Source organism: Pseudomonas sp. Arb-4-2C, assembly GCF_055755015.1.
Genome location: NZ_CM146899.1, coordinates 4037869 through 4093248, shown reverse-complemented (window position 1 = coordinate 4093248; position 55380 = coordinate 4037869). Strand labels below are relative to the sequence as shown.

Here is a 55380-nt window from a genome sequence, read left to right as displayed (position 1 = left end):
TCCATCAACCAGGCCCCGGCCTGATACGTGCAGAAAAACACCGCCGGCATGGTGATCGGGTTGGTCAGCCACACCAGGCTCACGGCAATCGGCATGTTGCCGCGCACGGTAATCGCCAGTGCGGCCGCCACCAGCATTTGCGCCGGAATCGGCAGGAACGCGGCGAACAAGCCAACGGCCATCGCCCGGGCCACCGAGTGACGATTGAGGTGCCAGAGGTTCGGGTCATGCAGCAACTTGCCGAGAAAGCGTAAGGATTTGTGTTCCCTGATGCTCGTCGGATCGGGCATGTAACGTTTGAATAAGCGCCGGGGCATAAGGCTTCTCGGTCGGTTAAGGCGTCAAGTATGTCTGGATTCTACGAAGCGCCCATTCAGACTTTGTGACAATTGTTGACGGCGAGCAGGCTTCGCACCGGCTACGCCTAAGGAGTAACTCTCAAGGACGGGCGTATGCGCACAGGGATGATGGCGCTGGCAGCCGGTCTGCTGGTGGTGGTTTTTTTACCGGTTTTACCGCCGGTCGGGTTGCTGATGTTGTTGCCCGTGGTGGGGCTGATGTTGCTGCCGTTTCGCAGCTATCCGTTGGCATTTTTTCTGTTCGGTTTCACTTGGGCCTGTGTCAGCGCGCAGTGGGCGCTGAATGATCGGTTGCCGCAACCGCTCGATGGCGAAACACGCTGGATCGAAGGGCGGGTGGTGGGGTTGCCACAGTCCGGCGACGGTGTGGTGCGTTTCGAGTTGGCCGAGGCCCGCTCGCGGCGCGAGACGCTGCCGTCGTTGATGCGTCTGGCGTGGTACGCCGGGCCGCCGGTCAACAGCGGCGAGCGCTGGCGTCTGGCGGTGAAGCTCAAGCGCCCCGGCGGTTTGCTCAATCCTGACGTCTTCGATTACGAGGCCTGGCTGCTGGCGCAACGCATCGGCGCAACCGGTACGATCAAGGATGGTGAGCGCCTTGCCGAGGCCAGTGGGGCGTGGCGCGACAGCATTCGTCAACGCTTGCTTGAGGTAGACGCTCAGGGGCGGGCCGGTGCATTGGCGGCGCTGGTGCTCGGCGACGGTTCCGGGCTCAGCCGCGAGGATTGGCAGATCCTGCAGGACACCGGCACCGTGCATTTGCTGGTGATTTCCGGCCAGCACATCGGATTGCTGGCGGCGGTGATGTATCTGCTGGTCGCGGGGCTCGCGCGTTATGGGGTGTGGCCGCTGCGCTGGCCATGGCTGCCCTGGGCCTGTGGTCTGGCGTTTGCGGCGGCATTGGGTTACGGACTGCTGGCCGGGTTTGAGGTGCCGGTGCAACGGGCCTGTGTGATGGTCGGCCTGGTATTGCTGTGGCGTCTGCGTTTTCGCCATCTCGGCACGTGGTGGCCGCTGTTGCTGGCATTCAATGCGGTGCTGTTGCTTGATCCGTTGGCCAGCCTGCGCCCGGGTTTCTGGTTATCTTTTGCGGCGGTGGCGGTGCTGATCTTCACTTTCGGCAGCCGCCTCGGCGCGTGGCGCTGGTGGCAGACCTGGACCCGCGCACAATGGCTGATTGCGATCGGCCTGTGCCCGGTGTTGCTGGCGCTGAACCTGCCGATCAGCCTCAGCGGGCCGTTGGCAAACTTGCTGGCGGTGCCGTGGGTCAGTTTCGTCGTGTTGCCGCCAGCACTGCTCGGTACTGCGCTGCTGCCGGTGCCCTATGTCGGCGAAGGCCTGTTGTGGCTGGCGGGCGGTCTGATTGATGCGCTGTTTCGCGGCCTGGCGCTGATTGCCGGGCAATGGCCAGCGTGGATTCCAGCCGCGGTATCGTGGTGGGTCTGGGCGCTGGGCAGCCTCGGCGCGCTGTTGTTGCTGTTGCCGCGCGGGGTGCCGATGCGGCCGCTGGGCTGGCCGTTGCTCTTGATGCTGGTGGTGCCGCCGCGTGAGCGTTTGCCCGAGGGCGTGGCCGATATCTGGCAGCTTGATGTCGGCCAAGGCCTGGCGATTCTGATCCGCACCCGTCATCACGCCGTGCTGTACGACGCCGGGCCGCGTTTCGGCGATTTCGATATCGGTGAACGAGTGGTGTTGCCGGCACTGCGCAAGCTTGGCGTCGAACATCTGGACATGATGTTGCTTAGCCATGCCGATGCCGATCATGCCGGCGGCGCTTTGGCGGTGGCGCGCCGGTTGCCGGTCATTCAGGTGATCAGTGGCGATCCGCCGGGCTTGCCTGTCGAACTGAACGCCGCTGCGTGCGACAGTGGCCGGCAATGGCAATGGGACGGCGTGCGCTTTCAGCTTTGGCAATGGTCGGCCGCCCACGACAGCAACCAACGTTCCTGTGTGTTGCAGATCGAGGCCAATGGCGAACGTCTGCTGCTCACTGGCGATATTGATGCCCACGCCGAACGCGTCCTGCTCGACAGCCCGTTGGCGGTTCCCACGCAATGGCTGCAGGCACCGCATCATGGCAGCCGCAGTTCGTCGTCCATGGCGTTGCTCAAAACCCTGCAACCTGAGGCGGTGCTGATCTCCCGGGGGCAGGGCAATTCGTTCGGCCACCCGCATCCCACCGTGCTCGCGCGTTATCGCAAGCAGCGGCTGCGCGTTTACGACAGCGCCGAACATGGCGCCATTCATCTGCAACTGGGGACCTTCAGCGCGCCACGGACGATGCGTCAGCAGCGGCGTTTCTGGCGCGACCCGCCCGCGTTGCCCCGTTGATCGGCGCAGGCACGCTTGCGGCATCACGGTCGTCGGGGCAGCGGGTCTTAATCGCGAACCGGTATGGTAAAGTGGCGCACTTTTTCGAGGGGACTGTCACTGTGTGGGAATTGGTCAAATCCGGCGGCTGGATGATGTTGCCGATCATTCTGAGTTCCATCGCGGCCATGGCGATTGTCGCCGAGCGCCTGTGGACCCTGCGCGCCAGTCGCGTCACCCCCGAGCATCTGCTGGGCCAGGTCTGGGTCTGGATCAAGGACAAGCAGCTCAACAAAGAGAAACTCAAGGAATTGCGCGCCAATTCGCCGCTGGGTGAAATCCTCGCGGCGGGCCTGGCCAACTCCAAGCATGGTCGCGAGATCATGAAGGAATGCATCGAAGAAGCCGCCGCGCGGGTGATCCACGAGCTCGAGCGCTACGTCAACGCGCTGGGCACCATCGCCGCCATGTCGCCGTTGCTGGGCCTGCTCGGTACGGTACTGGGCATGATCGATATTTTCAGTGCTTTCACCGGTTCCGGCATGACCACTAACGCTTCGGTATTGGCCGGTGGTATTTCCAAGGCACTGATCACCACGGCGGCGGGCCTGATGGTGGGTATTCCGTCGGTGTTCTTCCACCGTTTCCTGCAACGCCGCATCGATGAACTGGTGGTGGGCATGGAGCAGGAAGCGATCAAACTGGTCGAAGTGGTGCAGGGCGACCGTGACGTCGATCTGGCCGGGGAAAAAGCGTGAAATTCCGTCGCAAACCTCGGGAAACGATAGACATCAACCTCGCGTCGTTGATTGACGTGGTGTTCATCCTGCTGCTGTTTTTCGTGGTGACCACCACCTTCACTCGCGAGACCCAGTTGCGCGTCGATCTGCCGGAATCGGTCAGCGGTTCGCCCGCCGAAGACCAGCAGCTCAAGCAGCTGGATGTCGCGATCAGCGCCGAAGGTGTGTTTTCGGTGAACAACAGGATTCTGCCGAAGAACGATCTGGCGACGCTGATGGAAGCCATGCAGAAAGAAGCCAACGGTGACACCAACATGCCGTTGTCGATCAGCGCCGATGGCAAGACTCAGCACCAATCGGTGATCACTGCCATGGACGCGGCCGGCAAGCTCGGTTTCAGCCATCTGCGCATGACCACGGTCGAGGCGGCGCCCAAATCCTGATGAGCCTGTCCGATCGTTTGCTCGCCGCGTGGTATCAGGGGCACCCGGCCCTGACGCTGCTGCGGCCGCTGGAAATGCTCTACCGCCGTGTGGTGGTCAACAAGCGCCAGCGCTTTCTCGACGGCGAAGGCCAGATCTATCAGCCGCCGGTGCCGCTGATCGTGGTCGGCAACATCACCGTCGGCGGCACCGGCAAGACGCCGATGATTCTGTGGTTGATCGAGCACTGCCGGCGCAGCGGCTTGCGCGTTGGTGTGGTCAGCCGTGGCTACGGTGCCAAACCGCCGCAATGGCCGTGGCGGGTCGAGGCCGATCAAGGCGCCGACATCGCTGGCGACGAGCCGCTACTGATCGTGCAGCGCACCGGCGTGCCGTTGGTGATCGATCCTGATCGCAGCGCCGCCGTCAGAGCCTTGCTTGCCAGTGAACCGCTGGACCTGATCCTCTCCGACGATGGTATGCAGCATTACCGTCTGGCCCGGGATCTGGAACTGGTGCTGATCGATGCCGCCCGTGGCCTCGGTAACAAACGCTGCCTGCCTGCCGGGCCATTGCGCGAGCCCATCGAGCGCCTGCAAAGCGTCGACGGTGTGCTGTTCAACGGCGCCACGGCAGACCGCGATGACGGCTTCGCATTTCGCTTGCAACCGACCGCGCTGGTCAACCTGCGCAGCGGCGAGCGCAAGTCGCTCGATCATTTTGCGCCTGGTCAAGCTGTGCACGCGGTCGCCGGGATCGGCAATCCGCAACGTTTCTTCAAGACCCTCGAAGCGCTAGACTGGCGGGCAATCCCCCATGCGTTTGCCGACCACGCCGAATACAGCGTGCAGGCGTTGAATTTCACACCGTCATTGCCATTGGTGATGACCGAAAAGGACGCGGTGAAGTGCCGTGCCTTTGCTGCTGACGACTGGTGGTATCTGGCGGTCAACGCCGTGCCGTCACCGGCCTTCGTGGCCTGGTTCGACACCCAGTTGATGCGCCTGTTGCCTGATCGTCTTTTGCCTTAACTCTTTATCCAGGGAATGTTCATGGACACCAAATTGCTCGACATCCTCGCGTGCCCGATCTGCAAAGGCCCGCTCAAGCTCAGCGCCGACAAGACCGAACTGATCAGCAAGGGCGCAGGTCTGGCCTATCCGATCCGCGACGGCATCCCGGTGATGCTCGAAAGCGAAGCGCGCACCCTGACCACCGACGAGCGTCTGGATAAATGACCACTGCCTTCACCGTTGTCATCCCGTCGCGCTACGCCTCGACCCGCCTGCCGGGCAAACCGCTGCTGGACATCGCCGGCAAGCCGATGATCCAGCACGTCTGGGAGCAGGCGCGCAAAAGCAGCGCCAGCCGTGTGGTGGTGGCGACTGACGATGCGCGCATTGTCGAGGCGTGCAAGGGTTTCGGCGCTGAAGTGGTGCTGACCCGTGAAGACCATAATTCCGGGACTGATCGTCTGGCCGAAGTTGCGGCGAAACTGGGTCTTGCGCCTGACGCGATCGTAGTCAACGTGCAAGGCGATGAGCCGTTGATCCCGCCGAGCGTGATCGATCAGGTCGCTGCCAACCTTGCGGCCCACACCGAAGCGCGCATGGCCACACTGGCCGAGCCGATCGAAGACGTGGAGACCCTGTTCAACCCGAACGTGGTCAAGGTCGTCAGCGACCTCAACGGTCTGGCACTGACTTTCAGCCGTGCGACCTTGCCATGGGCGCGCGATGCCTTCGCCAAGAGCCGCGAGCAATTGCCTGAAGGCGTGCCGTACCGTCGTCACATCGGCATTTATGCCTATCGCGCCGGGTTCCTCCAGGACTTCGTGAGCTGGGGCCCGTGCTGGCTGGAAAACACCGAATCCCTCGAACAACTGCGTGCCCTGTGGCACGGGGTGCGGATTCATGTGGCTGACGCGTTGATCGCGCCGCCGACCGGCGTCGATACCGTTGAAGACCTCGAGCGCGTTCGTCGCCTGCTGGGGGCCTGATGCGCGTTCTGTTCGTGTGCCTGGGCAACATCTGCCGTTCGCCCACCGCTGAGGGCGTGTTGCGTCACAAGCTGCGCGAAGCCGGGCTGGCGGATCAGGTTGAAGTGGGCTCGGCCGGTACCGGTGACTGGCACGTCGGCAACCCGCCGGACAAGCGCAGCCAGGCGGCGGCCAAAGTGCGTGGTTATGACCTGTCGGCGCAACGCGCGCAGCAGGTCAGCCGCGCCGATTTCGCCAGTTACGACCTGATTCTGGCCATGGACAACAGCAACCTGCGCAACCTCAAGGCGTTGCAGCCGTCCACCGGCAAGGCCGAACTGGACCTGTTCCTGCGTCGTTATGCCGGTGTGGTCGATGAAGTGCCGGATCCGTATTACGACGGCGATCAGGGCTTCGAGCAGGTGCTGGATCTGATTGAGGCAGCCTGCGACCAACTGTTGATCGAAGTGAAGGGCCGGTTATGAGTTTGCAGTTGCAACCCCAGGTTTCGCTGAAACCGTTCAACAGTTTTGGCGTGGACGTTCGCGCGCAGTTGTTTGCCGAGGCCCACAGCGACGCCGATGTACGTGAAGCGCTGGCCTATGCGACTGCCCATGACGTGCCGCTGTTGGTGATCGGTGGTGGCAGCAACCTGCTGCTGACCGCTGATATCCCGGCGCTGGTGCTGCGCATGGCCACCCGCGGCATTCGGCTGATCAGCGATGACGGTAATCGCGTGGTAATCGAGGCCGAAGCTGGCGAGCCATGGCATCCGTTTGTGCAGCACACGCTGGCGCAGGGCCTGTCGGGTCTGGAAAACCTCAGCCTGATTCCCGGTACTGTGGGCGCTGCGCCAATGCAGAACATCGGTGCGTACGGCGTCGAGATCAAGGATGTGTTCGCCGGCCTCACCGCGCTGGATCGCCAGACGGGCGAGCTGCGCGACTTCAGCCTGGATGAATGCAACTTCGCCTACCGTGACAGCCTGTTCAAGCAGCAGCCGGGGCGTTGGTTGATCCTGCGTGTGCGCTTCAGGCTCGATCGCGTCGCGCATCTGCATCTGGAGTACGGCCCGGTGCGTCAGCGCCTGACTGAACAGGGCATCGAGCAACCAACGCCAAGCGATGTCAGCCGTGCGATCTGCAGCATTCGCAGCGAAAAACTGCCGGACCCGGCAGTGCTCGGCAACGCCGGCAGCTTCTTCAAGAACCCGCTGGTACCGGCGGCGCTGGTAGCGAAGATCAAGACGCAGCACCCGGATCTGGTGGCTTATGCGCAACCGGACGGGCAGATGAAACTGGCCGCCGGCTGGTTGATCGAGCGGGCGGGGTGGAAGGGTTTCCGCGAGGCCGATGCCGGCGTGCATAAGTTGCAGGCGCTGGTGCTGGTCAACTACGGCGCGGCCACCGGCCTGCAGTTGCTGGAACTGGCGCAACGCATCCAGAAAGATATTGCCGAACGTTTCAATGTCGAACTGGAAATGGAGCCCAACCGCTATTGAAGCAGTTTCGAGCTTTGAGCTTTGAGCTTCGAGCTGCAGGCTACAATTCCAGATCGTGAGTGAGCGACTGCTTTTGCTTGAAGCTTGTAGCTAGAAGCTTGCAACTGAAAAGCCCTGTCTCAGCAGGGCTTTTTTGCCTGAGTCGATCTGTGTGAACCCTCGCCAGTCTCTGGCGGCAGATTGCTCGACCCCATAACCACCAAGAATATGCGGGCGTACCCATGATTACCCTGAAACTCAACGGCCAGGACCATCAACTGGACGTCACCGAAGACATGCCGCTGTTGTGGGCTATTCGTGATGTCGCCGGTTACAACGGCACCAAATTCGGCTGCGGCATGGGCCTGTGCGGCGCCTGCACCATTCATATCGACGGCTTGCCCGCCCGCAGTTGCATCACCCCGATCGGCTCGGTGATCGGGCAGAGCGTCAGCACCATCGACAACCTGCACGCAGACCCGGTTGGTCAGGTGGTACAGCAGGCCTGGCTCGACAGCGCCGTGGCGCAGTGCGGGTTCTGTCAGGGCGGGCAGATCATGTCTGCCACCGCGTTGCTCAAGACCAACCCCAATCCGAGCGACGAGCAGATTGAAGAGGCGATGGTCGGCAACATTTGCCGTTGCGGCACCTACAACCGGATCAAGACCGCGATCCGCCAGGCCTCCACTCACTTGAAGGAGGCCAAGGCATGAGCCGCTTGCCGAATGATTTCGCCCTGAGCAATCTCAGCCGTCGCGGCTTTCTCAAAGGCGTCGGTGCCACCGGTGCGTTGGTACTGGCCGCGAGTTGGGGCTGGCAGGACGCATTGGCCGAAGACGCACCGAAGAAGTTCGGCGCCGACGGCATGCCCAACGGCTGGATCGACGATCCGAAGGTCTACGTCAGCATTGCAGCGGATGGCACGGTCACCGTGGTCTGCAACCGTTCGGAAATGGGTCAGGGTGTGCGCACCAGTTTGACCATGGTGGTCGCCGATGAACTGGACGCCGATTGGGCCAAAGTCAAAGTGCAGCAGGCGCCGGGCGATGAAGTACGGTTCGGCAACCAGGACACCGACGGTTCGCGCAGCATGCGCCACTGGTATGAACCGATGCGCCGTTGCGGCGCAGCGGCCCGGACCATGCTCGAACAGGCCGCCGCCGCGCAGTGGCAAGTGCCGGCCGGCGAGTGCCGTGCGCAGTTGCACAAGGTCATTCACCAACCGTCCGGCCGCGAACTGGGTTATGGCGAACTCGCCGCCGCCGCCAGTGCGCTGGCGGTGCCGGCACGTGACAGCCTGCGCCTCAAGCAGCCGTCGGAATTCCGCTACATCGGCAAGGAAGGCACCAAGGCCATCGACGGTGCCGACATCGTCAACGGTCGCGCGGTGTACGGCGCCGACGTGCATTTTGACGGCATGCTGTACGCCACCATCGCCCGTCCGGCGGTGTACGGCGGCAAGATCAAGTCGCTGGATGACAGCGCGGCGCTGAAAGTCCCCGGCGTGCTTAAAGTGCTGCAGATCGAAAGCCGCCCGCTGCCTTCGGAGTTCCAGCCGCTGGGTGGTGTGGCGGTGGTGGCCAGTAATACCTGGGCAGCGATCAAGGGCCGCGCAGCGCTGAAAATCGAATGGGATGACGGGCCCAATGCCAGCTACGATTCGATTGCCTATCGTCAGGAGCTGGAAGCTGCGTCGCGCAAGCCCGGCAAAGTTGTGCGCAACACCGGCGATATCGACAAGGCCCTGAGCGGAGCCGCCAGCAGCCTCGAAGCGTCCTACTATTTGCCGCATCTGGCCCAGGCGCCGATGGAGCCGATGGTTGCCATCGCCCGCTACAACAATGGCGTGTGTGAGGCCTGGGCGCCGAGTCAGGCGCCGCAAGTGACTCGCGAGCGCATCGCCGAGCGCCTGGGACTGCCGTTCGATAACGTCACCTTCAACGTCACGCTGCTGGGTGGCGGTTTCGGCCGCAAATCGAAACCGGATTTCGTCGTCGAAGCGGCAATCCTCGCCAAGGAGTTCCCGGGCAAAGCGGTGCGGGTGCAATGGACGCGCGAAGACGACATCCACAACTCGTATTTCCACACCGTGTCCGCCGAGTACCTGAAGGCCGCTGTCGGCAAGGACGGCATGCCGTCCGGCTGGCTGCACCGCACGGTGGCACCGAGCATTACCGCGCTGTTCGCCCCGGGCATGAACCATGAGGCGGCATTCGAGCTGGGCATGGGCTTCACCAACATGGCCTACGCGATACCCAACGTGCGCCTGGAAAACCCCGAAGCCACGGTGCACACCCGGGTCGGCTGGTATCGCTCGGTGTCGAACATCCCCCATGGCTTCGCGATCCAGAGCTTCGTCGATGAACTGGCGCACAAGGCCGGTGTGGATCCGCTGAAGTATCAGATCAGGTTGCTCGGCCCCGATCGGCAGATCGACCCGCGCACGCTGAGCGAGGAGTGGAACTACGGCGAGTCCCCCGAGCGTTATCCGATCGACACCGGGCGTATGCGCACGGTGCTGGAAACTGCGGCCAAGGCTGCCGGTTGGGGCCGCAAACTGCCTAAGGGCCGAGGACTGGGGCTGGCGGTGCACTACAGCTTCGTCACCTACGTCGCAGCGGTGATCGAAGTCGAGGTCAAGGACGACGGCACGCTGATCGTGCACAAGGCTGACATCGCTGTCGATTGCGGGCCGCAGATCAACCCCGAGCGCATTCGCTCGCAGTTCGAAGGCGCCTGCGTGATGGGCCTGGGTAACGCGGTGCTGGGTGAAATCAGCTTCAAGGATGGCAAGGTCCAGCAGGACAACTTCCATATGTACGAAGTGGCGCGCATGTCGTTGGCGCCCAAGGATGTCGCCGTGCATCTGGTGACGCCGCCGGGCGACGTGCCGTTGGGCGGCGTTGGTGAGCCGGGCGTGCCGCCGATTGCCCCGGCACTGTGCAACGCGATCTTCGCCGCCACCGGCCAGCGTATCCGCAACTTGCCGGTGCGTTATCAGTTGCAGGGCTGGCAGAAGGCGCAAGCGTAATGGACAGCGCTGATCTCAACGTTCTGCGCAGCGTGCTCGAATGGCGCCGCGCCGGGCAGCGGGTGGTGCTGTTCAGCGTGGTGCAGACCTGGGGCACCGCGCCCCGGGCGCCGGGGGCAATGCTCGCGTTGCGCGAGGATGGCGTGGTGATCGGTTCGGTGTCGGGCGGCTGCGTCGAGGATGACTTGATCGCCCGCCTGCACGACGGGCGCATCGCGAGCGACGGGCTACCGGTGCAACTGATCACCTACGGTGTCACCCGGGAGGAGGCCGCGCGGTTCGGCTTGCCCTGTGGCGGCACGTTGCGCCTGACTGAAGAGCGGGTCGCTGATCCGGCGTGGGTGGCCGAGTTGCTCGCGCGTTGTGAAGCGCATGAGATTGTTGCTCGCGAGCTGAACATCGAGACCGGTGAGGTGCTGCTGTCGGCGGCGAGCAAATCCGATGTCCTGGCATTCGACGGCAAGACCTTGCGCGCCATTTATGGCCCGCGCTGGCGTCTGCTGTTGATCGGCGCAGGGCAGTTGTCGCGTTACGTGGCGGACATGGCGCGGCTGCTGGATTTCGAAGTGCTGATCTGCGATCCGCGCACCGAATTCGTCTACGGTTGGGAGGAGCACCACGGTCGTTTTGTCCCGGGCATGCCGGATGAGGCGGTGTTGAGTATTCAGACAGATGAGCGCACGGCCATCGTCGCGCTGACCCACGATCCTCGTCTGGACGACATGGCGTTGCTCACCGCGCTCGATTCGCCGGCCTTCTATGTCGGGGCGCTCGGTTCGCGGGTCAACAGCCAGAAGCGCCGGGACAATCTGGCTCAGCTAGGCTTTTCACCAGAGGCGATCAACCGCTTGCACGGGCCGATTGGCTTGCACATCGGCAGTCATTCACCGGCGGAGATTGCCCTGTCATTGTTGGCGGAAATCGTCGCGATCAAAAACGGCGTCGAGTTGAAACAGAAGAAAGCCGCGGAGGGTGCATGAGTCGATCCATCGCAGTAATTGTGCTGGCGGCGGGCGAGGGCAGTCGCTTTCGCCAGGTTGCCGGTGCCGATAAAGACAAGCTGCTGGCCGATTGCACCGGGCGCGATGGCGCGGTGCGTTCGGTGATCGAGCAGGTATTGGTGAATCTGCCAGCCGGTCTCGGCAAGCGGGTGTTGGTGACCACCGAGGCGCGACCGCAGGCAATGCGCATGGCGCAGGCTTATGGCTGTGACGTGGTCTCGATTGAATCGACCGGGATGGGTGACAGCATTGCTGCGGGCGTCGCTGCCTGCCCCGAGGCGGATGGCTGGTTGATTGTGCTGGGGGACATGCCGTTTATCTTGCCATCGAGTATTGAGCGGGTAGTGGCGGCGATTGCCGAGGACACCGTGAGCGTGCCAGTGCAGGAGGGTGAGTTTGGGCATCCGGTGGGGTTTGGGCGTTCGTTCGGGCCGGGGTTGCAGGCGTTGAGCGGTGATCGCGGTGCCAGGCCGTTATTCAAGCAGGGGCGAGTGGTGGAAGTGACGGTGGATGATCCCGGGGTGTTGTGGGATATCGATGTACCCGAAGCGTTGGCCTTCACCCAAGCCTGAGCCCTGCTCAGATCTCCCTGTAGGAGTGAGCCTGCTCGCGATAGCGGTGTGTCAGTGGATACACATTTATCCGAACCACCGCTATCGCGAGCAGGCTCGCTCCTACAGGGGATAGTGGAGGTATAAAAAAGCCCCGCCTGATTGCTCAGGCGGGGCTTTTTATTGGCTTTCGGAATCAGACGAGCGGTTTAGGCTCGTGTTCTTTTTCCTCGGCCTCTTGGCGATGCTCGACCGCGTCTTGAACGGAGCGCGGTGCTTCGGCGATCACCGACTCAACCACGGCTTCTTCAGTAACGGAAGCAGCAGCAACTTCGACCACTTCAACTGCCGGAGCAGCAGCGGCAGCCAGTTCGGCTTCCTTCTGCAGACGCTCTTCTTCACGCTTGCGACGACGCACTTCACGTGGATCGTTTGGCGCGCGGCCGCTTGGCGTCAGAGCGCTGACCGGAGCCGGTGCCTCAACTACCGGCGCTGGCACTTCGGCAACGACGGGTGCTTCGACAGCCGGTGCTTCAACCGCAGGCGTCTCAACCACTGGCGCTGGAGCTGGTTCGGCAGCAGCAACCACTGGCTCGGAGACCATTGCCTGCACAACTTCAGCTTCAGCCACAGGAGCTGGTGCTTCGGTCACTGCCGGTTCGGCAACCCAGTTGAAAGCGGTCTGCTCTTCGCGAACTTCACGGACGGTTTCGGTCACGGTTTCAGCGACGGTTTCAACAACCGGCTCGGCAATCACGACTGGCGCTGGTTCTACCTGAGGCAGGGTTTCTTGAACCGGGGCCACTTCGACTTCCGGAGCAGCAACCACTTCTACCGGAGTACTGGCTTCAACAACCGGCGCTTCCACTGGAGCGGTTTCCTGAACGGCAGCAGTGGCGCGTTCAGCTTGCTCGTGCGCTTGTGCTTCGGCAGGAGCGCTGATCACGCTGCTGGCAACAGCGGCGGTCACGGCCAGGCCGGCAGCCAGTTCGGCAGTGCTTGGGCCTTCAGCGTTTTCGCCGGACTCGGATTCTTCCGAACCTTCGATCACGTTGCCGTTGGCATCACGCTGACGCTCGCGACGGTTGCTGCGACGACGCTGACCACGGGAGCGACGACGTGGACGATCGCCTTCGGCGTTGTCCTGACCGTCTTCCGGCAGTTGCTCTTCGTTGCTGATCACTTCTTCTTCAGCGACGGCAGCGGCGGCTTGTTCGGCGCGCGGTTGACGCTCTTCACGCGGCGGACGCGGTGCGCGCTCTTCGCGTGGCTGACGAGCCGGACGCTCTTCGGCAACTACCGCGGCAACGGCAGCGGCTGGAGCGGCCGGGGTAGCATCCAGTGGCTCGCGCAGTTCACGTACACGCTCTTCGCGCTCGCCACGTGGCTTGCGGTCTTCGCGTGGCGCACGAGGTGCGCGTTCTTCACGCGGGGCGCGTGGTGCGCGCTCTTCGCGGGCGACTGGCGCTTCGGTGCGGGCTTCGCGTGGCTCGCGGACTTCACGGGCCTCACGTGGCTGACGCTCTTCACGCGGCTCGCGTGGGGCGCGTTCTTCACGCGGTGCACGCTCTTCGCGCGGTTTGCGTTCTTCATCGCGGCGACCGTTACGGTTGCGGCTCTGCTGACGACCGTTGCGACGCTCTTCATTACGGGCCGGACGTTCGGTGGCCGGTTTTTCAACCACGACCGGAGCGGCTGGCTCTTCTTTGGTAGCGAACAGGCTGACCAGCGATTTCACCAGACCTTTGAACAGGCTTGGCTCTGGCGCGGCCACTGGAGCCGGTGCCGGAGCAGCAGGCGCGGCCGCTTCGGTCGGAACCGGAGCGTTGGCGCGAGCAGGAGCAGTCTTGACCGCAGCTTCCTGGCGAACCAGGGTGCGGGTCGCAGCGGCTGGCTGGACTTCTTCGACTTCGGCAGCGGCCGCAGCGATTTCGTAGCTGGACTGGTTGGTCGCGGCTTCCGGGCTGTCGTCACGCAGGCGCTGGACTTCGAAGTGCGGAGTTTCGAGGTGATCGTTCGGCAGAATGACGATACGGGCACGGGTGCGCAGTTCGATCTTGGTGATCGAGTTGCGTTTTTCGTTGAGCAGGAACGCAGCGACCGGGATCGGCACCTGGGCGCGCACTTCGGCAGTGCGGTCTTTCAGGGCTTCTTCTTCGATCAGGCGCAGGATCGCCAGCGACAGCGATTCAACGTCACGGATGATGCCGGTACCGTTGCAACGCGGGCAGACGATGCCGCTGCTTTCGCCCAGCGATGGACGCAGGCGCTGACGGGACATTTCCAGCAGGCCGAAGCGCGAGATGCGGCCGATCTGCACGCGGGCGCGGTCGGCTTCCAGGCATTCGCGGACTTTCTCTTCCACGGCGCGCTGGTTCTTGGCAGGCGTCATGTCGATGAAGTCGATGACGATCAGGCCGCCGATGTCGCGCAGGCGCAACTGACGGGCGATTTCTTCAGCGGCTTCAAGGTTGGTCTGCAGGGCGGTTTCTTCGATGTCGCTGCCTTTGGTGGCGCGCGCCGAGTTGATGTCGATGGACACCAGGGCTTCGGTCGGATCGATGACGATGGAGCCACCGGAAGGCAGTTCAACGACGCGCTGGAAAGCGGTCTCGATCTGGCTTTCGATCTGGAAACGGTTGAACAGCGGAACGCTGTCTTCGTACAGCTTGATCTTGCTGGCGTACTGCGGCATCACCTGGCGAATGAAGGTCAGGGCTTCGTCCTGGGCTTCAACGCTGTCGATCAGCACTTCGCCGATGTCCTGGCGCAGGTAGTCGCGGATGGCGCGGATGATCACGTTGCTTTCCTGGTAGATCAGGAATGGCGCGGAGCGATCCAGCGAGGCTTCTTTGATGGCGGTCCACAGTTGCAGCAGGTAGTCGAGGTCCCACTGCATTTCTTCGCTGCTGCGGCCCAGGCCTGCAGTGCGCACGATCAGACCCATGTCGGCCGGTGCAACCAGGCCGTTCAGCGCTTCACGCAGTTCATTGCGCTCTTCGCCTTCGATGCGACGGGAAATGCCGCCGGCACGCGGGTTGTTCGGCATCAGCACAAGGTAACGACCGGCCAGGCTGATGAAGGTGGTCAGGGCAGCGCCCTTGTTGCCACGTTCTTCTTTTTCGACCTGAACGATGACTTCCTGGCCTTCGCTCAGGACGTCCTTGATGTTGACGCGGCCTTCAGGAGCTTTCTTGAAGTATTCGCGGGAGATTTCTTTGAGGGGCAGGAAGCCGTGGCGCTCGGAGCCGAAATCGACAAAGGCAGCCTCAAGGCTTGGTTCGATGCGAGTGATACGGCCTTTGTAGATGTTGGCCTTCTTCTGCTCGCGTGCACCGGATTCGATGTCCAGGTCGTAGAGGCGTTGGCCATCTACCAGTGCAACACGCAACTCTTCGGGTTGAGTTGCGTTAATCAGCATTCTTTTCATGTAGTACCGTCGGTTTCCGGGCTGCCGGAAACGGCGTTCGGCACACACGACTTCTCACGGTCGGTGTCAGGTGCGTCGGGAGTGGTTGGCCATTCCCGTGTCCAGCGATGTCAGGCCAATTGGGCCGATATCGCGACGTACGCGTCCTGCTTGCTGTGGCTACTTAAGCACTCAGTCAGGAGGAGGAATCAACCAGCGGCTGTGGACGAGATGAAGCGTCTTGATAAAGCCTATTGCTACACAGTCCAGCGGTTGTGCATCTCCACCCTACACGTATCCCTGATAATTCGGGTGCTGCCGCGCGCAGAATCCGCAGCGGGTTGGCATTTACCGTGAGCTCCGAAAGGGGAGGTCACGCATCATGGCTAATTCAGGCGGTGTTTCCGAAGCGCTCGCTCGGGGTCATCAGCAGCTGACTGCACTTTGTGAACTGGCCTCGAATATTTGCCTGTCAGGCGAGTGAAAACTCTGCTCGACGGTGTAATTCAGGCCTCATGTCACCTGCGCTTGTTACAACTGCAAACTCCACCGTTACGTAGCGAAAGCCCCGTAGGACGGCCTCGCGTCCTGGTGAATTGCGTTGGTCAGGGCCGGTTTTTGACCGTGGTTCCGCTGTCCAGGCCGCTTTTGGCGGCGTTCGCGACTATAGCAGCAATGATTAAGTGCTTCAATTCCATAAAAATTGTTATCATCCGCGGCATGACAACTACTGCCCCTTCGACTCCAGGCGTTCAACTGCTTGAAGTCTCGCCGGAGTATGCCGGCCAACGAATCGACAATTTCCTCCTTGCCCGGCTCAAAGGCGTGCCCAAGACCTTGATTTACCGCATTTTGCGTAAAGGCGAAGTGCGCGTGAACAAGGGGCGGATCAAGCCTGAATACAAGCTGCAGGCCGGCGATATCGTGCGTGTACCGCCGGTTCGCGTGCCTGAGCGTGACGAGCCGGTGCCTTTGGCCCAAGGCCTGTTGCAGCGCCTGGAAGCCTCGATTGTCTATGAAGACAAAGCCCTGATCGTGATCAACAAGCCCGCCGGCATTGCGGTTCACGGTGGCAGCGGCTTGAATTACGGCGTCATCGAAGCCTTTCGTCAGTTGCGCCCCGATGCCAAGGAGCTCGAGCTGGTTCACCGTCTCGATCGTGATACCTCGGGCCTGCTGATGATCGCCAAGAAGCGCAGCATGTTGCGTCACTTGCATGCCGCATTGCGCGGTGACGGTGTCGATAAGCGCTACATGGCGCTGGTTCGCGGCAACTGGGCGACCTCGATAAAGCAAGTCCGTGCGGCGCTCGGCAAGAGCAATCTGCGCTCCGGCGAGCGCATGGTCGAGGTCGACGAGGAGGAGGGCAAGGAGTCTGTGACCGTGTTCAAGGTCCTGCGTCGCTTTGGTGATTTTGCCACTCTGATCGAAGCCAAGCCGATCACGGGTCGCACGCACCAGATCCGCGTCCACACGTTGCACGCCGGGCACTGCATCGCTGGCGACACCAAGTACGGCGATGACAGTTTCAGCAAGGAAATCCGTGATCTGGGCGGCAAGCGTCTGTTCCTGCATGCCTACATGCTGACCGTGCCGCTGCCCGATGGCGGTGAACTCAAGTTGCAGGCACCGGTCGATGAAATGTGGGCCAAGACTGTGGAGCGATTGAGTGCGCCCATCTGATTACAAGCTGCTGATTTTTGATTGGGACGGCACGCTGGCCGATTCCATTCATCGGATTGTCGAGGCAATGCACTCGGCATCCGGGCGTTCAGGTTTCGAGTTGCGTGATGATTTTGCCGTAAAAGGCATCATCGGTCTGGGCTTGCCAGAGGCGATCCGCACCTTGTATCCGGACATCAGCGATGCCGAAATGACCTTGTTTCGCGAGTATTACGCGGATCACTACATCGCCGCGGAAGCCGTGCCTTCGCCGTTGTTCGAAGGCGTAGTCGAGTCGATGGCGTCTTTTCGCGAGCAGGGTTATCACCTGGCAGTCGCGACTGGCAAGAATCGTCGCGGGTTGGATCGGGTGCTCAAGGCCAATGGCTGGGAAGATTATTTCGACATCACTCGCGCTGCCGATGAAACAGCGAGCAAGCCGCATCCGCTGATGCTGGAGCAGATATTGGCCCATTGCGGTGTGCGTGCGGAGCAGGCGCTGATGGTCGGGGACTCTTCCTTCGATCTGCTGATGGCGCGTAACGCGGGGATGGATTCGGTGGCGGTCAGTTATGGCGCGCAATCGATCGAATCGCTGCAGCAGTTCGAGCCGCGCCTGTCGATCGACCATTTTAGTGAGTTGCACGCCTGGCTGGGGCAGCAGGCCAAATAAGTTTTTTCTGGGGTGGACTGGATGACCGACGAATGGAAAGCACCGGCCAAGGCAAGTGCCGACGACGGTGACGCAAAGAGCTGGAAGCTGTTGGAAACGACCCTGCTGGCCAGTGTGCAGGAGCAGCGTCGCTCGCGGCGGTGGGGGATTTTCTTCAAGCTGCTGACGTTTGTTTATCTGTTTGTTGCGCTGATCCTGTTCACTCCACTGATGGATATGGAAAAGAGCGCTACCCGTGGTCCGAACTACACCGCGCTGATCGATGTCACCGGCATGATTGCCGACAAGGAGCCGGCCAGCGCCGACAATATTGTCGGCAGTCTGCGTGCGGCCTTCGAGGACAAGAAGGTCAAGGGCGTGATCCTGCGGATCAACAGCCCGGGCGGCAGTCCGGTGCAGTCGGGTTACGTGTATGACGAGATCAAGCGCCTGCGTGGTCTGCATCCGGATACCAAGGTGTACGCGGTGATTTCCGATCTCGGCGCGTCCGGTGCCTATTACATCGCCAGTGCGGCGGATCAGATCTATGCCGACAAGGCGAGTCTGGTCGGCTCCATTGGTGTGACGGCGGCGGGTTACGGTTTTGTTGGCACCATGGACAAGCTGGGTGTCGAGCGTCGCACCTATACCTCGGGTGAACACAAGTCGTTTCTGGATCCGTTCCAGCCACAGAAGCCTGACGAAACCGCGTTCTGGCAGACCGTGCTGGACACCACGCACAAGCAGTTCATCAACAGCGTCAAGCAGGGGCGTGGTGATCGTCTGAAAGACAAAGAGCATCCGGAATTGTTCTCCGGGCTGGTCTGGTCTGGCGAGCAGGCGCTGCCGCTGGGGCTGATCGACGGTCTGGGCAATGCCAGTTCGGTGGCGCGTGATGTGATTGGCGAGAAAGAGCTCGTGGATTTCACTGTTCAGGAGTCGCCGTTCGATCGCTTCTCGAAAAAGCTCGGCGCCAGTGTCGCCGAGCAGTTGGCGATGTGGATGGGTTTCCACGGGCCTTCGTTGCGCTGAGCAATCAGTGTGTAAAAAAAACCGGCCTTGATGGCCGGTTTTTTTGTGCTTCAGGGGATTTGTACGCCCTCTGCCAGCAGCATGTCGATCAGACGGATGAGTGGCAGACCGATCAGGCTGGTGGCGTCCGGGCCTTCGGTGGATTTGAAGAGGCTCACGCCTAGTCCTTCGGCCTTGAAGCTGCCGGCACAGTCGTAGGGCTGCTCCAGGCGCAGGTAGCGCTCGATGCGTGCTTCGTCGAGTTGGCGCATGTGCACGGTGAACGGCACACAGTCGGCCTGACAGTGGCCGGTCTGGCTGTTGAGCAGGGCCAGGCCGGTGAGGAAGGTCACGCTGGCGCCGCTGGCGGCCAGCAGTTGCTCTCGGGCCTTGTCGAAGGTGTGCGGCTTGCCAATGATGCGTTCGCCCAGCACGGCTACCTGGTCCGAGCCGATAATCAGATGAGCGGGGTGGCTGGCAGCCAGTGCCCGGGCTTTCTGTTCGGCGAGGCGCTTGACCAGTTCGATGGCTGATTCGCCCGGCTGGTGGCTTTCGTCGATATCCGGCGAGCTGCAGACGAACGGCAGGTGCAGGCGGGCGAGCAATTCCCGACGATAAGTCGAGCTTGAAGCGAGTAATAAAGGCAACATTGGCGTCTCCTGAGGCAGGCGCGAATTCTAGCGGAGGCACGCAAGTGACGGACAGGGCACAATTTCCTTTGACATGGGTGGGGGCATCCCTATAATGCTGCGCCTATGTTGAATGACCCGATTCCACCTCACGTTGACCCGCGCAAATTGGCTGATCGTGGCACCACCCTTCAAGGTGAACTGCTGCTGGCCGATTTGAAGAGACTCTGCGACCCGCTTTCCGACGATGTCGGTACGGTGCAGGCCAAATTCGTTTTTGAACGAGATGAACGTAAATCTGTGGTGATCCACAGCTTTATCGACACCGAGGTCAAAATGGTTTGCCAGCGTTGTCTTGAGCTGGTCACCCTGCCGATCCATAGCGAATGCAGTTACGCTGTGGTGAAGGAGGGTGCGAATACCCAGTCGTTACCGAAAGGTTATGACGTGCTGGAACTGGGCGAAGATCCATTGGATCTGCAGTCACTGATCGAGGAGGAGCTTCTGCTCGCCTTGCCCATTGTGCCTGCTCATCATCCGGAAGAATGCCAGCAGCCGGCGGGAGCAGATGAACCCGAACCGAGCGAGGACGAGGTAACGCGGTCCAACCCGTTCAGTGTATTGGCGCAGTTAAAGCGTGACCCAAACGTTTAGGAGTTAATCAATTATGGCTGTTCAGCAGAACAAAAAATCCCGCTCTGCCCGTGACATGCGCCGTTCGCACGACGCTCTCGAGGCTAGCACCCTGTCTGTAGAAAAAACCACCGGTGAAGTTCACCTGCGTCACCACGTATCGCCAGAAGGCGTATACCGTGGCCGTAAAGTGATCGACAAGGGCGCTGACGAGTAATCACTTGTCCGCTCAAGTCATTGCGATTGACGCAATGGGCGGGGACTTCGGTCCCCGCAGCATTGTTCAGGCCAGCCTTGCTTGCCTTTCTGCTACACCCTCGCTGCACCTGACCCTCGTCGGTCAACCCTCCCTTCTTGAAGAATTGATCAATGGCCAACCGGCTGCGGATCGCTCGCGCCTGACGATTGTTCCGGCGTCTGAAGTCATCACCATGGATGAAAAGCCGACCCAGGCCTTGCGTGGCAAGCCGGATTCGTCGATGCGTGTCGCCCTTGAATTGGTGCGTGACGGCAAGGCTCAGGCCTGTGTCAGCGCCGGCAATACCGGAGCGTTGATGGCGCTGTCGCGATTTGTCTTGAAGACGTTGCCGGGCATCGACCGTCCGGCAATGGTTGCCGCGATTCCGACACAGACAGGTTATTGCCAGTTGCTCGACCTGGGCGCCAACGTCGATTGCAGTGCCGAGCATCTGTTGCAGTTCGCGGTGATGGGCTCGGTGGCGGCGCAGACGCTGGGTATTGCCCGGCCACGGGTGGCGCTGCTCAACATCGGCACCGAAGACATCAAGGGCAATCAGCAGGTCAAGCTGGCGGCGACCTTGTTGCAGGCGGCCCGAGGCATCAACTACATCGGTTTCGTCGAGGGTGATGGCCTGTATCGCGGCGAGGCTGACGTGGTGGTCTGTGACGGGTTTGTCGGCAATATCCTGCTCAAGTCCAGCGAAGGCCTGGCGACGATGATTGCAGCGCGCATCGAAGCCTTGTTCAAAAAGAACATGGCGAGCCGTGCTGTCGGTGCCTTGGCGCTGCCGTTAATGAAGCGTTTGCAGGCCGATCTGGCACCGGCACGACATAACGGCGCAAGCTTCCTCGGTTTGCAGGGCATTGTGGTGAAAAGTCACGGTTCGGCCGGGGTTCAGGGCTTTCAGAGTGCGATTCAGCGTGCGCTGATCGAAATTCAGGAGAATCTGCCCGAGCGTCTTCATGGTCGTCTGGAAGATTTGTTGTCTTAGGCGTTTTCGTCGGACAATGCTTAAATGTGACCGCCCGGTTCAAAGGGTCATCCAACTGTCAGTTTCTGGCGTCCCCCGGTGGGGTGTCATTTTTCGACGACAAGATCATTAGGGGCTTGTTACATGTCTGCTTCCCTCGCATTCGTCTTTCCAGGACAGGGTTCGCAGTCCCTCGGCATGCTGGCCGAGCTGGGCGCGGAATATCCGCTGATCCTCGAAACATTCAAAGAAGCCTCCGCTGCTCTGGGCTATGACCTGTGGGCGCTGACCCAGCAGGGTCCGGAAGAGCTGCTCAATCAAACCGACAAAACCCAACCGGCCATTCTGACCGCCTCGATCGCCCTGTGGCGTCTGTGGCTGGCTGAAGGCGGTGCGCGTCCGGCATTCGTTGCCGGTCACAGCCTGGGTGAATACAGCGCACTCGTCGCTGCTGGCAGCCTGACACTGGCGGATGCGGTAAAGCTCGTTGAGCGCCGTGGTCAGCTGATGCAGGAAGCCGTTCCGGCCGGGCAGGGCGGTATGGCTGCCATCCTCGGTCTGGAAGACGCTGACGTACTGGCTGCCTGTGCAGAAGCGGCGCAGGGCGAGGTGGTCAGCGCGGTAAACTTCAACTCGCCAGGCCAGGTGGTCATCGCTGGTGCCAAGGCTGCTGTTGAGCGCGCCATCGAAGGTTGCAAGGCCCGTGGTGCCAAGCGTGCCATGCCGCTGCCGGTGAGCGTGCCGTCGCACTGCGAACTGATGCGTCCGGCCGCCGAGCGTTTTGCCGAATCCATTGCCGCCATCGACTGGCAGGCGCCGCAGATCCCGGTGGTACAGAACGTCAGCGCGCAAGTGCCGGCCGATCTGGAAACCCTCAAGCGTGATCTGCTTGAACAGCTGTACAAGCCAGTTCGCTGGGTTGAGTCGGTCCAGACCCTGGCCGCCAAAGGCGCGACCAATCTGGTCGAGTGCGGCCCGGGCAAGGTGCTGGCGGGTCTGAACAAACGTTGCGCCGAAGGCGTTTCGACTTCCAACCTCAATACCCCAGATGCTTTCGCTGCCGCCCGTGCAGCGCAAGCCTGAATCAGGAGAAACTTGCATGAGTCTGCAAGGTAAAGTTGCACTGGTTACCGGTGCAAGCCGTGGTATCGGCCAGGCCATCGCTCTGGAACTGGGTCGTCAGGGCGCCATCGTTGTTGGCACCGCGACCTCCGCCAAGGGCGCCGAAGCGATTGCCGCCACTCTGAAAGAACACGGTATTCAGGGCACTGGTCTGGAACTGAACGTCACCAGCGACGAGTCGGTCAGCAAAGTGATTGCGAGCATTCAGGAGCAGTTCGGTGCGCCGGCGATTCTGGTCAATAATGCCGGTATCACCCGCGATAACCTGATGATGCGCATGAAAGACGATGAATGGTACGACGTGATCGATACCAATCTGAACAGTCTGTATCGCCTGTCCAAGGGCGTTTTGCGCGGTATGACCAAGGCGCGCTGGGGCCGAATTATCAGTATTGGCTCGGTGGTGGGTGCCATGGGCAACGCAGGCCAAGTAAACTATGCAGCCGCCAAGGCCGGTCTGGAAGGTTTCAGCCGTGCGATGGCGCGTGAAGTCGGTTCGCGTTCGATTACGGTCAACTCGGTAACCCCAGGGTTTATCGACACCGATATGACCCGCGAGCTGCCTGAAGCACAGCGTGAAGCCTTGCAGACGCAGATTCCGCTGGGTCGTCTGGGACAAGCTCAAGAGATCGCATCCGTGGTCGCTTTTCTTGCATCCGACGGTGCGGCATACGTCACTGGGGCTACAATCCCGGTGAACGGTGGGATGTACATGTAAGTAAAATGTGACGGATTGCTTCAAAAAAATGTCATACGAGCTGTCTAAAATCCGTTATAAAGCTGCAATCTATTTATAGGCAGAGGGCCGCAGGGTTTGAGGAGTGAAGCTTTCAGTTGAAAAGCTGAAAAGTCTTTCTATACACTTACCCACTGGCCAGCTGCCTGAATTTGTCCATTAGGAGTGAAAACAAGGTATGAGCACCATCGAAGAGCGCGTCAAGAAAATCGTTGCCGAGCAACTGGGTGTTAAAGAAGAAGAAGTGGTAAACACCGCTTCCTTCGTAGAAGACCTGGGTGCCGACTCCCTTGACACCGTTGAGCTGGTGATGGCTCTGGAAGAGGAATTCGAGACCGAAATCCCTGACGAAGAAGCTGAGAAGATCACTACTGTACAAGCTGCAATCGACTACGTTACTAGCCACCAGGCGTAATAGTTTGTAATCGTTGTTTGCTGTCATGGAAAAACCGCACTGCCATCATGGCGTGCGGTTTTTTCTTTAGGCCTGATGCAAAGTCGTCATTTGAAAAAGGAGAGTGCTGTGTCGCGTAGACGCGTCGTAGTCACCGGTATGGGTATGTTGTCGCCACTGGGCACGGATGTGCCGAGCAGTTGGCAGGGCATTCTGGCTGGCCGCAGTGGCATTGGTCTGATCGAACACACCGACCTTTCTGCCTATTCCACCCGTTTTGGCGGCTCGGTAAAGGGCTTCAATGTCGAGGAATACCTGTCGGTCAAGGAAGCACGCAAGCTCGACCTGTTCATTCAGTACGGTCTGGCCGCGGGTTTTCAGGCTGTTCGCAACGCAGGTCTGGAAGTCACCGACGCCAACCGTGAGCGCATTGGCGTGGCCATGGGTTCGGGGATCGGCGGCCTGACCAACATCGAAGAAACCAGCCGTACTCTGCATGAGACGGGCCCGCGTCGAATCTCGCCATTCTTCGTGCCAGGCTCGATCATCAATATGATTTCCGGTTTTCTGTCCATCCACCTGGGTGCACAGGGGCCTAACTACGCCATTGCCACAGCCTGTACGACCGGTACGCACTGCATTGGCATGGCGGCGCGCAACATCATGTACGACGAAGCCGACGTGATGATTGCCGGCGGCGCCGAAATGGCCGCATGCGGCCTGGGCATGGGTGGCTTCGGCGCGTCCCGTGCACTGTCGACCCGCAACGATGAGCCGACCCGCGCCAGCCGTCCATGGGACAAGGGCCGTGACGGCTTCGTGCTGTCCGACGGTGCCGGTGCGCTGGTACTCGAAGAACTCGAGCACGCCAAGGCTCGCGGTGCGACCATCTATGCCGAGCTGATCGGCTTCGGCACCAGTGGCGATGCGTTCCACATGACCTCGCCACCTGCTGATGGCGCCGGTGCAGCCCGCTGCATCACCAATGCCCTGCGCGATGCGAAAATCAACATCGACCAGGTGCAATACATCAACGCCCACGGCACCTCGACGCCGGCCGGCGACCTCGCCGAAGCCAACGCGCTCAAGAGCGTGTTCGGCGATCACGCCTACAAGCTGGCGGTCAGCTCGACCAAGTCCATGACCGGTCACCTGCTGGGTGCGGCGGGTGCGGTCGAGGCGATCTTCAGTGTGCTGGCGATCAACAGCCAGGTGGCACCGCCAACCATCAACCTCGACGAGCCGGATGAAGGCTGCGATCTCGATTTCGTGCCGCACACTGCGCGCAACATGGACATCGACGTCGTATTGTCCAACTCCTTCGGTTTTGGCGGCACCAACGGCACGTTGGCGTTCCGTCGGTTCGCCGGCTGATGGACAGCTGGGTCGACGGTCAGCCGGCTGACGCTCTGTCGCTGAAAGATCGCGGCTTGGCTTACGGCGATGGTCTGTTCGAGACCATCGCCGTGCAAGGCGGCCAGCCTGTGCTGCTGGACCGACACCTGGCGCGTTTGGCCGATGGCTGCGCGCGTCTGGCCATCGCGACTGATATCGAGCGGGTGCGCCAGGAGCTGCTGAGCTATGCGGCAGCGATGGGCGAGGGGGTGCTCAAGCTCATTCTCACCCGGGGCGACGGCTTGCGTGGCTACGCGCCTGATCCTGCGGCGCCGGGCCGACGTATTCTGCAAGGCAATCCTCCTGCTGCTTATCCTGCCGTGCATGGTGAGCAAGGTGTACGCTTGTTTCCCTGTGTCACTCGGCTGTCGAACCAGCCATTGCTGGCTGGGCTCAAACATCTGAACCGCCTGGAGCAAGTGCTCGCCCGTGCCGAATGGCACGACAGCGAACATGCCGAGGGCTTGATGCTCGATCAGGCCGGACGGGTCGTTGAGGGCGTCTTCAGCAACCTGTTTCTGGTGCGCGACGGCGTATTGATCACCCCGGATCTGAAGCGCTGCGGCGTGGCCGGTGTGATGCGTGCAGAAATCTTGTTTCAGGCCGAATCATTGGCTATCCCCACCCAAATCACCGACATCAACCTCGAACAACTGCAATGGGCTGATGAAGTCTTCATTTGCAACAGCGTATATGGCGTCTGGCCGGTACGTGCCTACGCTGCACTGAGCTGGCCGGTTGGCCCGCTCACCCGTAAACTGCAAGCCATTGCCCGCGCGCTACTGGATGCCTGATTCGTGAGACGTAAACTCTTGCTGCTGCTGGAAACCGGACTGGTTCTGGCAGGGCTGCTGTTGGGCGCCAGCGCCTGGAAAATTCATTCGGCGCTGGAACAGCCCCTGAACATCACGCAGGAAGAACTGCTGGATGTGCCAAAAGGCTCGACGCCTACCCGTACCTTTCTTGGACTCGAAACCGATGGCGTCATCAAGGACGCTTTCTGGTTGCGCATCTATTGGCGTTTCAATCTGACCGGTACGCCGATCCATAGCGGCGAATACCGCATGCAGTCGGGCATGACCGTCAACGGTCTGATCGACCTGTGGAAGCGTGGCGAAGTGGTGCAGTACAACCTGACGCTGGTCGAGGGCTGGAATTTCCACCAGGTCCGGGCGGCACTGGCAAAAGATGAAAAAATCGAACAGACCCTCAAGGGCCTGAGCGACAGCGAAGTGATGGAGAAAATTGGCCATCGCGGACTGTTCCCGGAAGGTCGTTTCTTTCCGGACACCTACCGCTTCGTGCGCGGAGTCTCCGACGTCGAGTTGCTGAAGAAAGCCTTTGATCGCCTGGACGAGGTGTTGGCCAAGGAGTGGGAAAACCGCTCGGCCGACGCGCCGTACAGCGAGCCTTATCAGGCGCTGATCATGGCTTCGCTGGTGGAGAAGGAAACCGGCGTGCCACAGGAGCGCGGGCAGATTGCCGGCGTGTTCGTTCGCCGTATGGCGCTGGGCATGCAGTTGCAGACCGATCCGACCGTGATCTATGGCCTGGGCGATCGCTACACCGGCAAGTTGACCCGCGCGCATCTCAAAGAGCCTACGCCGTATAACACTTATGTGATTCCCGGATTGCCGCCGACGCCGATTGCCATGGTCGGCCGCGAGGCGATTCATGCCGCGCTCAATCCGGTAGAAGGCAACAGCCTGTATTTCGTCGCCCGTGGCGACGGTAGCCATGTGTTCTCCGATGACCTGGATGCGCACAACAGTGCGGTGCGTGAGTTCCAGCTCAAGCGCCGTGCCGATTACCGCTCCAGCCCGGCCCCGGCGAATGCGCCGGCCGCTCCGGCCACGGCCACCGAAGAGACGATCCCCGCAGCGTCCCCCGATACCGCTCCGGAGTCGCTGCCGCAGGTTCCTCCTCAAGCGCCTGCGCCAGCCCCGGCACCTGCTGCCGAGCCCGGCGCGGCAGCACCGCAAAACGCGCAATGACTTTGATTAAGGACTGCCTGTGACTGGCTTGTTTATTACCCTGGAAGGCCCGGAAGGCGCCGGCAAGAGCACCAACCGCGAGTACCTCGCCGAGCGTCTGCGCACGCAAGGTATTGAAGTGGTGCTGACCCGCGAACCCGGCGGCACGCCGCTGGCAGAACGCATTCGCGATGTGCTGCTGGCCCCGGCCGATGAAGTCATGAACCCCGACACCGAGCTGTTGCTGGTGTTCGCCGCCCGTGCCCAGCATCTGGCCGAGGTCATTCGTCCGGCACTGGCCCGGGGCGCCGTGGTGCTGTGCGATCGGTTTACTGACTCGACGTACGCCTATCAGGGCGGTGGTCGCGGTTTGTCGCTGGAGCGTATTGCGGCACTGGAGACGTTTGTTCAGGGCGACCTGCGCCCGGACCTGACGCTGATTTTCGATCTGCCGGTGGAAATCGGCCTGGCCCGCGCCAGCGCTCGCGGGCGCCTGGATCGTTTCGAACTGGAAGGCCGGGCGTTCTTCGAGGCGGTGCGCGGTGCGTTTCTCAAGCGTGCCGAAGCCGAACCTGCGCGTTATGTGCGGATCGATGCCGGTCAGCCGCTGGCAGACGTTCAGCGCTCGCTGGACACGCTGTTGCCGCGTCTGCTGGAGCTGACCCGTGGCTGACGCCTATCCATGGCAAGACAGCCTCTGGCAGCAGTTGGCCGGGCGTAGTCAGCATGCTCACGCGTATCTGCTGCACGGCCCGGCCGGGATCGGCAAGCGCGCGCTGGCCGAGCGGCTGATGGCCAGCCTGCTGTGTCAGCGTCCGACGCCCGAGGCTTGCGGCGAGTGCAAGTCCTGCCTGCTGCTCAAGGCCGGCAGTCACCCGGACAACTACATCCTTGAACCGGAAGAAGCCGACAAGGCGATCAAGGTCGATCAAGTCCGTGATCTGGTCAGTTTCGTGGTGCAGACCGCGCAATTGGGCGGGCGCAAGGTGGTGCTGATTGAACCGGTGGAGTCGATGAATATCAACGCCGCCAACGCCTTGCTCAAAAGCCTTGAAGAGCCATCCGGCAATACGGTGCTGTTACTGGTCAGCCACCAGCCGAGCCGGTTGCTGCCGACGATCAAGAGTCGTTGCGTGCAGCAGGCGTGTCCGTTGCCGAGTGAGGCCGCAAGCCTGCAGTGGCTGGCACAGGCGCTGCCGGAGTGTTCTACCGAAGAGCGCGTCGAATTGCTGACGCTGGCGGCCGGTTCGCCACTGGCGGCGGTCAGCCTGCAGGCCCAGGGCGTGCGCGAACAGCGCGCGCAGGTGGTCGAAGGCGTGAAGAAGTTGCTCAAGCAGCAGCAGTCGCCGACACGACTGGCCGAAGAATGGAAAAATATTCCGATGCTGCGTCTGTTCGACTGGTTCTGCGACTGGTCGAGCCTGATCCTGCGTTATCAATTGACCCAGGATGAAAACGGCCTCGGTCTGACCGACATGCGCAAAGTGGTGCAGTATCTGGCGCAGAAAAGCGCGCAGGGCAAAGTCCTCGACATTCAGGACTGGATTCTCGCCCAGCGGCAGAAAGTCCTGAGCAAAGCCAACCTCAATCCAGCGTTGCTGCTGGAAGCCTTGTTGGTGCAGTGGGTGAGTTTGCCGGGTCACCGGTAATCGCCCCCAAAACGACTGTGTGCGCCTAGACTCTGAACATCAGCAGTGGAGGTCAACATGAATGAACCCATGAGCCCGGGGCCGCGCAACGGCATCCTGTCCCTGACCATCAAGGACAAGTCGGTGCTGTACGCCGCCTACATGCCGTTCATCAAGAACGGTGGCCTGTTCATCCCGACCAACAAGAGCTACAAGTTGGGCGATGAGGTGTTCATGCTGCTCAACCTGATGGACGAGGCGGAGAAGATTCCGGTGGCCGGCAAGGTCGCCTGGATTACCCCCAAAGGCGCCCAGGGCAATCGTGCTGCCGGTGTCGGCGTGCAATTCAATGAAGGCGACAACACCGCCCGCAGTCGCATCGAAACCCATCTGGCCGGAGCCCTGAAGTCCGACCGTCCCACTCATACGATGTAAGTTGCAGTCCTTTTATGCTCGTAGATTCCCATTGTCACCTTGATCGCCTCGACCTTGCCGCCCATGACGGCTCGCTGGATGCCGCACTCGATGCGGCCCGCCAGCGTGGGGTAGGGCACTTCCTGTGCATCGGCGTCAGTGCCGACAACGCCGCCGACGTCAAAGCCCTTGCCGAACGCTATGCCGACGTCGATTGCTCGGTCGGCGTGCATCCGCTCGATGTGCAACCGGGCGCCGCGCCTGCGCTGGACTGGCTGCTGCACGAACTCAATCACCCGAAAGTGGTGGCGATCGGCGAAACCGGTCTGGATTACCATTACGAGCCGGAAGCCGCCGAATTGCAGCAGGAGTCCTTCCGTCTGCACCTGCAAGCGGCGCAGCATACCGGCAAACCGGTGATCATCCATACCCGTGGCGCTCGCGCCGACACCCTTGAATTACTGCGCGATGCCGCGTTGCCTCAGGCCGGTGTGCTGCATTGCTTTACCGAAGACTGGGACATGGCCAAGGCCGCGCTGGACATGGGCTATTACATTTCCCTGTCGGGCATCGTGACTTTCCGCAATGCCGATGCCTTGCGCGATGTGGCAAGCAAAGTCCCGGCCGACCGGTTGCTGGTGGAGACCGATTCGCCATACCTGGCGCCGATCCCTTATCGCGGCAAGCCGAACCTGCCGCAGTATGTACGTGAAGTGGCGGAGTTTCTGGCGATGTTGCGCGGGGAAAACTACGAGCGATTTGCCGAGCAGACCACCGAGAACTTCAAGCGGTTGTTCCCGCTGGCGAGTGTTAAATCTGCTTGAGTGCGAAATGGCCATTGCGGGCAGGCTCATTGCCGCAGGAAAACCAAATCGCAGGCAAAAAAAACCCGGGTTCTGGGGGGTGAATCCGGGTTAAGACCATTAGGAGTAAAACAAAGGCACGCGGTCCCTTGGTACCTTTATCGGCACGGCACTTGGGGGAGATGCCGACCGACAGTTCAAGTATTGATCAGTCTGGCGTTGAGTCCAGTTGAGCGGTCGGGGTTTTTAAACAAATTTGGAATACGTGCGCTTCAGTTGAGTTCTCATTGCACCCCCGGCGTTCGCAAAATGAACAAGAAACACAGATATGGTCGGATGATCCGTGCATTTTTGCGCAAGTTAGGCATAATACGCGGCTTCGAATTTTGACCCTTCAGACCTTTTCTTATGCACAAAGAACCTCGTAAGGTCCGTGAGTTTCGTCGCCGCGAGCAAGAAATTCTCGATACCGCGCTCAAGCTGTTCCTCGAACAAGGTGAAGACAGTGTCACCGTCGAGATGATTGCTGATGCCGTGGGTATCGGCAAAGGCACGATCTACAAGCACTTCAAATCCAAGGCCGAGATCTATCTGCGCCTGATGCTCGATTACGAGCGCGATTTGAACGAGCTGCTGCATTCGGCCGATGTCGACAAGGACAAGGAAGCGCTGTCCCGTGCCTACTTCGAATTCCGCATGCGCGACCCACAGCGCTATCGCCTGTTCGACCGCCTCGAAGAGAAGGTCGTAAAAGGCAATCAGGTGCCGGAAATGGTCGAGGAGCTGCACAAGATCCGTGCTTCGAACTTCGAACGCCTGACCTTGCTCATCAAGGGCCGGATCAGCGAAGGCAAGCTCGAAGACGTGCCGCCGTACTTCCACTACTGCGCGTCCTGGGCGCTGGTGCACGGCGCGGTGGCGCTGTATCACTCGCCGTTCTGGAGCAATGTGCTGGAAGATCAGGAAGGTTTCTTCCAGTTCCTGATGGACATCGGCGTGCGCATGGGCAACAAGCGCAAGCGTGATCCGGAAACCCCAAGCAGCTGAACCATTCAGCTGCCTTATTGCGCCATGATTTCGCTACATGACGCAGTACCGCAGGAATATACTCAGGCATAGGGCTTGCTAAAACTTGATTTGTGAGTCAAGTTTTAGCGGCTCGAAATTCTATCGCCGGAGTGATCATGATCGTTGACCGTCAAGGCAGGCGTTTTCGCAATTTGCGCATCAGCCTGACTTCAGCCTGCAATTACGCCTGTACCTACTGCGTGCCCAACGGCAAGCGGCTGGTGGCTGCGCAGGACGAACTGTCGGCCGAGGCCATGGCACGCGGCGTAGCCTATCTGATCGAAGCTGCCGGCATCGAGCGTTTGCGCATCACCGGCGGTGAGCCGCTGGTCAGCCCCAAACTCGAATCTTTCATGAGCGCCGTCGGCAAGATGGGCCTGGAAGACATCAGCCTGACCACCAACGGTCAACTTCTGGCGAAGAAGCTGCCGCTGCTGGTGGACGCCGGTCTGCGCAGGATCAATGTGTCCCTCGATACCCTCGACGCCGGTGCGTTCCGCAGCATCGCCCGTGGCGGCGATCTGGCGACCGTGCTCGATGGCATGGACCAGGCGAAGGCGGCGGGGCTGAAGATCAAGGTCAACATGGTGCCATTGCGCGGGCAGAACCTGGATCAGGTAATGCCGCTGCTCGATTACTGCCTTGAGCGTGGCTACGAGTTGCGCTTCATCGAGCTGATGCGCATGGGCCATCTGGCGACCGACTCCAATGCCTTCCTGCAACAGTTCGTCAGCCTGCAGCAATTGCTGAGCCTGATTGGCGAGCGCTACGAATATGCGCAGGCAGATGCGCCGGTGGACGCCACGGCCGTGCGTTATGCGATCCCGGGCGTTGGTCATTTCGGCGTGATCGCCAACGAAAGCGTGCCGTTCTGCAGAACCTGCTCGCGTTTGCGCCTGTCGTCGACCGGCTGGCTGCATGGCTGCCTGTCGTCGAGCAACCGCCACTATGTCGGCGACCTGCTCGACAAACCGCGCCATCAGGCATTGCCGGCGTTGCAGCGTTTGCTGGTCAAGGCGTTGGGCGACAAGCAGGAAGTGGCGTTCTCCGGCGGCGCAACCATCATGAAAATCATCGGCGGCTGATCAGCCACTTTCGCGAGCAGGCTCGCTCCCACCTTGGAATGCGTTCTGCTGTGGGAGCGAGCCTGCTCGCGAATGCATTGTATAAATCAACGAGGAATCAGAGCTGGCGCAAAAGCTGCATCCAACGGCCATTCGCCGGTTTTCCGTCACCGGCTTCTGGAGGATGAGGATGCGTAGCCTGGTTTTGCTGCTGGCCGTTTTGGCGCTTGGCGGCTGTATGACTGTCAGCGATATGGCCGAAGGCACTCGCTATCAGATGAGCGACGCGGGGCTGCTGGATCACAGCGACAGCCGTCGCGTGAACAACTTCCGCATTCAGCCGGACTCGTTCATCTACATCGCCCAGGGTGCGTTCGCGCCGCCGGGTGGTTCCTACCCGCGCCCGAACGTGGTCGCCGAAGAAGCCTTCAAAGGTTTCGTCGAGTATTTCCCGATGGTTCGTCGCGCCCGGGCTCCTGAAGGCCTCGATCAGGCGATGGGCGAAGCTCGTGACGCGGGCGCCCACTATCTGCTGTACACCCGTTTTGCCAAGGCTGATGACCGTATCGGCAACTCCGATGAGTGGCTCGATCAGGAAGCCGTGGATCGTCTGGGCATCGACGGCGGGGTGATTCAGATCATGTTGATCGAGACCAGCACCCAGTATTTGATTGATACTGCACGGATCAAGAGTCGTGGCGGATTACTGACGTTCCACGACAACAAGCCTGAAGACCTGATCGGCCCGCCACTGGCGCAATACGCGCGCAGCCTGCTGGGGATCGGCGACCAATAAACCAAGGAGTACGCCATGAGTGGCCCGCAAAAAGCCAATGACCTGTTGGGACAGATCCCCAAAACCAAAGGCCTGCCGCCGGTGCACTTGTGGAACCCGGACTTCTGCGGCGACATCGACATGCGCATCGCCCGCGACGGCACCTGGTATTACCTGGGCACGCCGATCGGGCGCAAGCCGATGGTCAAGCTGTTCTCCACCATTATTCGCCGCGACGGCGATGATTATTTCCTGATTACGCCGGTCGAAAAGGTCGGGATCAAGGTCGACGACGCGCCGTTCGTGGCGATTGCCGTGGAAGTCGAAGGCGAGGGCGAAGCGCAGTTGCTGCGTTTCACCACCAATGTCGAGGAAACGGCCGAGGCTGGGCCTGAGCATCCGATCCGCGTCGAGATCGACCCCGCGACCCAGGAACCCGCGCCTTACGTGCATGTGCGCACTAACCTTGAAGCGCTGATTCACCGCAACGTGTTCTACCAACTGGTGGAACTGGCGGTCAGCCGCGAAATCGACGGGCAGCGCTGGCTGGGTGTGTGGAGTGGCGGCGAGTTCTTCCGCATCGGCCTCGAACCGTAATACACATCCAACTGTGGGAGGGGGCTTGCTCCCGAAGGCGGTGTAACAGTCACCCTACGTATTGACTGATGCACGGCTTCGGGAGCAAGCCCCCTCCCACATTGATTTATGGGCAACTTCAAAATCTGATTTGACTCTCAATCATATGATCATTAGCGTGAACACTCATCGCGAACCGCTTTGAGGTTTCCATGTCCAGCAGCTTTCATGCATCAACGGTTGATTGGCTGGGCAGTTGGATCGCTGCCGGTCAGGTCAAGCCGGGGCAGGCGATCAAGGTCGAGGCGGATCTGGGTCTGCAACTAGGTGTCAGCCGCACGGTGATCCGCGAAGCGATCAAGACCCTCGTCGCCAAAGGCATGCTCGAAGTCGGGCCGAAAGTCGGCACCCGGGTACTGCCGGTGCGGCGCTGGAACCTGTTCGATCCGCAAGTCGTCGGTTGGCTGTCGCGCAATGGCCTGCCTGAAAATTTTGTCGACGACCTGCTCGACCTGCGGCGCACCATCGAACCGATGGCCGTGCGCTGGGCCTGCGAGCGTGCCAGTCTGGATCAGATTCGGGCCGTGCAACTGGCGTACAACGCGCTGGAGCGGGCTGTCGACAGCGGCGTCGATTACAACCGTGCCGATCAGGTCTTCCACGAATGCATTCTGGCGGCCAGTCACAATCAGTTCATCGAGCAAATGGTCCCGGCCCTTGGCGCCTTGCTCGCCGTGTCGTTTGAAGTCTCCGCCGCCGACCCCGACGAATTGCGCCGCACCTTGCCGATCCACAAAGACATGGCCGACGCCATCGCCGCGCGCGATTCTGCACGCGGGGTGTGGGCCTGCATGACCCTGATCGATAACGCCGACCTGGCGATCAAACGCTTTTACCCAAAGGTGATGGCCGACAAGAAAGCCAGTTGAAAACACAAATCCCCTGTAGGAGTGAGCCTGCTCGCGAAGCGGTGTATCAGTCGCAATCAACCTCACTGAGCCACCGCCATCGCGAGCAGGCTTACTCCTACAGTAAAAACAAGACTCAAGGAGTTGCCATGACGTGGACCGCCGTAACCCAACACCGCGCCAAACTCGGTGAAGGCCCATTCTGGGACGCCCCCACCCAGACGCTGTACTGGGTCGATATCGCCGGCAGACAGGCGCTGCGGCTGATCGGCAACAACGTGCAGATCTGGCAGATGCCCGAACACGTTTCCGCGTTCATTCCGTGCGCCAGTGGCGATGCGCTGGTGACCCTGAGCAGTGGCGTGTATCGACTGGACCTCGACTCTCCGGGCCTTGAGCCACGTTTGACACTGTTCTGCATTGCCGACCCGCAACCGGGCAATCGGCCCAACGAAGCGCGCTGCGACGCTCAGGGTCGGCTGTGGCTTGGCACCATGCAGAACAACATCGGCGAACAGGGCGAAGATCTGCCGATCGTGCGCCGCTCCGGTAGCTTGTTCCGCATTGATCCAGACCAGCGTGTCACGCCACTGCTGCGCGGTCTGGGGATTCCCAACACGCTGTTGTGGAGCGACGACGGCACCACGCTGCTGTTCGGCGACAGCTTCGACGGGACGCTCAACCGCTATTTCATACACACCGACGGCAATCTCGGCAGCCCTGATGTCTGGTACGGCCCAGACGGGCAGGGCGGCCCCGACGGTTCGGCGATGGATGCCGAAGGCTACGTGTGGAACGCCCGTTGGGATGGCAGATGCCTGCTGCGCCTGACGCCGCAAGGCGAGGTCGAGCGCAAGATCGAACTGCCGGTCAGCCGCCCGACCAGTTGTGTGTTCGGTGGCGAAGACCTGAAAACCCTGTACATCACCAGCGCTCAGAGTCCGCAAAACCATTCACTGGATGGCGCGGTGTTGTCGATGCGGGTCGATGTGCCGGGCCAACCCTGTACGCGGTTTGCGGGATAAATCCCAAAATATGGGATGCAAAATTATATATTGAGATTATTCGGCGGTCGGGTTTATAGTCGGCTCCAGCAGTAACACGCACTCACACTTAAAAAGAACAAAACAGGTGAAGTGATGCAGCGAATCTCTATCGCACTCCCCAGCGGAGTCAGCGTCTCGCAACGGCCCGGCGTCGCCCGCCGCGCCTGCCTGTTTTGTTTTCACAGTCTTTCAGACCGGACATCGTCAGATGCCCGGTTTTTTTGTGCTTACGAACAGGAGTCCTGATCCATGGCTGAACCTCTTTCCTTGCCGCCAGTGCCCGCACCGCCGAAGGGCGAGCGTCTGAAAAACAAAGTGGTGCTGCTGACCGGCGCGGCCCAAGGCATCGGCGAGGCAATCGTCGCCACCTTCGCCTCGCAGCAGGCCAAATTGGTGATCAGCGATATTCAGGCGGAGAAAGTCGAGAAGGTCGCCGCCCACTGGCGCGAGCAGGGTGCCGACGTGCAGGCGATCAAAGCCGACGTCTCGCGCCAGCAAGACCTGCACGCCATGGCCAAACTGGCGATCGAGTTGCACGGGCGCATCGACGTGCTGGTCAACTGCGCCGGGGTCAACGTGTTCCGCGATCCGCTGAAAATGACCGAAGAAGACTGGCGTCGTTGCTTCGCGATCGACCTGGATGGCGCCTGGTATGGCTGCAAAGCCGTGCTGCCGCAGATGATCGAGCAAGGCGTTGGCAGCATCATCAACATCGCCTCCACCCATTCCACCCACATCATTCCTGGCTGCTTCCCGTATCCGGTGGCCAAGCACGGCCTGCTCGGCCTGACCCGGGCGCTGGGCATCGAGTACGCGCCGAAGGGCATTCGGGTCAACGCCATCGCTCCGGGCTACATCGAGACGCAACTGAACGTCGATTACTGGAACGGCTTTGCCGACCCCCACGCCGAGCGTCAGCGCGCATTTGACCTGCACCCACCAAAACGCATCGGCCAGCCCATCGAAGTGGCGATGACGGCTGTGTTTCTGGCCAGTGATGAAGCACCGTTCATCAACGCCTCGTGTATCACCATCGATGGTGGGCGCTCGGTGATGTACCACGACTGACCTGATCGGGTGAGTGGCGGATGAATCCGCTTGAAATCCAATCATCATACGATATGACTATTTTCGAAATGCTTTGCAGGGAAACGCGGTAACGCCACACCACGCTTTTCAAATAACGCTCAAGAAAAATAACAAGGAGTCAGCTTATGAAACGTCGTTTCGGGATTCGTACCCTGTGCAGTGCCGCGCTGGCGGTCACCGCGTTCAGCCTGAGCAGTTCGCTGCTGGCTGCCGACACCGTGAAAATCGGTTTCCTGGTCAAACAGGCTGAAGAGCCGTGGTTCCAGACCGAATGGGCTTTCGCGGAAAAGGCTGCCAAGGATAAAGGCTTCGAGCTGATCAAGATCGCCGTGCCGGACGGGGAGAAAACCCTCTCGGCCATCGACAGCCTCGCCGCCAATGGTGCCAAGGGCTTTGTGATCTGCCCGCCGGATGTGTCGCTCGGCCCGGCGATCATGGCCAAGGCCAAGCTCAATGACCTCAAAGTGATTGCCGTGGACGACCGTTTTGTCGACGCCAACGGCAAGTTCATGGAAGACGTGCCATACCTCGGCATGGCCGCGTTCGAGGTCGGCCAGAAGCAGGGCAACGCGATGGTTGCCGAAGCGAAGAAACGCAACTGGGACTGGAAAGACACCTACGCGGTGGTCAATACCTACAACGAACTCGACACCGGCAAGAAGCGCACCGACGGCTCGGTCAAATCCCTGGAAGACGCCGGCCTGCCGAAGGATCACATCCTGTTCGCGGCGCTCAAGACCCTTGATGTGCCGGGTAGCATGGACGCCACCAACTCGGCGCTGGTCAAGCTGCCGAGTGCGGCGAAGAACCTGATCATCGGCGGTATGAACGACAACACTGTGCTCGGCGGGGTGCGCGCCACCGAAGCTGCCGGGTTCGCTGCGGCCAACGTGATCGGGATCGGCATCAACGGCACCGACGCTATCGGCGAACTGAAAAAGCCCAACAGCGGCTTCTTTGGTTCGATGCTGCCGAGTCCGCATATCGAAGGCTACAAGACTGCCGAGATGATGTACGAGTGGGTCACCACCGGCAAAGAGCCGCCGAAATACACGGCAATGGACGACGTCACCCTGATCACCCGTGAGAACTTCAAGCAAGAGCTGGAAAAAATCGGCCTGTGGAATTGATGGCTGCTCGATCGGTGTGAAGAGGTGACTCAGATGCACGCGCAAGTACAGACACATGCAAGCAGCGCCGGCGGCAGCCTGCGCTTCAACGGGATCGGCAAGACCTTTCCCGGGGTGAAGGCGCTGGACGCCATCAGCTTCGTCGCCCATCCGGGGCAGGTCCACGCCTTGATGGGCGAGAACGGCGCCGGCAAATCGACCCTGCTGAAAATCCTTGGCGGGGCCTACATCCCCAGCAGCGGCGAGTTGCAGATCGGCGAGCAGACGATGGCCTTCAAGTCGACGGCCGACAGCATCGGCAGCGGCGTCGCGGTGATTCACCAGGAGCTGCATCTGGTGCCGGAAATGACCGTGGCCGAGAACCTGTTTCTCGGCCATCTGCCGGCCAGTTTCGGCCTGATCAATCGTGGCGCCCTGCGCCAGAACGCCCTGGCCTGCCTCAAGGGCCTGGCCGATGAAATCGACCCGCAGACCAAGGTCGGGCGCCTGTCGCTCGGCCAGCGGCAACTGGTGGAAATTGCCAAGGCGTTGTCCCGTGGCGCGCATGTGATCGCTTTCGACGAACCGACCAGCAGCCTCTCGGCCCGCGAGATCGATCGCTTGATGGCGATCATCAGCCGTTTGCGCGACGAGGGCAAAGTGGTGCTCTATGTCTCGCATCGCATGGAAGAGGTGTTTCGCATCTGCGACGCGGTGACGGTGTTCAAGGACGGCCGTTATGTGCGCACCTTCGACGACATGGGCCTGCTGACCCACGATCAACTGGTCACCTGCATGGTCGGGCGCGACATTCAGGACATCTACGATTACCGCAGCCGCCCGCGTGGCGCGGTGGCGCTGAAGGTCGACGGTCTGCTCGGCCCGGGGCTGCGCGAGCCGGTGAGTTTCGAGGCGCACAAGGGCGAGATTCTCGGCTTGTTCGGCCTGGTCGGAGCGGGGCGCACCGAACTGTTCCGGCTGCTCAGCGGGCTTGAGCGCAACACGGCTGGACGCCTCCAATTGCGCGGCCATGAACTGAAGTTGCGGTCACCGCGTGATGCAATCGCCGCCGGGATCCTGCTGTGCCCCGAGGACCGCAAAAAAGAGGGGATCATCCCGCTGGCCAGCGTCGCCGAGAACATCAACATCAGTGCTCGCGGTGCCAATGCCAGCCTCGGCTGTCTGCTGCGCGGGCTGTGGGAGAAGGGCAACGCCGACAAACAGATCAAGGCGCTGAAAGTCAAAACACCGCATGCCGGCCAGCAGATCAAATTCCTGTCCGGCGGCAATCAGCAGAAAGCCATTCTTGGCCGCTGGCTGTCGATGCCGATGAAAGTCCTGCTGCTCGACGAACCCACACGCGGCATCGACATCGGCGCCAAGGCCGAGATCTACCAGATCATCCATAACCTTGCCGCCGACGGTATTTCGGTGATTGTGGTGTCCAGCGACCTCATGGAAGTGATGGGCATTTCCGATCGCATTCTGGTGCTCTGTGAAGGCGCGTTGCGCGGCGAAGTCAGCCGCGACCAGGCCAATGAATCCAACCTGCTGCAACTGGCTTTGCCGCGCCATCGCGCTGACGGCGTGGCGAACTGAGAGGTGAACATGATGACCATCCAAAACAAGGCGCTGCCGACTCCCCGCAAACCGCTGGACCTGCGGCGCTTCCTCGACGACTGGGTGATGCTGCTGGCGGCCATCGGCATCTTCCTCGCCTGCACTCTGCTGATCGACAACTTCCTTTCGCCACTGAACATGCGCGGGCTGGGCCTGGCGATTTCCACCACCGGCATCGCCGCGTGCACCATGTTGTACTGCCTGGCGTCGGGGCATTTCGACTTGTCGGTGGGCTCGGTGATCGCCTGCGCCGGGGTGGTCGCGGCGGTGGTGATGCGCGACACCAACAGCGTATTCCTCGGCGTCAGCGCGGCGCTGGTGATGGGCCTGATTGTCGGGCTGATCAACGGCATCGTGATTGCCAAGCTGCGGGTCAATGCGCTGATCACCACGCTGGCGACGATGCAGATTGTCCGTGGTCTGGCCTACATCTTTGCCAACGGCAAAGCGGTAGGCGTGTCGCAGGAATCGTTCTTCGTCTTTGGCAACGGCCAATTGTTCGGCGTGCCGGTGCCGATCCTCATCACCATCGTTTGCTTCCTGTTTTTTGGCTGGTTGCTGAACTACACCACCTACGGACGCAACACCATGGCCATCGGCGGCAACCAGGAAGCGGCGTTGCTTGCCGGCGTGAACGTTGACCGCACCAAGATCATCATCTTCGCCGTGCACGGCGTGATCGGTGCGCTGGCCGGGGTGATCCTGGCATCGCGCATGACCTCCGGGCAGCCGATGATCGGCCAGGGTTTCGAGCTGACCGTGATCTCGGCGTGTGTGCTGGGCGGGGTGTCGCTCAGTGGCGGGATCGGCATGATCCGGCACGTGATTGCCGGGGTGCTGATACTGGCGATTATCGAGAATGCGATGAACCTGAAGAACATCGACACGTTTTACCAGTATGTGATTCGCGGTTCGATTCTGCTGTTGGCCGTGGTCATCGACCGTCTCAAACAACGGTAAACATTATTCCCCCTGTGGGAGCGGGCTTGCTCGCGAAAGCGCTGTGTCAGACAACATCTTCGCCGACTGACACACCGCATTCGCGAGCAAGCCCGCTCCCACAGGAGATCGCGCCGGTCTCCCGCCTCTGGTCACCTTCCCCAAATATTCCTTGCTCGACCGCGTCCGTTTCGGTTATCACTTTGTACATGATTAGACAGGTACGATTTGACAAGAAACAACGGGTGGTCGACGAACTCGTCCGGCGCATCGAAAGCGGCCTCATGGAGGACGGCTTTCTGTTGCCCGGCGAGCATCAGTTGGCTCAGGAATTCAACGTCAGCCGTGGCACGTTGCGCGAAGCGCTGGCCGAACTGAAGCGGCGCAACTACATCGCTACGCAAAGCGGTGTCGGCTCGATTGTCACGTTCGACGGCGTGGTGCTCGACCAGCGCAGCGGCTGGGCGCAGGCGCTGGCCGACAGCGGGGCGTTGATCAACACTGAAGTGCTGCGTCTGGAAGCCGTGACCCGGCCCGACCTGCTCTCGCGCTTGGGCACCGAGCGATTCATCACCCTCGACCGCCGCCGGCGCTCCAACGACGGCACGCTGGTCTCTCTCGAACGCTCGTTGATGCCGGCCAGCGGCGGCCTGGAGAGCCTGCCGCGCGTCGGTCTGATCGACAACTCGCTGACCATCACCCTGGCCGCCTACGGCTACATCGGCGAGCGCGGCGATCAGTGGATCGGCGCCGAACCGCTGAATGCCGAAGACGCCGAACTGCTCGGGCGCCCGGTTGGCACCGTTTTCCTCAAGGCCCTGCGCACCACTTACGACCGGCAGAACCGGTTCATGGAGCAGGTCGAAAGCCTGCTCGACCCGGTGCATTTTCGCCTGCACCTGCAATTTGGAGAATCGAAATGACCGCGCTCAACCGTGCCCTCGGTGCGTTTTATGGCCTGGCCCTCGGTGACGCGCTGGGCATGCCGACGCAATCGCTGAACCGCGAAACGATCAAGACCCGCTTCGGCCGCATCACCGATCTGCAGGACGCCGGTCCCCTGCAACCGATCGCCGCCAACATGCCCAAAGGCTCGATCACTGACGACACCGAACAGGCGATTCTGGTCGGCCAGTTGCTGATTGAAGGCAAAGGTCGGATCGAGCCGGCAGTGCTCGCCCAACGGCTGATCGAGTGGGAGGCCGAGATGCAGGCCAAGGGTTCGCAGGACCTGCTTGGCCCATCGACCAAACGCGCCATTGAAATGATCCTCGCCGGCCACTCGCCGGAGGAGGCCGGGCGTTACGGCACCACCAACGGCGCCGCGATGCGCATCACCCCGGTGGGCATCGCGGCGGACGTGGCCGATCCACAGCGTTTCATCGCGGCCGTGGTGCAGGCCTGTCAGGTCACCCACAACACCACGCTGGGGATTTCCAGCGCGGCGGCTGTCGCGGCAGTGGTCTCGGCCGGGATCAACGGCATGGACCTGGGCGAGGCGCTGAACCTCGGCCAGCAGATTGCGCAACAGGCAGAAGCACACGGGCACTGGGTCGCCGGTGGGCGCATCGCTTCGCGCATCAGTTGGGCGCGCAGCATCAGCGTCGACAGCGACAAGGCGCTGCTGGCGGATTTGCTGTACGACGTGATCGGTACGTCGGTGGCGTCGCAGGAATCGGTGGTGGTCTCGTTCGCCCTGGCACAGCAAGTGGCGGTGGGCGAGATGAGCGCGTTCGATGCGCTGTGCATGGCGGCAAGCCTGGGCGGTGACACCGACACCATCGCGGCGATTCTCGGCGCCATGCTCGGGGCCTGCCTGGGCCTTGAGAGCTGGCCGGCGCCGATGATCGCCACGGTCAAGGCGGTCAATCATCTGGAGCTTGAGCCGTTGGTGCAGGGGCTTTTGACCCTGCGTTGATCGGGCTGACGCCTTCGCGAGCAAGCCCGCTCCCACAGGTGTGGGAGCGAGCCTGCTCGCGAAGGCCGCACTGCACATCTTGAATATTCACCCGCAATGGATCGCACAGACAGGCCCAGGACGGCCGGGATGTCTTGTCGTTTTGCGTCATTGCCACAACCACAATAAAGGCAAACAGGAGCACTGTTCATGAGTTCATCAAACGCCGGGCAAAGCGCCGGGCAACTGGAAACCCGGGGTATCGAACCGGTGCCGGAAGCCGAGTGCAACGGTCATCCGCTGCAACTGTTCTGGGTCTGGTTCGCCGCCAATATTTCCATTCTCGGTCTGCCGCTGGGCGCAACGCTGGTCGCGTTTCGCGGGCTGGCGATCTGGCAGGCAATCATCGTCGCGCTCATCGGTGCTGCCGGTTCATTCGCGGTGGTGGGGATCATCTCGATTGCCGGCCGTCGTGGCCGTGCGCCGAGCCTGACGTTGTCGCGCGCGATCTTCGGCGTACGCGGCAATATCGGCCCGACGCTGGTCTCGCTGATGTCGCGTCTGGGCTGGGAAACCGTCAACACCACCACGGCAGCGTTCGTGTTGCTGTCGCTGTGCTCGATCCTGTTCGGCTCACCGGTTGAGGCGAAGAGTGCGCCGGTGCTGACGCTGATCTTCATTGCGATTTTCGTCCTGCTGACCCTGTCGGTTTCCGGCCTCGGCCACGCAACTTTGCTGGTGATCCAGAAGTGGGCGACGTACGTGTTCGGCGCGCTGAACCTTCTGGTCGGCGGCTTCCTCTGCGCCACCATCGACTGGAGCGCGGTGTTCAACGCCACGCCAGCGCCGATGAGCGCCATGATCATCGGCATCGGCACCATGGCCGCCGGCACCGGGATCGGCTGGGCCAACGCCGGTGCCGACATGTCGCGCTATCAGCACCGCAGCGTCAAAGCCGTGCGCCTGGTGGCGTCCGCAGCGTTCGGTGCGGGGATTCCGCTGGTGCTGCTGATCACCCTCGGCGGCCTGCTGTCGGTGGGCAACAATGACCTGGCGTCGGCGACTGACCCGATCGTGGCGATCCGCGACATGCTGCCGACGTGGATGGCGGTGCCGTACCTGATCACCGCATTCGGCGGGCTGCTGCTGTCGAACAATCTCTCGGTGTACTCCGCTGGCCTGACCACGCTGACCCTCGGCCTGAAGGTCAAACGCGTTTACGCGGTGGTGGTGGATATCGTCGCGATCTTCGCCGGTTCGATCTACTTCATGCTCATCGCCGACAGCTTCTACGGCCCGTTCATCACCTTCATATCCCTGCTGGCGGTGCCGATCACTGCGTGGGTCGGGATCTTTGTGGTCGACTTGATTCACCGCCACTACTACAGCCCCAAAGACCTGCTCGACGTCAGCCCGAGCAGCGCCTACTGGTATCACGGCGGCATCGAGTGGCGCGCATTCGGTGCGTGGGCGATTGCCATCGTACTTGGCTTCAGTTTCACCACCATCGGCACCACCGCCGAGAACGTCTGGTTCAAGGGCTTTTTGTCCGACTCGTGGCTGGGCCACAACGGTCTGGGCTGGATCGTGACCTTCGTGGTTGCCGGTGGCATTTACTGGGTCCTCGGCGGTGCGAAGGACCGTCGCGCTGCGCAAGTCGAGAATGCTCATGCCTAAGATGTTGCACACCGGCCAGGTCATCATCGACCTGGTCATGGCCGTGGATCAGCTGCCGCAAGTCGGCGGTGATGTGCTCGCGCAATCGGCCGCTTTCGAAGCCGGCGGCGGTTTCAACGTCATGGCCGCTGCCGTGCGCAATGGCTTGCCAGTGGTCTATCTCGGTCGCCACGGCAGCGGGCGCTTCGGCGATCTGGCGCGCCAGGCGATGAACGCTGAAGGCATTCACATCGGCATCGAACAGCCGGCGCAGCGCGACACTGGTCTGTGCGTGGCGCTGACCGATGCATCGGCCGAGCGCAGTTTCATTTCCTACATCGGCGCCGAAGGCGAGGTCACGCAAGAGGACTTGAACAGCGTCGCGGCCGAGGCGGGCGATTATGTTTATCTCAGCGGTTACAGCTTGCTGCATGAGGGCAAGGCGCAGCCGCTGCTGGACTGGACGCTGGCGCTGCCGGCGACAATCCATGTGGTGTTCGATCCGGGGCCGTTGGTGGAATCGCCGAATTCGCCGCTGATGCAGGCGTTGTTGCCGCGCATTGATGTGTGGACCAGCAACAGCGTCGAGGCGCTGCGATTTACCGGCGCTGCGGACATCAGTGATGCCCTGGATCGCCTTGCCGAACACCTGGCCGACGACGTGCTGATGGTGGTGCGCGACGGGCCGCAGGGTTGCTGGATCCATCAGCGTGGCGAGCGTCAACATGTACCGGGGTTTGCGGTGAAAGCACTGGACAGCAACGGCGCGGGTGACGCGCATGCCGGGGTGTTCGTCGCCGGATTGGCGCAGGGATTGACGGCGCCTGAGGCGGCGCGAAGGGCGAATGCGGCGGCGGCTTTGGCAGTGACGCGCTGGGGGCCGGCGACTGCGCCAGGGGCTGGCGAAGTGGATGTGTTTATCCGCGAGTCCTGCGGCGATTGATCCACCGCTTTCGCGAGCAGGCTCGATCCCACATTGGATTTGCGTCGTTCACAAATCCCCCTGTGGGAGCGGGCTTGCTCGCGAAGAGGCCATCCGCCTCACAACAAAAATCAACTGGCTTTTCGCAACGCCTCGATCAACGCCTGCTTGCGCATCGTAGACCGCCCCGGAATCTGTTTGTCCCGCGCCTCTTTCCTCAAACTGTCAACGGTCTGCACTTCCCGCGAAGCCTTGCTGTCACGCGCATGCCCCTCGCGGGTGGCCACCGCGCGTCGTGCCGATTCCTTGCGAGCCTCGGACTTGGCGCCCGCTGGTTTCTTGCGCCCCGAGCCGCCGGCCTTTTCGCCGCCGCCCGACTGTTTATTCACTGTCGCCCAGGCGCGGGCCTCGGCTGCGTCCCTGGACAGGCCTTTGCTCTCGTAGCTGTCTTCAATGTGCTGCGCCTTGCGCTTTTGCTCGGCGGTGTAGGCGTCTTTACTTCCACGAGCCATGGGATTGCTCCTGTTGCTGGCAGATATGGCCGTTCACCGCGCAGGCAGCAAACGGCCGGGACATTACTGCAGATCCAGTTTGCGCGCCGCTTCTACACCGGCGGCGCTAAGCTTGATCGGCAGGTTCAACGAGTGTTCGCCAGCCTCGTTGCAGATCACATGACCATGGTGAATCAGCCCGCGATCCTGCAGGGCGGCGAGGGCGCTGGCCACGACTTTCTCACCGCGATAGTTGTCCAGCACCTCTTTGCCGAGTCCGCTCGGATGGGCGTGCAGCAGGCGGGTGAGGACTTCTTTTTCCAGGTTTTTATCGACGTTCATGGTTACCTCTTCATGGATGTGAATAGGACGCTCGCGTCGGCGAACTACTGACCGGTGCCTTCGGAGCCCGAACCACCGGTGGTGGTTTTCGAGCCCATGCCGGCACCTGAATTGTCAGGTGGAACAGGGTTGCCGGAGGTGCCGCCCTGACGTCCCGGGTCGTTGCCCTGAGTACGTGGGTCGGTGCCGGTAGCCGGTGGCAGGGCGTTCTCGACACCCGAACCGTCGGTATTCATACCGGGGGCACTTTGAATGGCGGGGGCTTTGGGCCGTTCGACCGGATCGGTCGGGCCGGTGCCTGCTGCGGTGGCGGCGAAGGCCGCGGGGCAGAGCAGGACGGTGAAAACGAGGGCAGTCAACCTTGACGGGATCATAGGGCATCTCCAGTGATTGGAATCCTTACCTGTCGTTGGTCTGCCCTTGAACTGGATTGGTGCCTGATGAACGACGAACGGTCTAGCTTGCCCGTACAGAGTTGAAAGGGGGGCGCCGCCAGAGCAAACGGCCAACCGTGATCAGCCAGTTCGTCAGCGCCACGCCAAGCACGGTGAGCAACAGCGTCGACATGCCTTGGTCGACGATGATTTTCCCGGCCAATAACGGGAAACCGAACACCCCAATGAAGTACGACAGACTGAACAGCAGCAGGGCCTGGGACGTGGTGCCGTGGGGTGCCTCGTTGGCGGCGAGGCCATTGATCACCGAATACGTCAGTCCATAACCGACACCCAGCAGCACCGCCGCCAGCAGGTAGCTGAAGCCGCTGTGCACGCCGAATGCGAACAGCATGATCGAACCCGGCATCAGCCCCGACAGCAGGCACGAGGCCCACAGCGGATCACGTTTGACCACAAAGCCTGCGATCAACATTCGGCTGCCGATCGCCGCGCTCATGAAGCCAACAAAGAACAACGAGTAATCCAGTGAGTGGGCGGCGGCGTAGCTGGTCTGGAAGCTCGACAGCCCGCCGAACACGCAGCCGCCCAAACCGACCATGATGATCGGAAACAGGGCGCGCGATCCGAGCACTTGAATGGTCGCTTGCCAAGTGATTTTTGCAGCCGTTGTGGTCTGCGCGCTTTTCAGCTTTGCGCCGAGTTGCCAGAACAACAGCACGCCGATCAGGCTCGCCAGCGCGGCCAGATAAAACGCCGAGGTCAGCGGCAGACCCAACGCACTGGCTGCTCGCCCGAGCAACGGGCCGCTGCCGATGCCGGTCATCATGCTGCCGGACAGCAAGGCAAAGTATTTCGCCCGCTGCGCCGGACTCACCAGACTGGCGACGATGATCGGCCCCAGCGTATAGAAAACACCCCAGCCCAACCCCAGCAGCAAACCGAAAAACAGCAGCAGATCACCGAACCCCGGCGTCAGCGCAAAACCCAGACTCGCCGCTACCAGCAGCAGGCCGAACAAGGCAATCGAACGCGCCGCTCCGAGCAGATCGGACAAGTGCCCGGACACCAGCACCGCGACGAATGTACTGAGCATCGCTGCACTGATCACGCTGCCGGCATCGTGCTCGTTGCCACCGCGCGAGCCGATCAGCAACGACAGCAGAAACGTCGAGCCGTAAGACAGTGACAACAGATAACTGGCGAGGCAGAACAGGCCGAACAGTCGGCCCGAGACCTGGGGTGTCGCTTGAGGCATGACGCGGTTCCTTGACCGGGAGAATTGAGCCTCATCTATCTATCACGGCAGGCGCGCGGGTTAGGTGCGAGCTTGCTGAAGTCAGGATCACTGCGCACCGGAGTAACCGCCTCAGACGATGCCGATTTCTTCCTTGAACTGCTCCATGAAACCCTGCAGGCGCTGATGACGAATCTGTGCCAGCCGCTGACCGGCTCTGGTCTGGAAACCCTTGGCGAGGTGCAGCAGTTTGGTCTGGAAATGATCGAGACAAAAACGTTTGTCGTCGTAGTCGCGTGCTTTGGCTTCGGGGTCGAGCGGGTCGTACAGCGCACTGCCCATGCGCCCGGCGACGTAGAAGGTACGGGCGACGCCAAGCATGCCTAATGAATCGAGCCGGTCAGCGTCCTGGACGAGCTTCGCCTCAAGGGTAAGCGGGGTGATGTCGGCGGAGAAACTGTGGGCTTCGATGGCGTGGGCGACGGCGGCGATTTTGCTTTTGGGCCAATCCAGTTCAGCCAGCACCTTTGCGGCTTTCTCGGCGGCGAGACGCGAAGCCTGCGAGCGCAGCGGCGAGTTCTTCTCGACAGCCACGCAATCGTGCAGCAACACCGCGGCGAGCAGCACTTCAACGTCACCACCTTCCTTGGCCTGCAAGGTGCGCACGTTGTGCCAGACCCGTTGCAGGTGAGCGAGGTCGTGGGCGCCGTCGTCGGAGGGTTCGAGGGCGTGGGGCAGCAGTTCGCTGGCGAGGGTGATCAGAGGGGCAAAAACGCTGGCAGACATAAGTGTCCTTTCAAGTTGAGTTGCGCTTCTGTGGCGAGGCGATTTATCCCCGATGGACTGCGCAGCAGTCCCTTGGTCAGGGCCGCTTCGCGCCCCATCGGGGATAAATCCCCTCGCCACTGTAATAGACAGGTTGTGTATTGGCATGTGACGAGCGCCGCGTCCGGCCTTAGTATGGCGCTTTCCCTTTTCCGACAAGGCCCGTCCATGACGATCGAAATCCGCCCGGCGACCCCCAGCGACGCTCCGCAAATCCTCGCCTTCATCACCGAACTGGCAGATTTCGAAAAGGCCCGCCACGAAGTCATCGCCAGCGTCACCGACATCGAACGCAGCCTGTTCAGCGAAGGCGCCACGGCGCATGGCCTGATCTGCCTGCGCGACGCTGTGCCGATCGGTTTTGCGGTGTTCTTCTTCAGCTATTCGACGTGGCTCGGCAGCAACTGCCTGTACCTCGAAGACCTCTACATCACCCCCGAACAACGCGGCGGCGGTGCCGGCAAAACCCTGCTTCGGCATCTGGCGAAAATCGCCTGCGACAATGATTGCGGGCGCTTCGAATGGAGCGTGCTGGACTGGAACACCCCGGCCATCGAGTTCTACAAATCCCTGGGGGCGCAACCGCAGGAAGAGTGGGTGCGCTATCGCATGGATGGCAAGGTGTTGCGCGAGTTTGCCGAGGGCTGAGGTAAATGATGGCAATCCAATGTTGAATCGATTGCCGTCACCGCTCTAGTCCGGCATTCTACGCGCCATTTTTGCGCGCTCACGGACGACATCTGCAATGCCTCTGGCACAATTTCTCCACGCCCGTGGAGCCTTCGCTGCGTCAATGAGTGACCGGCGATGAGCGGACTGCGAGCGTCAATGCGTCTGTACGGCCTGGTGAAAAACTCAGGCTGCTCTGACAACCCTCAGCGTCAACCGGTAGACATCCTGTGCATCGTCAACCGCACGGGTGGCAAAGCCATTCGCGCGTTTGTGTCGCGGCTCGATGCCGAACTCATGACGCGCAGCGCCGGCCTTGATGACTACCGCGTGATCCCGTTGCGCCAGTTTGAGCCGCATGCGTTTATCGACGCGCAGCAAGGCTGGCTGACGTTGCACGTCAGCTGCGGTTTCGTCGCCCCGGCCGGCGACTCTTTGCTCAAGGACGACGCGCTGGTGCCGATGGGCTGGTACGTCTATTCCAAGATCGGCCAGTGGACTGCCGAGCATCATCTGGACCTCGGCGTGCAAATGGCCGATCTGCTGCAATCGACCTACGAGCGCAATCACCTGCGCCACTACAACGCCTGGCTCAACGAACTCGACGACGCCTCGCCGGCCGAACTGGCCTGGCACACCGACGAAGCCTGGCGACACTTGCAAACCGCCGCATCCCCCGACAGCCGTGAGCATTGCCACGCCCTGTTCGACCCCGTCGACAACCGCTGGCGCTTCGCCGCGACCGACGTCGATCTCCACCAACCGTCCCCGGAACCCCTGAAGCAAGGAGCTTTGAATTGAGTGGTAAACCCGCTGCACGCGTCACCGACCCGACCGCCTGCCCACTGCCAGGCCATGGCACCAACCCGATTGTTTCCGGCTCCTCCGACGTCTTCTTCGACGGCCTCGCCGCCGCGCGCATGACCGATAAATCGGCATGTGGTAGCCCGATCACCGGCGCCGTTTCCGGCACCGTATTCATCAACGGCCTGAACGCGGCCACGCTCGATAGCACCGGAGGCCACGGCAATGTCGTGGTCGGTGGCTCGGGGACGGTGATTATTGGGCAGAGCGGCGGTGGGGCGGCGTTTAGCGGGTTGTTGCCGATGCCTGTGCATTTCAATGATCGAATGCAGATTGTTGATGAAAACAGCGGTGAACCACTCTCCTATATTGCCTACGTCATCGAGCGGGCGGATGGATCGCTGGAACGAGGCGTCACTGATGCCGGGGGGCATACCCACACCGTCAGTTCGCACCTCAAAGAAACTATCAAACTGTACGTGGAGTAATACCGATGGGTGCTCAATCCGGAGCCGTTCAAGGATGCATCGGGAGACTGGTCGCCAGTCATGAGTTGACGACAAAAGAGGATAAGACGGTCAAACCCGTGACGCTTGCCAGAGAGGTTGTAGCCTTTTTCATTGGCGGTGCTGGCGATTCGGAAAGTTACTACGGAGACGGGCCGAGCAACTACACGTTGCGGGCCATGGAAGCTTTGCAGAGTCGTTTGGGTACGAGCTATGGCGGAAAATTCCAACCCTATTACATGGGATACAACGATGTAAAAGGGGATGCCGATCTGGAGGAGTTTGTATTCTCGAAGCTGCCTCACAAGTCTGCGCATGTCTACATCGTTGGTCATAGTCTGGGCGGGTGGAACGGCGCACATTTGTCGCAGATTCTGACCGATAAAGGTTATATCGTGAAAATGCTAGTCACTCTGGATCCTGTAGGAGAAGGTGTGATGGTGGCGTTGATTTCCGATATTTACTGGTCGGAGCCAACCCCCAAGGCGCAGACCTGGATCAACGTTCGAGCCGAGCCTGACGAGATGGATCGAACTGACGTTGTCGCTTGGGTAGGGGGCAAGTGGGATATTGAATCGGGCCCCGATGTCATGGGGATCGTCAAATTTAACCACTACTCGGCGTTGAGATTGTATGAGTCCCGCCTGGAGTGCGGGCAGTCGGCATTGGATTTGTCGGCGAATTCAATTGCTGGTTATTTGAGGGAAGGTGCATGAGATGGGTACTGCTGATCGCTGTTTCTTTATTTTGCGCTGCCTGCGCAAAGTCTCATGACATCACGCCTGCGACTTTGGGCTATGAATCGATCACACCGCGCTCGAAAAGCGTTTTTTTTGAGGTCAATTTCAATTCGGATGTGGAACTGCTGGAGATTTTCTGGCGGGAAAAGAAAGCGAACAGCTTTGACCAGGTATTCATTTGCGCCCTGGGTGATGACACTGACTTTTCCATTGAACATACGATATCGAAAGCAGCAATGGGTTTGGTCAGGGAAAATAAGCAGCGTTTGCATACAGCCGGATTCGGATACACCGCGAGCATTGCTTTCAAGGACGTTGGTGAAAAGAAAAGGACCTCACATTACTTGAGTCGTGACGCCATAAAAGGCTTGTTGAAAGATAAACAAATGATTCCGTGCAAAGTGGTGGTTACGGCAACGGGTTATGAAGCGTATTACACCAAATCACTGTTCATCCCCGTTGCAGATGTTTTTTCTGCCTTGTCGGACTACGACAGTTTTCGATGACGTGCCCAGCAGTTGGCTTTTGGAGTGGTAATGGCAAGGTTGCTTTTGGTTTGTTTGTTTGCGTTGTGTTCCTCCTGCATGCACTTGGATGTGCCCCCTGCGAGGCTTGAATTTGTCTCGATCAATCACGAGATATCTTCCTCTTACGACCTGCGTTTCACCTCAGACCGAAACCTCATTGACCTGTATGAGGATCATGGGCGACGAGGGCAGATTGGTACTTGGATCCATTGTTCGTTGAATGGCGATCCGGATTTTTCCATCGAACATAAAATCGTCCTGGAAGCCTCGGGAATCGTCAGCGGCATGCGCTTGATCGAGGGCGATCGTCGCTATGAGATGTTCGCGAACATCAGTGTCGAGAATCACGCCGTCAATGACGGACGTAACCACATCCGACCGGTTGAGTTGGTGCAGATCCTCAAACCGCAGGAATACATTCCGTGCAAGGTGGTCATAACCGCGTTCCCGTTCGTGGCGTATTACTCGAAAGTCATGTACATGCCCACATTGCGGTTCATTGCCGCAATAGAACATCCGCGCGTGGCACCTGCGCGTATTTCGCTCAAACAGCCCGACCAACCAAAGTCGTTGCTGCCTTTTGCCTCAGTGTGCATCGTGCGCTGGCGTTATGACCTGGCGCTGGGATATGACCAGATCGACAGCCTTGGACTCTGTAGTGACGTGCCCTATGCCGGCATGCTGGCCTCGTTTGCGCCGAACAACACGAAACTGAAGGTTGTTTCAGGTTCAGAGGAAAACCCGGCGCCCTTCGCGGCGTACACCATTATTCGCGCTGACGGACGCCGGGAGCCCGGAGTAACTGACGACAAGGGCCGTACACATGAGGTGGGATTCAGCGAGTACGAAACAGTGAGGATCCTGATCAACAACAATCTGGATGTCGTTCAGCGCTGGACAAAATGGGCTGATGTAGTCCCACAATATGGGATGTAAAATTACATATTGAGATTTTAAGTCTGAGAGGTCTATAGTCCGTCGCACTCACTGCCAAAAACAAAACAGGTGAAGCGATGCAGGCGCAATTGATCGCGCTCGATTGGGGGACGACCTCATTACGTGCTTACAAACTCGCGGCGGGCGGTGTGGTGCTGGAGCAGCGTGCGCTGTCGTCCGGGATCATGCAGTTGCCCAAGACGCCGCGAGTCATCAACGGTCGTGAATGCGCCGACGGTTTTGAACTGGCCTTCGAAGACGCGTGTGGCGACTGGCTCGAGGCGCAGCCGGAGCTCCCGGTAATCGCCTGCGGCATGGTCGGCAGCGCCCAAGGCTGGCGCGAAGCGGCTTACTGCGAAACACCGGCGAATGTCGCCAATCTCGGAAATTCCCTACAGACACTGGTCAGTCTGCGTGGCACGCGGGTGCATATCGTGCCGGGCGTGATCCAGCGTTCGCGTCTGCCGAACGTGATGCGCGGTGAAGAAACCCAGGTCCTCGGCGTGTTGCAGAACCTGCCGGCCGAGGCGGGCGGTGATCTGTTGATCGGCCTGCCGGGCAGCCATTCCAAGTGGGTGGAGGTGGTCGATGGCTGCATCACGCATTTCGATACCTTCATGACCGGCGAAGTGTTCGCTGTGCTCAGTGAGCACAGCATTCTCGGGCGTACCCAGCAACAGGGGGCGACGTTCGATGGTCTGGCGTTTGACCGTGGCGTGCAGGTGGCGCTGTCGGCGGACGGCGAACTGGGTGTGCTTTCCACGCTGTTCAGTGCGCGCACCCTGGGCCTGACCGGCGAACTGGCCCCGACGGTGCAAGCGGATTACCTGTCCGGGCTGATGATCGGCCATGAACTGGCGGCACTGGCTGACGCGCAACGCCGTCGCCGTAACAATCCCGATCTTCCCTCGATCATCCTCATTGGCAACGCGCAACTCTGCGCCCGCTACAGCCGTGCGCTCGACGCCTGCGGTTTCGACCGCGTGACCCTCGCCGAACAAGCCACCGAGCGTGGCCTGTGGCAATTGGCGCTCGCCGCCGGACTGCTCGATTCCTCATCCCGTTAACCCTGACTGGAGGCCTGACATGCTCAAGCAAACACTGGCACAAAACGGTCTGATCGCGATTCTGCGTGGCCTGCATCCGCAGGAAGCTGCCGCTGTCGGAGAAGTCCTGTATGCGGCTGGATTTCGCGTCATCGAAGTACCGCTCAATTCCCCTTCGCCGTATGAAAGTATCCGCATCTTGCGTCAGACCTTGCCCGCCGATTGCCTGATCGGTGCCGGCACGGTGCTGACCGCAGAACAGGTCGAGCAGGTGAAAGCCGCTGGCGGCCAGGTGATCGTCATGCCGCACAGCGACGCCAAGGTACTGCGCGCAGCGAAAGCGGCTGGGCTGTACCTGTCGCCGGGTGTCGCTACGCCGACCGAAGCCTTCGCGGCGCTGGAGGAGGGCGCGGACATTCTCAAGCTGTTCCCGGCCGAGCAGATGGGGCCGGCGGTGGTCAAGGCCTGGCTCGCGGTGTTGCCCTCGGGGACGGTGCTGGCACCGGTTGGCGGGATCACGCCGGACAACATGCAGGCATTCATCGATGCCGGGGTCAAAGGTTTCGGGCTGGGTTCCGGCCTGTTCAAACCGGGCATGACGCCGCAGCAAGTGGCGGAAAATGCCAAGGCCTACGTGGCCGCCTGGAAAGCGCTTCGCTAAGACTTTTTGGCGCCGCGTGCGCTGCATCTATAAGAGAGACAAAAAGATGAAAATCACCAAACTCACCACCTTCATCGTGCCGCCGCGCTGGTGCTTCCTCAAAGTTGAAACCGACGAGGGCGTGACCGGTTGGGGCGAACCCGTGGTCGAAGGTCGCGCCCACACCGTCGCTGCTGCCGTCGAGGAATTGTCCGACTACCTGATCGGCAAAGACCCACGCAACATCGAAGACATCTGGACCGTCCTGTACCGCGGCGGCTTCTACCGTGGCGGTGCGATTCACATGAGTGCGCTGGCCGGTATCGACCAGGCGTTGTGGGACATCAAGGGCAAGGCCCTCGGCGTGTCGGTCAGCGATCTGCTCGGCGGTCAGGTGCGTGACAAGATCCGCGTGTATTCGTGGATCGGCGGCGACCGTCCGGCCGACACCGCACGGGCGGCGAAAGAGGCGGTGAGCCGTGGTTTTACCGCGGTGAAAATGAACGGCACCGAAGAGCTGCAGTTCCTCGATTCCTTCGAGAAAGTCGACCTTGCACTGGCCAACGTCGCCGCTGTGCGTGACGCGGTCGGACCGAACGTCGGCATCGGCGTGGACTTCCATGGTCGGGTGCACAAGCCGATGGCCAAGGTACTGATGAAGGAACTCGACCCGTACAAACTGATGTTCATCGAAGAGCCAGTGCTCAGCGAAAACTATGAGGCACTGAAGGAACTGGCGCCGCTGACCAGCACGCCGATTGCGCTCGGTGAGCGGCTGTTCTCGCGTTGGGACTTTAAGCGCGTATTGAGCGAAGGTTACGTCGACATCATCCAGCCGGATGCTTCCCACGCCGGCGGCATCACCGAAACCCGCAAGATCGCCAACATGGCCGAAGCCTACGACGTGGCACTGGCGCTGCATTGCCCGCTGGGGCCGATTGCGCTGGCGGCGTGCCTGCAACTCGACGCGGTTTGTTACAACGCGTTTATCCAGGAGCAGAGCCTGGGCATCCATTACAACGAGAGCAACGACTTGCTCGACTATGTGAAGGACCCCCGGGTGTTCGATTACGACAAAGGCTTCGTGAAGATTCCGAACGGGCCGGGGCTGGGCATCGAGATCAATGAGGAATACGTGATCGAACGCGCCGCCGTCGGTCACCGTTGGCGCAACCCGATCTGGCGCCATGCCGATGGCAGCTTTGCCGAGTGGTGAGTCCCTGAATCACCTGTATTCCCCTGTGGGAGCGAGCCTGCTCGCGAATGCCATGTCACATCCGACATCAATGTGACTGATCCGACGCCTTCGCGAGCAGGCTCGCTCCCACGGTTTTGATCTCCATGGATGGGAGATTTGCGTCAATGACCTCAAATAATCATAAGAAGAGGCACTCCCCATGCCACCGCACACCCTCACCGGGCAGGCGTCTTTAGTCACGCCCAGCCGCAAGCGGTTTTTCATCATGGTGTTGCTGTTCATCACCGTGGTCATCAACTACCTCGACCGCAGCAACCTGTCGATTGCCGCCCCCGCGCTGACCAGTGAACTGGGGATCGATCCGGTTCACGTCGGGCTGATTTTCTCCGCGTTCGGCTGGACCTACGCCGCGATGCAGATCCCCGGCGGCTGGCTGGTCGATCGCGTGCCACCGCGCATCCTCTATAGCGTTGCGTTGTTGCTGTGGTCGCTGGCCACGGTGATGCTCGGCTTTGCCGCGAGCTTCATTGCGCTGTTCGTGTTGCGCATGGCGGTCGGCGCGCTGGAAGCCCCGGCTTATCCGATCAACAGCCGTGTGGTCACCACCTGGTTTCCCGAGCGTGAACGGGCGACGGCGATTGGTTTCTACACCTCCGGGCAATTTGTCGGACTGGCGTTTCTGACCCCGGTGCTGGCGTGGCTGCAACATGAGTTCGGCTGGCACATGGTGTTTGTTGCCACCGGTGCGGCCGGGATTGTCTGGGCGGCGATCTGGTACGCGGTGTATCGCGAACCGCGAGATTTCAAGGGCGCC

The 55380-nt window shown here is 60.9% G+C and carries 60 protein-coding genes (2 of these 60 cut by a window edge); 52 read left to right on the top strand and 8 right to left on the bottom strand.

Translation table 11 applies throughout. From position 1 onward, the window contains the following. Positions 1–317, bottom strand: partial view of a DUF2062 domain-containing protein gene (locus AC0J41_RS18460; protein ID WP_025112995.1) — the 5' portion only. 202 nt of this gene lie to the left of the window's left edge; the window shows 317 of its 519 coding nt (coding positions 1–317); it begins with the start codon at positions 315–317; its stop codon lies beyond the left edge, outside the window. A gap of 135 nt (positions 318–452) precedes the next feature. Between AC0J41_RS18460 and AC0J41_RS18455 the strand changes: the two genes are divergently transcribed. From AC0J41_RS18455 to AC0J41_RS18400, 12 genes are all read left to right on the top strand, one after another. Beyond that, the gene (locus tag AC0J41_RS18455) at positions 453–2687 is read left to right on the top strand and encodes a DNA internalization-related competence protein ComEC/Rec2 (RefSeq protein ID WP_473013262.1); all 2235 of its coding nucleotides are present in this window, start codon (positions 453–455) and stop codon (positions 2685–2687) included. A 101-nt stretch (positions 2688–2788) separates the two neighbouring features. Then, positions 2789–3424, top strand: a complete 636-nt coding sequence (locus AC0J41_RS18450; RefSeq protein ID WP_025112997.1) for a MotA/TolQ/ExbB proton channel family protein — start codon at positions 2789–2791, stop codon at positions 3422–3424. Further along, complete coding sequence (locus tag AC0J41_RS18445; protein WP_025112998.1) at positions 3421–3849, top strand: ExbD/TolR family protein; 429 nt, start codon at positions 3421–3423, stop codon at positions 3847–3849. The genes AC0J41_RS18450 and AC0J41_RS18445 overlap by 4 nt, the downstream gene beginning before the upstream one ends. After that, entirely contained in the window at positions 3849–4859 is a 1011-nt protein-coding gene (gene lpxK, locus AC0J41_RS18440; RefSeq protein ID WP_473013261.1) for a tetraacyldisaccharide 4'-kinase, read from the top strand. Before AC0J41_RS18445 ends, lpxK begins: the two co-directional genes overlap by 1 nt. 21 nt (positions 4860–4880) lie before the next feature. Next, positions 4881–5066, top strand: coding sequence for a Trm112 family protein (locus tag AC0J41_RS18435; protein WP_003174668.1), 186 nt, complete (start codon positions 4881–4883; stop codon positions 5064–5066). Next, a complete protein-coding gene (gene kdsB, locus AC0J41_RS18430) occupies positions 5063–5827 on the top strand; it encodes a 3-deoxy-manno-octulosonate cytidylyltransferase (RefSeq protein WP_025113000.1) in 765 nt (254 codons plus the stop codon). The genes AC0J41_RS18435 and kdsB overlap by 4 nt, the downstream gene beginning before the upstream one ends. Beyond that, the gene (locus AC0J41_RS18425; protein WP_473013260.1) at positions 5827–6291 is read left to right on the top strand and encodes a low molecular weight protein-tyrosine-phosphatase; all 465 of its coding nucleotides are present in this window, start codon (positions 5827–5829) and stop codon (positions 6289–6291) included. Before kdsB ends, AC0J41_RS18425 begins: the two co-directional genes overlap by 1 nt. Beyond that, the gene (gene murB / locus AC0J41_RS18420; RefSeq protein ID WP_473013259.1) at positions 6288–7307 is read left to right on the top strand and encodes a UDP-N-acetylmuramate dehydrogenase; all 1020 of its coding nucleotides are present in this window, start codon (positions 6288–6290) and stop codon (positions 7305–7307) included. The genes AC0J41_RS18425 and murB overlap by 4 nt, the downstream gene beginning before the upstream one ends. Positions 7308–7528: 221 nt before the next feature. Next, positions 7529–7999: a (2Fe-2S)-binding protein gene (locus AC0J41_RS18415; RefSeq protein WP_025113003.1), complete on the top strand. Its 471-nt coding sequence runs from the start codon at positions 7529–7531 to the stop codon at positions 7997–7999. Further along, positions 7996–10317 (top strand): xanthine dehydrogenase family protein molybdopterin-binding subunit, encoded by a 2322-nt coding sequence (locus tag AC0J41_RS18410; RefSeq protein ID WP_473013258.1) that lies wholly within the window; start codon positions 7996–7998, stop codon positions 10315–10317. Before AC0J41_RS18415 ends, AC0J41_RS18410 begins: the two co-directional genes overlap by 4 nt. After that, positions 10317–11297, top strand: a complete 981-nt coding sequence (locus AC0J41_RS18405) for an XdhC family protein (RefSeq protein ID WP_473013257.1) — start codon at positions 10317–10319, stop codon at positions 11295–11297. The genes AC0J41_RS18410 and AC0J41_RS18405 overlap by 1 nt, the downstream gene beginning before the upstream one ends. Beyond that, on the top strand, positions 11294–11890 hold the full coding sequence (locus tag AC0J41_RS18400; protein WP_473013256.1) for a nucleotidyltransferase family protein: 597 nt from the start codon (positions 11294–11296) through the stop codon (positions 11888–11890). The genes AC0J41_RS18405 and AC0J41_RS18400 overlap by 4 nt, the downstream gene beginning before the upstream one ends. A 175-nt stretch (positions 11891–12065) precedes the next feature. Here the strand turns inward: AC0J41_RS18400 and rne are convergent, their stop codons facing one another. After that, positions 12066–15299, bottom strand: a complete 3234-nt coding sequence (gene rne / locus AC0J41_RS18395) for a ribonuclease E (RefSeq protein WP_473013255.1) — start codon at positions 15297–15299, stop codon at positions 12066–12068. A 699-nt stretch (positions 15300–15998) separates the two neighbouring features. On the opposite strand from rne, the gene rluC reads away from it, so the two are divergent. From rluC to sppA, 3 genes are read left to right on the top strand one after another with little or no spacing between them, the layout of a single operon-like run. After that, on the top strand, positions 15999–16961 hold the full coding sequence (gene rluC / locus AC0J41_RS18390; RefSeq protein WP_025113008.1) for a 23S rRNA pseudouridine(955/2504/2580) synthase RluC: 963 nt from the start codon (positions 15999–16001) through the stop codon (positions 16959–16961). Beyond that, positions 16948–17613, top strand: a complete 666-nt coding sequence (locus tag AC0J41_RS18385) for an HAD-IA family hydrolase (RefSeq protein WP_025113009.1) — start codon at positions 16948–16950, stop codon at positions 17611–17613. The genes rluC and AC0J41_RS18385 overlap by 14 nt, the downstream gene beginning before the upstream one ends. A gap of 21 nt (positions 17614–17634) precedes the next feature. Next, on the top strand, positions 17635–18624 hold the full coding sequence (gene sppA / locus AC0J41_RS18380) for a signal peptide peptidase SppA (protein ID WP_025113010.1): 990 nt from the start codon (positions 17635–17637) through the stop codon (positions 18622–18624). A 50-nt stretch (positions 18625–18674) separates the two neighbouring features. Here sppA and AC0J41_RS18375 read toward each other — a convergent pair whose 3' ends face one another. Further along, complete coding sequence (locus AC0J41_RS18375) at positions 18675–19253, bottom strand: Maf family protein (RefSeq protein ID WP_473013254.1); 579 nt, start codon at positions 19251–19253, stop codon at positions 18675–18677. Between the two features lie 105 nt (positions 19254–19358). Here AC0J41_RS18375 and AC0J41_RS18370 point away from each other — a divergent pair, with 105 nt between their 5' ends. From AC0J41_RS18370 to AC0J41_RS18240, 27 genes are all read left to right on the top strand, one after another. Beyond that, positions 19359–19886, top strand: coding sequence for a YceD family protein (locus AC0J41_RS18370; RefSeq protein WP_003204262.1), 528 nt, complete (start codon positions 19359–19361; stop codon positions 19884–19886). 13 nt (positions 19887–19899) lie between these two features. Further along, complete coding sequence (gene rpmF, locus AC0J41_RS18365; protein ID WP_003179396.1) at positions 19900–20082, top strand: 50S ribosomal protein L32; 183 nt, start codon at positions 19900–19902, stop codon at positions 20080–20082. 4 nt (positions 20083–20086) lie between these two features. Continuing rightward, complete coding sequence (plsX, locus tag AC0J41_RS18360; protein ID WP_473013253.1) at positions 20087–21097, top strand: phosphate acyltransferase PlsX; 1011 nt, start codon at positions 20087–20089, stop codon at positions 21095–21097. A 123-nt stretch (positions 21098–21220) separates the two neighbouring features. Next, positions 21221–22159, top strand: a complete 939-nt coding sequence (gene fabD / locus AC0J41_RS18355; protein WP_025113013.1) for an ACP S-malonyltransferase — start codon at positions 21221–21223, stop codon at positions 22157–22159. Between the two features lie 16 nt (positions 22160–22175). Beyond that, positions 22176–22916 (top strand): 3-oxoacyl-ACP reductase FabG, encoded by a 741-nt coding sequence (gene fabG, locus AC0J41_RS18350; protein ID WP_025113014.1) that lies wholly within the window; start codon positions 22176–22178, stop codon positions 22914–22916. A 196-nt stretch (positions 22917–23112) separates the two neighbouring features. Next, on the top strand, positions 23113–23349 hold the full coding sequence (acpP, locus tag AC0J41_RS18345; RefSeq protein WP_003175607.1) for an acyl carrier protein: 237 nt from the start codon (positions 23113–23115) through the stop codon (positions 23347–23349). A 108-nt stretch (positions 23350–23457) separates the two neighbouring features. After that, positions 23458–24702: a beta-ketoacyl-ACP synthase II gene (fabF, locus tag AC0J41_RS18340; protein ID WP_025113015.1), complete on the top strand. Its 1245-nt coding sequence runs from the start codon at positions 23458–23460 to the stop codon at positions 24700–24702. Next, entirely contained in the window at positions 24702–25517 is an 816-nt protein-coding gene (pabC, locus tag AC0J41_RS18335) for an aminodeoxychorismate lyase (protein ID WP_473013252.1), read from the top strand. Before fabF ends, pabC begins: the two co-directional genes overlap by 1 nt. Positions 25518–25520: 3 nt before the next feature. Continuing rightward, the gene (gene mltG, locus AC0J41_RS18330; protein WP_473013251.1) at positions 25521–26717 is read left to right on the top strand and encodes an endolytic transglycosylase MltG; all 1197 of its coding nucleotides are present in this window, start codon (positions 25521–25523) and stop codon (positions 26715–26717) included. Positions 26718–26736: 19 nt separating this feature from the next. Next, positions 26737–27369, top strand: coding sequence for a dTMP kinase (gene tmk / locus AC0J41_RS18325; RefSeq protein ID WP_473013250.1), 633 nt, complete (start codon positions 26737–26739; stop codon positions 27367–27369). Beyond that, the gene (locus tag AC0J41_RS18320; protein ID WP_473013249.1) at positions 27362–28345 is read left to right on the top strand and encodes a DNA polymerase III subunit delta'; all 984 of its coding nucleotides are present in this window, start codon (positions 27362–27364) and stop codon (positions 28343–28345) included. The genes tmk and AC0J41_RS18320 overlap by 8 nt, the downstream gene beginning before the upstream one ends. Positions 28346–28402: 57 nt before the next feature. Next, positions 28403–28759, top strand: coding sequence for a PilZ domain-containing protein (locus tag AC0J41_RS18315; protein WP_025113020.1), 357 nt, complete (start codon positions 28403–28405; stop codon positions 28757–28759). A 14-nt stretch (positions 28760–28773) separates the two neighbouring features. Continuing rightward, positions 28774–29562 (top strand): TatD family hydrolase, encoded by a 789-nt coding sequence (locus tag AC0J41_RS18310; RefSeq protein ID WP_473013248.1) that lies wholly within the window; start codon positions 28774–28776, stop codon positions 29560–29562. A 387-nt stretch (positions 29563–29949) separates the two neighbouring features. Next, positions 29950–30588, top strand: a complete 639-nt coding sequence (locus AC0J41_RS18305; RefSeq protein ID WP_007950805.1) for a TetR/AcrR family transcriptional regulator — start codon at positions 29950–29952, stop codon at positions 30586–30588. 137 nt (positions 30589–30725) lie between these two features. After that, the gene (locus AC0J41_RS18300; protein ID WP_025113022.1) at positions 30726–31694 is read left to right on the top strand and encodes a GTP 3',8-cyclase MoaA; all 969 of its coding nucleotides are present in this window, start codon (positions 30726–30728) and stop codon (positions 31692–31694) included. Positions 31695–31863: 169 nt separating this feature from the next. Then, a complete protein-coding gene (locus AC0J41_RS18295; RefSeq protein WP_025113023.1) occupies positions 31864–32469 on the top strand; it encodes a DUF4823 domain-containing protein in 606 nt (201 codons plus the stop codon). Between the two features lie 15 nt (positions 32470–32484). After that, complete coding sequence (locus tag AC0J41_RS18290; RefSeq protein ID WP_025113024.1) at positions 32485–33045, top strand: DUF1285 domain-containing protein; 561 nt, start codon at positions 32485–32487, stop codon at positions 33043–33045. Between the two features lie 191 nt (positions 33046–33236). Beyond that, complete coding sequence (locus AC0J41_RS18285) at positions 33237–33953, top strand: FadR/GntR family transcriptional regulator (protein WP_473013247.1); 717 nt, start codon at positions 33237–33239, stop codon at positions 33951–33953. Between the two features lie 128 nt (positions 33954–34081). Further along, on the top strand, positions 34082–34957 hold the full coding sequence (locus AC0J41_RS18280; RefSeq protein ID WP_473013246.1) for an SMP-30/gluconolactonase/LRE family protein: 876 nt from the start codon (positions 34082–34084) through the stop codon (positions 34955–34957). 270 nt (positions 34958–35227) lie between these two features. Beyond that, positions 35228–36046 (top strand): SDR family oxidoreductase, encoded by an 819-nt coding sequence (locus AC0J41_RS18275; protein WP_473013245.1) that lies wholly within the window; start codon positions 35228–35230, stop codon positions 36044–36046. Between the two features lie 146 nt (positions 36047–36192). Then, positions 36193–37197, top strand: coding sequence for a substrate-binding domain-containing protein (locus AC0J41_RS18270; protein ID WP_025113028.1), 1005 nt, complete (start codon positions 36193–36195; stop codon positions 37195–37197). A gap of 33 nt (positions 37198–37230) precedes the next feature. Further along, positions 37231–38775, top strand: a complete 1545-nt coding sequence (araG, locus tag AC0J41_RS18265; RefSeq protein ID WP_025113029.1) for an L-arabinose ABC transporter ATP-binding protein AraG — start codon at positions 37231–37233, stop codon at positions 38773–38775. Positions 38776–38787: 12 nt separating this feature from the next. Further along, positions 38788–39756: an L-arabinose ABC transporter permease AraH gene (araH, locus tag AC0J41_RS18260; protein ID WP_045122821.1), complete on the top strand. Its 969-nt coding sequence runs from the start codon at positions 38788–38790 to the stop codon at positions 39754–39756. 188 nt (positions 39757–39944) lie between these two features. Continuing rightward, a complete protein-coding gene (locus AC0J41_RS18255; protein ID WP_473013244.1) occupies positions 39945–40658 on the top strand; it encodes a GntR family transcriptional regulator in 714 nt (237 codons plus the stop codon). Continuing rightward, on the top strand, positions 40655–41653 hold the full coding sequence (locus AC0J41_RS18250; RefSeq protein ID WP_473013243.1) for an ADP-ribosylglycohydrolase family protein: 999 nt from the start codon (positions 40655–40657) through the stop codon (positions 41651–41653). Before AC0J41_RS18255 ends, AC0J41_RS18250 begins: the two co-directional genes overlap by 4 nt. Positions 41654–41842: 189 nt before the next feature. Continuing rightward, on the top strand, positions 41843–43309 hold the full coding sequence (locus AC0J41_RS18245; protein ID WP_473013242.1) for a purine-cytosine permease family protein: 1467 nt from the start codon (positions 41843–41845) through the stop codon (positions 43307–43309). Continuing rightward, positions 43302–44231, top strand: a complete 930-nt coding sequence (locus tag AC0J41_RS18240) for a PfkB family carbohydrate kinase (RefSeq protein ID WP_473013241.1) — start codon at positions 43302–43304, stop codon at positions 44229–44231. The genes AC0J41_RS18245 and AC0J41_RS18240 overlap by 8 nt, the downstream gene beginning before the upstream one ends. A 110-nt stretch (positions 44232–44341) precedes the next feature. Here AC0J41_RS18240 and AC0J41_RS18235 read toward each other — a convergent pair whose 3' ends face one another. From AC0J41_RS18235 to AC0J41_RS18215, 5 genes are all read right to left on the bottom strand, one after another. Beyond that, positions 44342–44722, bottom strand: coding sequence for a Rho termination factor N-terminal domain-containing protein (locus AC0J41_RS18235; RefSeq protein WP_473013240.1), 381 nt, complete (start codon positions 44720–44722; stop codon positions 44342–44344). A gap of 63 nt (positions 44723–44785) precedes the next feature. Beyond that, positions 44786–45043 (bottom strand): hypothetical protein, encoded by a 258-nt coding sequence (locus AC0J41_RS18230; RefSeq protein ID WP_473013239.1) that lies wholly within the window; start codon positions 45041–45043, stop codon positions 44786–44788. 44 nt (positions 45044–45087) lie between these two features. Further along, positions 45088–45417, bottom strand: a complete 330-nt coding sequence (locus tag AC0J41_RS18225) for a hypothetical protein (RefSeq protein WP_025113036.1) — start codon at positions 45415–45417, stop codon at positions 45088–45090. 82 nt (positions 45418–45499) lie between these two features. Beyond that, positions 45500–46696 (bottom strand): MFS transporter, encoded by a 1197-nt coding sequence (locus tag AC0J41_RS18220; protein WP_025113037.1) that lies wholly within the window; start codon positions 46694–46696, stop codon positions 45500–45502. 111 nt (positions 46697–46807) lie between these two features. Next, positions 46808–47461: an HD domain-containing protein gene (locus tag AC0J41_RS18215; protein ID WP_473013238.1), complete on the bottom strand. Its 654-nt coding sequence runs from the start codon at positions 47459–47461 to the stop codon at positions 46808–46810. Between the two features lie 207 nt (positions 47462–47668). On the opposite strand from AC0J41_RS18215, the gene AC0J41_RS18210 reads away from it, so the two are divergent. From AC0J41_RS18210 to AC0J41_RS18165, 10 genes are all read left to right on the top strand, one after another. After that, positions 47669–48148, top strand: coding sequence for a GNAT family N-acetyltransferase (locus tag AC0J41_RS18210; protein WP_025113039.1), 480 nt, complete (start codon positions 47669–47671; stop codon positions 48146–48148). Between the two features lie 159 nt (positions 48149–48307). After that, the gene (locus tag AC0J41_RS18205) at positions 48308–48970 is read left to right on the top strand and encodes a hypothetical protein (RefSeq protein WP_473013237.1); all 663 of its coding nucleotides are present in this window, start codon (positions 48308–48310) and stop codon (positions 48968–48970) included. Further along, positions 48967–49461: a PAAR domain-containing protein gene (locus AC0J41_RS18200; RefSeq protein ID WP_473013236.1), complete on the top strand. Its 495-nt coding sequence runs from the start codon at positions 48967–48969 to the stop codon at positions 49459–49461. Before AC0J41_RS18205 ends, AC0J41_RS18200 begins: the two co-directional genes overlap by 4 nt. Positions 49462–49466: 5 nt before the next feature. Then, on the top strand, positions 49467–50195 hold the full coding sequence (locus AC0J41_RS18195) for an alpha/beta fold hydrolase (protein WP_473013235.1): 729 nt from the start codon (positions 49467–49469) through the stop codon (positions 50193–50195). Beyond that, the gene (locus AC0J41_RS18190) at positions 50192–50725 is read left to right on the top strand and encodes a hypothetical protein (RefSeq protein WP_025113043.1); all 534 of its coding nucleotides are present in this window, start codon (positions 50192–50194) and stop codon (positions 50723–50725) included. Before AC0J41_RS18195 ends, AC0J41_RS18190 begins: the two co-directional genes overlap by 4 nt. A gap of 30 nt (positions 50726–50755) precedes the next feature. After that, on the top strand, positions 50756–51682 hold the full coding sequence (locus AC0J41_RS18185) for a hypothetical protein (protein WP_473013234.1): 927 nt from the start codon (positions 50756–50758) through the stop codon (positions 51680–51682). Between the two features lie 77 nt (positions 51683–51759). Next, entirely contained in the window at positions 51760–52749 is a 990-nt protein-coding gene (locus tag AC0J41_RS18180) for a 2-dehydro-3-deoxygalactonokinase (protein ID WP_473013233.1), read from the top strand. Positions 52750–52768: 19 nt separating this feature from the next. Next, entirely contained in the window at positions 52769–53389 is a 621-nt protein-coding gene (locus tag AC0J41_RS18175; protein WP_473013232.1) for a 2-dehydro-3-deoxy-6-phosphogalactonate aldolase, read from the top strand. Positions 53390–53435: 46 nt separating this feature from the next. Next, positions 53436–54584, top strand: coding sequence for a galactonate dehydratase (gene dgoD, locus AC0J41_RS18170; protein ID WP_007903915.1), 1149 nt, complete (start codon positions 53436–53438; stop codon positions 54582–54584). A gap of 181 nt (positions 54585–54765) precedes the next feature. Beyond that, positions 54766–55380, top strand: the beginning of a protein-coding gene (locus AC0J41_RS18165) for an MFS transporter (RefSeq protein ID WP_025113047.1). 696 nt of this gene lie beyond the right edge of the window; the window shows 615 of its 1311 coding nt (coding positions 1–615); the start codon lies at positions 54766–54768; its stop codon lies beyond the right edge, outside the window.

What these genes read in the sequence shown, in the direction of transcription:
- AC0J41_RS18400 (WP_473013256.1), top strand. Translation starts at nt 11,294, where the DNA reads ATGAGTCGATCCATCGCAGTAATTGTGCTGGCGGCGGGCGAGGGCAGT.
- murB (WP_473013259.1), top strand. Translation starts at nt 6,288, where the DNA reads ATGAGTTTGCAGTTGCAACCCCAGGTTTCGCTGAAACCGTTCAACAGT.
- AC0J41_RS18195 (WP_473013235.1), top strand. Translation starts at nt 49,467, where the DNA reads ATGGGTGCTCAATCCGGAGCCGTTCAAGGATGCATCGGGAGACTGGTC.
- lpxK (WP_473013261.1), top strand. Translation starts at nt 3,849, where the DNA reads ATGAGCCTGTCCGATCGTTTGCTCGCCGCGTGGTATCAGGGGCACCCG.
- AC0J41_RS18220 (WP_025113037.1), bottom strand. Translation starts at nt 46,696, where the DNA reads ATGCCTCAAGCGACACCCCAGGTCTCGGGCCGACTGTTCGGCCTGTTC.
- AC0J41_RS18370 (WP_003204262.1), top strand. Translation starts at nt 19,359, where the DNA reads ATGTTGAATGACCCGATTCCACCTCACGTTGACCCGCGCAAATTGGCT.
- AC0J41_RS18255 (WP_473013244.1), top strand. Translation starts at nt 39,945, where the DNA reads ATGATTAGACAGGTACGATTTGACAAGAAACAACGGGTGGTCGACGAA.
- AC0J41_RS18410 (WP_473013258.1), top strand. Translation starts at nt 7,996, where the DNA reads ATGAGCCGCTTGCCGAATGATTTCGCCCTGAGCAATCTCAGCCGTCGC.
- AC0J41_RS18245 (WP_473013242.1), top strand. Translation starts at nt 41,843, where the DNA reads ATGAGTTCATCAAACGCCGGGCAAAGCGCCGGGCAACTGGAAACCCGG.
- AC0J41_RS18425 (WP_473013260.1), top strand. Translation starts at nt 5,827, where the DNA reads ATGCGCGTTCTGTTCGTGTGCCTGGGCAACATCTGCCGTTCGCCCACC.
- pabC (WP_473013252.1), top strand. Translation starts at nt 24,702, where the DNA reads ATGGACAGCTGGGTCGACGGTCAGCCGGCTGACGCTCTGTCGCTGAAA.
- araG (WP_025113029.1), top strand. Translation starts at nt 37,231, where the DNA reads ATGCACGCGCAAGTACAGACACATGCAAGCAGCGCCGGCGGCAGCCTG.
- rluC (WP_025113008.1), top strand. Translation starts at nt 15,999, where the DNA reads ATGACAACTACTGCCCCTTCGACTCCAGGCGTTCAACTGCTTGAAGTC.
- araH (WP_045122821.1), top strand. Translation starts at nt 38,788, where the DNA reads ATGACCATCCAAAACAAGGCGCTGCCGACTCCCCGCAAACCGCTGGAC.
- AC0J41_RS18270 (WP_025113028.1), top strand. Translation starts at nt 36,193, where the DNA reads ATGAAACGTCGTTTCGGGATTCGTACCCTGTGCAGTGCCGCGCTGGCG.
- AC0J41_RS18455 (WP_473013262.1), top strand. Translation starts at nt 453, where the DNA reads ATGCGCACAGGGATGATGGCGCTGGCAGCCGGTCTGCTGGTGGTGGTT.
- rpmF (WP_003179396.1), top strand. Translation starts at nt 19,900, where the DNA reads ATGGCTGTTCAGCAGAACAAAAAATCCCGCTCTGCCCGTGACATGCGC.
- AC0J41_RS18285 (WP_473013247.1), top strand. Translation starts at nt 33,237, where the DNA reads ATGTCCAGCAGCTTTCATGCATCAACGGTTGATTGGCTGGGCAGTTGG.
- AC0J41_RS18375 (WP_473013254.1), bottom strand. Translation starts at nt 19,253, where the DNA reads ATGTTGCCTTTATTACTCGCTTCAAGCTCGACTTATCGTCGGGAATTG.
- AC0J41_RS18405 (WP_473013257.1), top strand. Translation starts at nt 10,317, where the DNA reads ATGGACAGCGCTGATCTCAACGTTCTGCGCAGCGTGCTCGAATGGCGC.
- sppA (WP_025113010.1), top strand. Translation starts at nt 17,635, where the DNA reads ATGACCGACGAATGGAAAGCACCGGCCAAGGCAAGTGCCGACGACGGT.
- AC0J41_RS18190 (WP_025113043.1), top strand. Translation starts at nt 50,192, where the DNA reads ATGAGATGGGTACTGCTGATCGCTGTTTCTTTATTTTGCGCTGCCTGC.
- AC0J41_RS18415 (WP_025113003.1), top strand. Translation starts at nt 7,529, where the DNA reads ATGATTACCCTGAAACTCAACGGCCAGGACCATCAACTGGACGTCACC.
- AC0J41_RS18205 (WP_473013237.1), top strand. Translation starts at nt 48,308, where the DNA reads ATGAGCGGACTGCGAGCGTCAATGCGTCTGTACGGCCTGGTGAAAAAC.
- AC0J41_RS18185 (WP_473013234.1), top strand. Translation starts at nt 50,756, where the DNA reads ATGGCAAGGTTGCTTTTGGTTTGTTTGTTTGCGTTGTGTTCCTCCTGC.
- AC0J41_RS18235 (WP_473013240.1), bottom strand. Translation starts at nt 44,722, where the DNA reads ATGGCTCGTGGAAGTAAAGACGCCTACACCGCCGAGCAAAAGCGCAAG.
- AC0J41_RS18215 (WP_473013238.1), bottom strand. Translation starts at nt 47,461, where the DNA reads ATGTCTGCCAGCGTTTTTGCCCCTCTGATCACCCTCGCCAGCGAACTG.
- AC0J41_RS18435 (WP_003174668.1), top strand. Translation starts at nt 4,881, where the DNA reads ATGGACACCAAATTGCTCGACATCCTCGCGTGCCCGATCTGCAAAGGC.
- kdsB (WP_025113000.1), top strand. Translation starts at nt 5,063, where the DNA reads ATGACCACTGCCTTCACCGTTGTCATCCCGTCGCGCTACGCCTCGACC.
- AC0J41_RS18295 (WP_025113023.1), top strand. Translation starts at nt 31,864, where the DNA reads ATGCGTAGCCTGGTTTTGCTGCTGGCCGTTTTGGCGCTTGGCGGCTGT.
- rne (WP_473013255.1), bottom strand. Translation starts at nt 15,299, where the DNA reads ATGAAAAGAATGCTGATTAACGCAACTCAACCCGAAGAGTTGCGTGTT.
- fabD (WP_025113013.1), top strand. Translation starts at nt 21,221, where the DNA reads ATGTCTGCTTCCCTCGCATTCGTCTTTCCAGGACAGGGTTCGCAGTCC.
- AC0J41_RS18300 (WP_025113022.1), top strand. Translation starts at nt 30,726, where the DNA reads ATGATCGTTGACCGTCAAGGCAGGCGTTTTCGCAATTTGCGCATCAGC.
- AC0J41_RS18240 (WP_473013241.1), top strand. Translation starts at nt 43,302, where the DNA reads ATGCCTAAGATGTTGCACACCGGCCAGGTCATCATCGACCTGGTCATG.
- AC0J41_RS18315 (WP_025113020.1), top strand. Translation starts at nt 28,403, where the DNA reads ATGAATGAACCCATGAGCCCGGGGCCGCGCAACGGCATCCTGTCCCTG.
- acpP (WP_003175607.1), top strand. Translation starts at nt 23,113, where the DNA reads ATGAGCACCATCGAAGAGCGCGTCAAGAAAATCGTTGCCGAGCAACTG.
- AC0J41_RS18250 (WP_473013243.1), top strand. Translation starts at nt 40,655, where the DNA reads ATGACCGCGCTCAACCGTGCCCTCGGTGCGTTTTATGGCCTGGCCCTC.
- AC0J41_RS18290 (WP_025113024.1), top strand. Translation starts at nt 32,485, where the DNA reads ATGAGTGGCCCGCAAAAAGCCAATGACCTGTTGGGACAGATCCCCAAA.
- AC0J41_RS18305 (WP_007950805.1), top strand. Translation starts at nt 29,950, where the DNA reads ATGCACAAAGAACCTCGTAAGGTCCGTGAGTTTCGTCGCCGCGAGCAA.
- AC0J41_RS18225 (WP_025113036.1), bottom strand. Translation starts at nt 45,417, where the DNA reads ATGATCCCGTCAAGGTTGACTGCCCTCGTTTTCACCGTCCTGCTCTGC.
- AC0J41_RS18275 (WP_473013245.1), top strand. Translation starts at nt 35,228, where the DNA reads ATGGCTGAACCTCTTTCCTTGCCGCCAGTGCCCGCACCGCCGAAGGGC.
- dgoD (WP_007903915.1), top strand. Translation starts at nt 53,436, where the DNA reads ATGAAAATCACCAAACTCACCACCTTCATCGTGCCGCCGCGCTGGTGC.
- AC0J41_RS18210 (WP_025113039.1), top strand. Translation starts at nt 47,669, where the DNA reads ATGACGATCGAAATCCGCCCGGCGACCCCCAGCGACGCTCCGCAAATC.
- AC0J41_RS18310 (WP_473013248.1), top strand. Translation starts at nt 28,774, where the DNA reads ATGCTCGTAGATTCCCATTGTCACCTTGATCGCCTCGACCTTGCCGCC.
- AC0J41_RS18175 (WP_473013232.1), top strand. Translation starts at nt 52,769, where the DNA reads ATGCTCAAGCAAACACTGGCACAAAACGGTCTGATCGCGATTCTGCGT.
- fabG (WP_025113014.1), top strand. Translation starts at nt 22,176, where the DNA reads ATGAGTCTGCAAGGTAAAGTTGCACTGGTTACCGGTGCAAGCCGTGGT.
- AC0J41_RS18180 (WP_473013233.1), top strand. Translation starts at nt 51,760, where the DNA reads ATGCAGGCGCAATTGATCGCGCTCGATTGGGGGACGACCTCATTACGT.
- AC0J41_RS18280 (WP_473013246.1), top strand. Translation starts at nt 34,082, where the DNA reads ATGACGTGGACCGCCGTAACCCAACACCGCGCCAAACTCGGTGAAGGC.
- AC0J41_RS18230 (WP_473013239.1), bottom strand. Translation starts at nt 45,043, where the DNA reads ATGAACGTCGATAAAAACCTGGAAAAAGAAGTCCTCACCCGCCTGCTG.